Here is a 57,671-nt window from a genome sequence, read left to right as displayed (position 1 = left end):
GCCAGTTCCCGGCCGGTATTATCAGGATAGTGTACTGCCTGCAGGTCGGTCAGAAAACGGAATTGCAATTCCGCATCATCATACAGGAATTGCAATACTTTTAAATTCAACTCTTTCGGCGCTTCAAAGGTCAGCATACCATACGGCTCTTCAAAACCTGTTACCTGATCACCGAATTTTTCTACCAGTCGTTGTTTAATATGTTCGTAGGTCAATGCCATATTTTTAGCTTCGAGCCTCGAGCAGCGAGCTGCGAGGGGATTTCTGCCTGAGCTCGTAGCTAATAGCTCGTAGCTCGTGGCTGTTTTTATTGTATTCCGTAGCTTTCCATCAGTAATTTGTACTTATCACTGTTCCTCCGGCGCAGGGTTTCCTTGCCCACCAGGTCCTGTATACGCATAAAACCATCCAATACCGCTTCAGGGCGGGGCGGGCATCCGGGTACGTATACATCCACGGGAATGATCTGATCAATTCCCTGCAACACGCTATAAGTGTCAAAAATACCACCGCTGGAGGCACAGGCGCCCATGGCCAGCACCCAACGGGGTTCTGCCATCTGCAGGTATACCTGCTTTACTACGGGCGCCATTTTTTTGGCGATAGTGCCCATTACCATCAGCAGGTCGCACTGGCGTGGAGAGAAACCTACCCGTTCAGCGCCAAACCTTGCCAGGTCATAATGCGCTCCCATGGTAGCCATAAATTCGATACCGCAGCAGGAAGTAGCAAAAGGTAAAGGCCAGATAGAGTTCTTACGGGCCAATCCCACCACGCTTTCCAGCTTGGTAGCCATAAAAGCCTCACCCATATAGCCTTCGGGCCCTTCTTTCACCAACTTTATGTCGGTCTTACCGTAAATATTATATTGAACAGGACGTGCCATATATCTTGATTTGAAGAATACTAATTTGAAAATGCTGAACTACCCCTTATTAACAAAAACGTTATAGTTATAGTTTCATCTTCAACCTTTCAAATTAGCATCACTTGCCCCGCGCAGGCGGGATTAAACACATTTTAATCTTCCCAGGTTAACGCTCCCTTCTTGATTATATATATAAATCCGCACAGGAAAAATCCTACAAACATGAGTACAGCCAGGAATCCATCCCAGCCAAGTCCCCTGAAATTGACGGCATAGGGATAGAAAAAGATCACTTCTACATCGAACAATACGAAAAGAATGGCAACCAGGAAGTACTTAATGGCCATCGGCTGGCGGGCATCGCCATGACTTTTAATACCGCTGGCAAAGGTTTCCAGCTTATCAGCCGTTTTACGTTTGGGGCCAAGCCAGTGGGTTACGCCCATCATAACCGCCACAAATACGATAGCGAACAGGAGTTGCACACCGATAGGGAAATACCAGAAGGAGCTGTCCGGATGCTGGGCAACGGTGGAAACTTGCAACAGGTACATCATCAAAAACCCGTTTTTGTTTAGGGGCAAAAGTAATACAGCATCCGCAATTTCCAATTTTGAAACTTCAAATTCAATAAAATAAAAAAATCCCTGTTATCACAATAACAGGGATTTAGCAAAGAAAATACGATTTATGTTATCAGATCGTTATTTGCCGTTCGTTTTTGATCCGGAGGTGCCAGCCGCATTGCCATTTGTTTTTGGCTTGGTGGCAGGCTGAGTTCCCCTGGGCTTGGTCAGCACTTCAATGAACTGTGTAGCAGTCTTATTACCGGGGTCGATCTCCAAGATCTTATTGAGGTAATAAATTGCTGAATCCTTGCTCTTCTTAACGTTATTCTGGTAACCCGCCAACATACTGTAGGACTCAATGATCTGGGATTTGAATTTTACAGAATCTATACGTTTGGCATTTTCCAGTAACTGTGCATATTCTGGTGCAGCCAATCCCATTTCCAATGCTGTATCCTTGGCTGCTGCAGCTTTGGCTGTCCACAGGTATCCATAGATCTCGTTGGGATATTTTTCTTCATAGATTTTAAAGACGGCAATGGTAGAATCATAGTTTTTAGCCTGATAATGGGCAAAACCATAGTTATACAGATCGCGCTGGGAAGGATTGGGGTCCATGCGGTAAGCAATACCCAGCCAGTTGGCTTCCTGGGCGCGGTCGCCTTTGGCTTTGGCCAATGCTGCCGCTTTACCGATGTACTTCAGCTTATTTTCCAATACCGTATCTACTTGCACCGCCTTTTGCAGGTTGGCAAATACTTCTGCTTCTGCACCGGGTATTTTGGCGTTGATATGTGCCAGCTCTTCGTAGTCGGCGCCTCTTACAGGTTCTTCTTCAGTGGCCTTCGTGAAGAAGGTGTTCATAGCCTGTTTGGCGGCGTTGGCATCGCCCAATGTATCAGCAGCATAGGCTATGAGACGATACATACGGGGAGTTACTTTATCACCATATTGGGCAATCAGGCTTTCTGCTTTGGTTTTCGCTTCTGCCACTTTTCCTGATGAAAACAGGAAGTCTGTTTTCAGGTATTCCTGCTCAGGACCGGGATCTGCACTGGCAATGTATTTATCCAGATAAGGAGCAGCCTTGTTTACATCCCTGTAATACCAATAGTAGAACAGTTCGTAATAGGCAGGTTTATACGCCGGATCGAGCGCTACAGCTTCTTCGAAAGCGGGCAGGAAGTAATCCTTGTTACCCTGGGTAAGGTATACTTTACCGGTTTTATACTTGGCGGCTGCCAGCTTGGCATCAAGGATCAGCGCCTTGTTATAGGATTGAACGGCATTACCACCATCAATGAGCTTCCTGTAGGCATCGCCCATTAACAGGTATGTTTCGGGATCCTTGAAGTTCTTTACGGCGGTAGCCTGGTTCAGCTTTTCAATGGCATAGTTGGCATCGCCGGTCCTTGCTTCCACGTTGGCACGGCCTACTGCATTGAGCAGTTCTATATCTTTTCCTTTGGTAAGGGTGATAGCTGCTTCAAAATGCTGACGGGCATCATTGGTCTTGCCTTCCATCAATTCAACCTGCCCGATGCCGGCCATCAACAGGGGCGCGTTGCCATTTTGGGTCAGTGATTTCTGGTACAGGTTTTTAGCACCTACAGAATCTTTCTGCTTCAGTAAGGTTTGGCCTAACCAGTACACAGCATCGATATTGTTGGGGTTGGCGGCAAGCACTTTTTCAAATGTTTCCTGCGCACTTTTCCAACGCTCATAATAGAAAAACTTTTTACCCTGGTCCACACTCTGGGCAAAAAGGACGTTGCCTCCCGCGACAACCGCTGCTACTAATAGAATGAATGATCTTTTCATCTTCTCGATTGCTGATTTTAGAGTTGTTAAAATGTACGGTATCCGTTGGTTGTTTACTCTTCTTTGATATCCATAGGTCTCACCTGAAACGAATTCCTGGCTGGTAGTAGATAAGCCCTGTAAAAGATCCTTTGTCCCTTATCTACATTGATGAGAAAATTCGTGAATCCGCTGCCAAGTCCCTGATAATTTTCTTTTAAAATATAATATAACGGCCGTACCATCGGATAGCGGTGAGCTGCAATATTATATTGTACGGGATCAACATAGATGCCTTCGCACCCCAGGCATTCCACTTTGGCAATTTTAACTTTTTGTAAAAAGCTCAATTGCGTGGAATCTTCCTTATTGCCAATCCAGTTCACTCCTACCAGTCCTATGGCATCCGTGTTTTTTGATACGTAGTCTATGACCCCTTCACTGCTGGCAGCCGCCACTACATTTTTACCCATTGGCTGTCCTTTGAGCAGGGAATCTACCACGTATCTTACGGTGCTGGTAGCGGTAGTACCATCCAGCAATACTTTGTACTTAAAGCCACTGATCCCCTTCACCATCCCGCGTATATCCTGCATGGTAAAAAGCGAATCCCGTACCTGGTTATTGACCACGACGGCAATAGCGTCATAGGCAAGAGGCCCCCATACAGGCGTAAAGAACAATTTCGTTGACAAGGTCTTTGCTTCCTCATCGGTCAGCCCACGCGTCACAATCACCATCCTCGTACTGTCGTTATTCAGGTCGCGGAGGCATTCTGCTTCCGGCTTATAGTGTACAATGATCTTAGCGTCAGTATTCTGTGATTCAAACACCTTTATCTGTGAATCAATCACCGGCTTAAAGGACTCATCCACGCTGATGTGAATAGTACCACTTTTAAGCGTATCCTTATATACGGGCCCATTCCCACTTTGGCAACTCATCATCAACAACATTCCCAAGCCTATAATTCCTATACCTGTTTTACAAAACCGGGTTATTATCCTGTTGCGTTTCATCCCTAAATAAATTTTCTTTTCTCCGGGTATTCAAAAAGCCTATACAGCCAGTAGAGTACCTGCTGTCGTGTTTTTTGAATAAGTCGGATAATGGCCGGATATGAGAACCTTTCAAATACCTTACCGGAAATGGTATTTATGCTGCGGGGGATTGGATTTTTTAGGTGTATTTCCTTAGCGGAAATAGTTTTTCTTATAACCCCTGTATATTCTGAACCCTCCATATAACAAACACAGCCCTGCAAAGATCCAGGAGAAGGGTTTGGTTGGGAATTCCAGTTCTATGCCCAATCGATCGGAAAACAGGAAAAACAGGCCCATCGCGGTATAAATAAATCCCATACCATAGTCCATGATCGCCCGTCTGTTTGCATAGGCTTTTTGCCGCTTGTCTTCTGCTCTTTTATCTTCTGAATCCACTGTCATCCGATTTTTTAATGGGTTCGGGCAAGATAAGAAATAACCTGCAATTGAGCACTGTGGGTACTATTTTACTCGAAAATTAATACCCCTTCCATTATCCCCCTGCCAATATTAAATATTATTCTACGGGCACTTCAAAAATGATGGGTATCATGCAGTAAACCGATACTGTTTTCCCTCCCTGCGAGCCGGGTGTCCAGCGTGGCATTTTAGCCACTACCCGCAGGATCTCCTTTTTGAAAGCCTCATCAGCCGTTGTTATAAATTCCACGCCCGAAAGATGGCCGTCCTTATTGACTATAAAACGTACAGGCACCTTTACCCGTTGCCCCGGCTCTATCACTTCTTCCGGCACACGCAGGTGCCTGCCGAGGAAACGGCCGTTATAGTCCCTGCGCAGGCTGTAAGCCCCATAGTCTTTGTTTCTTCCTTCAAATAATATGTCAAGTATGTCCGATTGCAGTATCATGTCTGGTTTCATCGTAGTTGATTTTTAAGCCCATTGCCCTCCGGGCAACAAAGCGTGAATAAACCGTTGAAGATGAATTCATCAGCATGACTTGCGCAAGTCCTTGTTATTGAGATGCAACAAGGTGTAGAAATCCATATTGCCGGAACCGGGATTAGGAGGATTTTAAGGATTGGGCGTCCCAGGTCAAAGCGCACTCACTAAGGGTTGGGGAGCGGCTGTTGGGACCTGCCAACTACCGGCTTTCCTCCCTTCATGAAGGCACCATCTTAAGGTCATCCTGGGGTCATCTTAGGGTCATCCTAGGGTTTTCCTAAGGTTTAGACCCTAAGATGACCCCAGGATAACCCTACCTAAACCTGAAGATGGCCGAATGAAATAGCCTTTTACCTTGGTTCATACAAGGATGAAAAAAGGGTTTGCACCTGCTTTGGCCTGATTATCTTTGCAGCCATGAAAATTTTGATGGTGTGCCTGGGGAATATTTGCCGTAGCCCCCTGGCTGAAGGGATTTTACAACATAAAGCCCGGCAGGCGGGACTGGATTGGACTGTAGACAGCGCTGGCACCAATGGCTACCATGTAGGCGAAGCACCCCACCGTTTATCGCAGAAAGTAGCCCTCCTGAACGGTATTGATATCAGCCGGCAGCGGGCGCGCCGCTTCAGCGGAGTCGATTTTAGCCAATATGATAAGATCTATGCGATGGCCGGCGATGTGGTAGAAGAAATGAAGAGGCTGGCCAAACAGCAGTACCTGCCCGGCAAGGTAGACCTGTTGATGAATGAACTCCATCCTGGCAGCAATATGGATGTGCCCGATCCCTGGTACGGCACAGAGCCCGGCTACCATGAGGTGTTTACAATGATAGATGAAGCTTGCGACAGGATTGTTAGCCAATACACTCAATATTCAAAGAAATAATTAACAGATACTGATTTTATACAATGACGAAACCATCATTACCACAGGGAACAAGAGATTTCGGACCGGAAGTAGTTCGCAAGAGGCAATATATCCTTAATACCATCCGCACGGTGTTTGAGCTGTATGGGTTTCAGCCATTGGAAACCCCCGCTATGGAAAACCTGGAAACGCTGATGGGAAAGTATGGTGATGAGGGGGATAAGTTGATCTTTAAAATTCTCAATAACGGACTTAACGATCCAAAGAATATTGATAAAGCCAGGGCAGCTTTTGAAAATGTATTGCAGGGCAAGAACGATAAGAACTTTACTGAGAGAGCGCTGCGGTATGATCTTACCATCCCCTTTGCCCGCTATGTGGCCATGAACCATGGTCAGCTTGCTTTTCCTTTTAAACGCTACCAGGTACAACCGGTATGGCGTGCCGACCGGCCACAGAAAGGCCGCTACCGGGAATTTTACCAGTGCGATGCGGATGTGGTAGGTAGCAATGCCCTACTGAATGAGGTGGAGCTATCGGCCATTTACTGGCAGGTGTTCGGGGAACTGGGGGTACCAGTGGAAATCAAGATCAACAGCCGTAAAATACTGGTAGCGCTGGCCGAAGCCTGTGGCGGCAGTGATAAGATGACAGACATTACCGTGGCCATTGACAAGCTGGATAAGATAGGTTTGGAGAAGGTAAAAGAAGAATTGCTTACCCGTGGCCTGGATGAACACCAGATAGCTATCATTGCCCAATACCTGGATATCAGTGGCAGCAATGCCGAAAAGCTGAACAAGCTGAAAGAACTGGTAGGCAGCCTGCCTGCCGGGGCCAAAGGCATAGAGGAGCTGGAGTTTGTGATCAGTCATTTTTCCTCGCTGTTATCGTCTGCCGGTCAGCAATCGCCATTGGTAGTAGATTTCACGCTGGCCCGTGGCCTTAATTATTATACCGGTATTATTTTCGAAGTGAAAGCCATCGGTGTACAGATGGGCAGCATTGGTGGTGGTGGCCGTTATGATGACCTTACCGGCCTGTTTGGCGTGTCCAATATTCCGGGCGTGGGTATTTCCTTTGGGGTAGACAGGATCTATGATGTGCTGGAAGAACTGAAACTTTTCCCACAGGAGGTGCAAACCGGCACCCAGGTGCTGTTCTTTAACCTGGGCGAAGCGGAAAGTAAAACGGCCTTTAAACTGATGCAATCTTTGCGCAGCAGCGGCATCCGCTGTGAACTGTTTCATGAGCAGGCTAAGTTTGACAAGCAATTCAAATATGCCGAGAAAAAAAATATACCCTTTGCCGTAATTATTGGCAGTAAGGAACTGGAAACAGGTACCTGTGTAGTAAAAGACCTGGGTAAGGGCGAACAGAAAGCCGTAAAGTGGGACGAATTGAAGGCTGTTTTCCTCACCTGACAGGGTATTTTATCCTAATCACTCATTAATACTGGCTAATCCGGGAAGTATTTTGTTTATTTGGGTCAGTTAAATCAAAAACCCTTTATGCAACGTACTTCTTTATTGGGCCTGCTGGCCTTTGCGTTGGTGTTGATCGTTTCCTGTAGTACTGCCGACAAATCAGGCATTGCTATTCCGAAAGATGCCGCCGTCGTATTGCACATTAACACTTCTTCCTTATCGTCTAAATTAAGCTGGAAAGAGATCCAGCAAACAAACTGGTTCAAAGAAGCTTACGCCGAAGCGGATGATTCCCTGGCTAAAAAAATGCTGGACAATCCAGAGAATTCGGGCATTAACACAGAAACCGACCTGGTATTTTTTGTAAAGCGCCAGGGTAAAAACGGCTATGGTGTTTTTGAAGGTGGTCTGAAAAATGCAGCCGCCTTTGAAGCTTTTAATAAAAAGATAAAGCCCAGTGCTACCAGCTCCAAAGACGGGGAGCTGACCATCCTGAAAATGGACAAGGATGCTATCGTGGCCTGGAATGACACTCGTTTCATTTATGTAGGCAATCCTCATTTAAACGACTTTGACCGTTATCAGGAAGGTGAGCCCAAAGCCTCCTTAACTTCAGACAGCCTGGTGAATTTTGCCAAAGGGTTATTCAACCTGGAATCATCCAAGAGCTTAACCAGTGACGATAAGTTTGCTTCACTTTTAAAAGAGAATGGTGATGTACACGTGTGGGTAAATGCAGAGAATCTGTACGGCAATATGCTCAGCGAGGTGACAGCCATGATACAGAACTTTACCAAGCTCACAGAAGGCAATATTTCTGCGATGACCCTGAACTTCGACAATGGCAAGATCGATGTGAAAGCAAAGACCTATTATAATAAAGAGCTGGGCAAATTATACGAGAAGTATAAAATGAAGAATATAGATGCCGATGCCCTGGCACGCATCCCTTCAGAGAATGTAACCGGTGTTTTTGCCATGAACTACCCACCCGATGGCTTAAAAGAGTTCCTGAAAGTATTGGGTGTGGATGGCATGGCCAACAGCTTCCTGGGTGAAGTAGGTTATAGCATGGATGAGTTTGTGAAGGCCAATAAAGGCGATCTGCTGGTAGCGGTTTCTGATTTTGAGATCAAAACCGAGCAGGTTACAATTCCCAGTTATGAAGAAGGAGGCACGCCTTATACGTATAACAAAACAGACCCCTCTGTGAAAGTATTGTTTGCTACCTCTATCAACGACAAGCCGGCATTTGACAAGATGATTAGCATTATAAAAGCTAAAACAGGGGAAGCACGCGGCGGTGTTGACTTTTTCTCTAAGATCAGTTATTCCCTGAATGATAAATGGTTTGCTGCCGGTAATTCAGAAGAGCAGGTAAATAAGTTCCTGGCTGGTGGTGCTAATAATAAGCAAGCTTTTATTGGTAAACTGACCGGCCATCCGATGGGTATGTATGTTGACCTTCAAAAGATCCTGAAGGCTTCAGAAGCAGCCTCTACCGACAGCACCCTCAAAGTGATATTATCAGAATCTGTAAGGATGTGGGAAGATATTGTAGCTACAGGCGGTGAGATCAATGACGGCGCTATCAGCAGCCATTTTGAGATTAACCTGGTAGACAAGAACACGAATAGCTTAAAACAACTGAACCAGTATTCCGACCGGTTAGCAGCCACCCGGAAAAGAGGTTTCTAATATTTTGTTTTTATAACAGGCAGGGCTTATTCCCTGCCTGTTTTTTTGTTGCCAGGCCATGCAGGCTATCCGGCATTTTATTTCAGATGACTATTTTTGAACTGTTATGACTATCACGTTTCAGGATGTACTACCAGTTTATTTTGAGGAGAGCCGGCGTCAGCAATCTGAAGTATGGGGAAAGCAACTGGTATTTAATAAAGGAGAATATATTAAGATCGTAGCGCCATCGGGCAGCGGCAAGTCGTCGCTTACCCATTTCCTCTATGGCCTGCGCAAAGACTATAATGGCAACTTCCTGTATGGTGATGCCAACCTCCGCACCTTTTCGGCAGAAGATTTCGCCCGGTACAGGAAAGACCATATCAGCATTGTATTCCAGGACCTGCGCCTGTTCCCGGAACAGACAGTGCGGGAGAACCTGGAACTGAAACGGCAACTGAATCCTTACCATCCGCCAGAGAAGATCACCGAAATGGCAGAGCGGCTGGGCATTGGCAATAAGCTGTCTATAAAGAGCCGCATCTGCTCTTATGGTGAGCAGCAGCGTATAGCTATTATACGGTCCTTATTGCAGCCATTTGATTTCCTGCTGCTGGATGAACCTTTCAGCCATCTTGATGACAATAATTCCAAAAGAGCCATGGAACTGATGCTGGAAGAAGCAAAGGCCCGCAATGCCGGGATTCTGTTTGCCGACCTGGAACGTATTGATTTTTTCCCGTGGACAAGATTGTACCATTTATAAGCAACCTGTAAAATATTATACCCTGTGGCAGTATCCTTCCAACCTGTAAAGCCGCTGTTACAAACAGGCACCAACACCGCCTCCCGCTGGTTTTCGTATGCCGGACTGGGCATTGGCGTGTTGCTGTTGCTCTGCTCAATCCAGATGTATATTAATATACAACAGTTGCTGGGCGGCAATACGCCCCGTAAAGATGGTTATGATTTTATTTCTATCTCCAGGACGATCACGAATGAAACGATGGGGCAACTGGACAAGAACCTGTTCACCACCGCCGATATGCAGGAGCTGGCATCAAAGCCTTTTGTGGAAGGCGTATCACCCCTGCTGGCCAATAATTTCCGTTTCCAGATCAGTGGTGGTTCAATTGCTCCCTTTGTAAGTGATTTTTTTGTTGAATCGCTGGATGATAGTTTTATTGATACGGTACCAACGTCCTTCACCTGGCATGCGGGTGATGGGGTGGTACCCATTATTGTTTCTTCCGACTTCCTGGAGATATACAATGTATTTGCGCCGGGCTATGGCTTGCCGCAGATATCGGAAGCCACTGCCACGCAACTGGGTCTGCAACTGATCTGCTATCATCCTGATGGCACCCGCGAGACTTTCCGCGGACGTATCGTAGCACTTAGCGACCGGATTAATTCGATTATTGTACCCAAAAGTTTCCTGGACTGGGCCAATAACCGGTTTGGCACCACCAAAGAGATCAGGGCTTCACGCCTGTATGTGAAAACGAAAGACGCCAATAACCCTGACTTCCTCAGTTTCCTGCAGCAGAAGCAATACAAGGTGAATAAAGACAAGACGAAGTTTGGCCGTGTAAAGCAGGTATTGCAGGGTATTTTCAGCGGGCTGGGCATTTTCGGATTGATGGTCGTGGTCCTGGCCCTGATGTTGTTTTCTTTTTACCTGCAACTGATGATCGCGCGCAGTAAGGACAACCTGCAATTGTTGCTGATGCTGGGCTACTCCCCCAACTGGCTGAGCAAAAATGTTTCCCGCCGGTTCATCCCTGTATATTTATTGATCGTATTGCTGGCCGTAGCCTTCGCACAAGGTATGCAGTGGGCCTTCCATCACTTTGTGATGTTTGACCGGGAAGAGCTTTCCACCCCGCTGCATTGGAGTGTATTTGTAATCGCTGTATTCCTGGTAATCCTTTCCCTGATCACGAATTACAGGATGGTAAAGAAGTTGTTGTATAAGATGGTGTGAGCCACGGCTACCCACCAAACACCTGCCCCCAGTGATGGTCCATGTGTTCTATATAATCAATAACGAGCCATTCGAGGGTTTTGGATTCGCCGGAGGGAATGATGATCTTATAGGAAAGTTTCTCCGCAGGAATGCTGCTGATCACATATACGATCTGTTGGTTGAGTAATTTCCACAAGAGCAGCATATGGTCAAGCGGTAGGTCCTGGTAGCGGTTGATGGCTACTAAGTTATCCTGCATGTAACGAAGCACTTTATAAGGTTGCGGCTGACTCTGAATATCTACAAACCGCTTGAGGTTGTTGATGGCGGAATCAATCAGGTGTCCCAATATTTCTTTCTTTGACCATTTGCCCGGAGCCGGTTTTTGCAGCAATTCTTCTACAGGTATTTCCTGGATGCGGGTAGGGATGTTGTTGATGTGGGCGGTTAAGTCAATGATCACTTGCTCAATGGTCATGGTCATAAACAATGATTTAAATGTTCAATGATTAATTTTCTCCCGATAGCCATCGGGACGTGCCAATTACATTCCCTCATATATAATTGCCGCGCCCTGCCCTACTCCTACGCACATGGTGGCTAGTCCGCGTTTGGCGCCGCGGCGTTTCATTTCATGTAATAAGGTGGCAGATATCCGGGCGCCGCTGCACCCCAACGGGTGACCGATAGCAATAGAGCCTCCGTTGACATTTACTTTCGACGCATCCAGTTCCAGGTCACGCATACAGGCAATGGATTGCGAAGCAAAGGCTTCATTGAGCTCTATGAGATCGAGGTCTTTGGCGGTGATGCCGGCACGCTGCAATGCCTTGCGCGAAGCAGGTACGGGACCAACGCCCATGATGGCCGGGTCGACACCGGCAATGGCCATAGAGCGGATGGTAGCCATTGGCTGCAGGTTGTATTTTTTTACGGCTGCTTCACTGGCCAGTAATAAAGCGGCGGCCCCGTCATTGATGCCGGAAGAATTGCCGGCCGTAACAGAACCCTCTTTTATAAAGGCAGGCCGTAAAGAGGCCAGTTTTTCCATAGATGTCTTGCGGGGCGGCTCATCTGTTTCGAGGTAGATCTTTTCACTCTCATTCTTACCACCCAATATTTCTATGCCGCTGATCTCTGCTTTCCAAAGTCCCTTATCCTGTGCGGCAAAATATTTCTCCTGGCTTCGCAAAGCAAACTCATCCTGCTCCTGACGGCTAATGTTCCATTGCTTTGCCACATTCTCTGCCGTTTCGCCCATGGAATAGGGATAATATTTATCTGTCAATCGTTTATTCACAAAACGCCAGCCAATGGTGCTGTCGTGCACTTCAGTAGCCCTGCTCCAGCCGGTACCTGCCTTGGCCATGACAAAGGGAGCGCGGGTCATGCTTTCCACCCCACCTGCTATGTACAGTTCGCCTTCATTGCACATGATAGCGCGGGCCGCATCCATAATGGCCTGCAGTCCGGAAGCACATAAACGGTTCACGGTATTACCGGCTACAGTTACCGGTAAGCCGGCCAGCAGGGCTGCCATACGGGCCACGTTGCGGTTATCTTCCCCGGCCTGGTTGGCATCGCCGGCAATCACATCTTCAATGGCATTTACGTCTATACCGGTATTGCGTTGCAGGAGGGATCTGATCACATGGGCCAGCAGGTCGTCGGGACGGATGGTGCTCAGGGCCCCGCCATATTTGCCGATGGGGGTGCGTACGGCATCAATAACATACACTTTGTTCATATAGCTATATTAAGGGGGCAAATATAAAGGCTTCGCCATTAAGTGGGGGAAAAGAGGTACCAGGACGGCTGTTCCCGCATTTATTACGAATTGATATTCAATGAAATAAACCACTCCCAAGCGCCCTTCCCCAATTATGGGGCCATTAGCGTACCTTTGCGGCGATGAAAACGGCGAAGAAAAATATCCGGCACCTCACGCCGGATGAATTGAATAGTTATTTTGAAACACTGGGGGAGAAGAAGTTCCGCGCCAAACAGGTGTACGAATGGTTATGGCTGAAGCAGGCTCAACAGTTTGACGCCATGACCAACCTGAGCAAGGAGCTACGTGCTAAACTCGCCGATAATTTTTCCCTGCCTGCACTTACCGTAGATGCTACCCAGTATTCTGCTGACGGCACTGTTAAATCACGTTTTAAAACACATGATGGCCACCTGGTAGAAGGGGTGCTGATCCCTACAGAAGAACGTAAAACCGCCTGTGTATCCTCACAGATCGGTTGCTCACTGAGCTGTAAGTTCTGTGCTACCGGGTATATGGACCGCAAACGCAACCTCGACTTTGATGAGATCTATGATGAGGTGGTGCTGATCAACCAGCAGAGTGAACGGGTATATGATAAGAAGCTCACGAATATTGTATTCATGGGCATGGGCGAGCCCCTGCTGAATTACCGGAATGTACTGAAAGCGATTGAGCGCATTACTTCACCGGATGGCCTGGGTATGAGTCCGCGCCGCATTACGGTATCCACTGCCGGCGTAGCCAAGCAGATCAGGCAACTGGGCGATGACAATGTACGGTTTAAGCTGGCCCTTTCCTTACACGCGGCCAACGATACCAAACGCAATGAGATTATGCCCATCAATGAAAGCAATAACCTGCAGGCATTGATCGAGGCACTGAATTACTTTTATAAGAAGACGGAGAACGAGATCACGTTTGAATATATCCTGTTCAACAATTTCAATGACAGCCTGAAGGATGCCGATGAATTAATCAGGATCTACAGGCAGGTGCCGGCCGACCTGGTGAATATCATAGAGTACAATCCTATTGATATGGCCACGTTCCGTAAGCCGGATGAGCAGGTAGTGAATAATTTTATGAGCTACCTGGAAAAGCACCGCGTGAATGCCCGCCTGAGAAGGAGCCGCGGCAAGGACATTGATGCCGCCTGTGGACAGTTGGCGAATAAGGAAGGGATTATTGGTTAGGTATTAGCTGTTAGGAGTTAGCTGTTAGCGCTTCGGCAGGCTTACGATTATATATTTTATTTTATCATTACTGTTGTAAAACAGCAAATCATTATTATGAGTAAGAGTAGTAAAGCTCCCTTCGGAAAGTTTATCCAACAAAAAGAAACGGGCGCAAAAAAGAAAGAGCGTATCCGCCAGGAGAAAAAAGTACAGCGCCAGGAAACAAAAGCCTATTTCGATAAGAAGAAAGAAGAAGCCAGGGCATTTCGCCAGGGCAATGCCGCCAATGCAGCCGGCGCGGCCCCTAAAACACCCAAAGGAGGTTTTCCCAGTGCGGTGGGGAGAAAACCGAAATCAGCCGATAAGCAAGGAACCGATGACTGGCAAAGCGGAAGAGATAGTATGCGGGAAAATGCAAAAAGCGGTGGCAAGAAGTTTGTGAACAAGGGCTATAACCGCATGAGTTATATGGAGCGGAAGAAGAAGCAGGCGGAGAGAGAAACACAGAATCCAGAATCCAGAAGCCAGAAGCCAGAAGCCAGGGTACAGAAACCGGCCTTCGGTAAAAAGCAGGAAAGCAAGCCTGCCTTCACTAAAACTCCAGCAAACAAACCTGCTTACAGTAAAGCACCAGCAACTAAACCAGCTACAGGTAATAAGACCAAACTTACTATTAGTAAGCCCTCACAGGAACCAGCTAAACCTGCGGCAGGAAAAGCATCAAACGTTATCCCCCTCAATAAATTTATTGCACACGCAGGCATCACCTCACGCAGGGATGCAGCCGATATTGTGAAATCGGGACTCGTTGTGGTAAATGGTAAAGTGATCACAGAACCAGGTTTTAAAGTAACGGCACAGGATGAAGTGAAAGTGAATGGCAAGCAGATCACCATCCGGAAGAATATGGTGTATATCCTGATCAACAAACCCAAAGATTTTATCACTACTACAGAAGACCCGCAGGGAAGGAGAACAGTGTTGGACATTATTAAGCATGCCACGACCGAAAGGGTATATCCTATCGGCCGCCTGGACAGAAATACTACCGGTGTATTGCTCCTGACGAATGATGGCGAACTGGCGCAAAAACTGGCGCATCCCAGTTATATGGTGAAGAAGATCTATGAAGTGAAGCTGGACAAGCCTTTAATCAAGAAGGATTTTGATACGATCGCTAATGGCGTCACCCTCGAAGATGGTTTTGTAGCACCCGATGCACTGGCTTATGCAGACCCCAAGGATAAGAGCGTGATCGGGATTGAAATACACAGCGGCCGCAACCGTATTGTACGCCGTATTTTTGAATTTATGGGATATGATGTGCGCAACCTGGACCGGGTAATGTATGCCAACCTCACCAAGAAGAATGTAGACCGCGGCAAATGGCGCTTCCTCAGTGAAAAAGAAGTGCGCCTGCTGAAATACCTCAATACTTCGTACACTAAAAAATAAAATACCAGCACGTGGTTAAGTCATCGCCGGAGATATTGATCGAGAACGATCATTTTATTGTGCTCAATAAACCATCTGGCTTATTGAGTATTCCTGACCGGGAAGGAAAAGAGTTTTCCCTGAAGCAAATGCTGCAGGAAAAGTTTGGACAGATCTTTACGGTACACCGTCTTGACCGTGATACAAGCGGGATCATTGTATTTGCCAAAGATGAAGAAACGCATAAGTACCTTTCCCAGGCATTTGAGGAAAGAACGGTAGAGAAATATTACCTGGGCATTGTTAATGGAGTTCCTCCTGAAAAGAAAATGACCATTGACGAACCCATAGCGGAGAATACCACCAAACGTGGCGTAATGCTGATCCACCAGCGGGGAAAGCAATCGATAACAGATTATGAAGTGCTGGAAGAGTTTGGCAAGTTCTCTTTATTGCGGTTCCGTATCCATACGGGACGTACCCACCAGATACGGGTGCATATGCAACACGTGGGTCACCCCATCGTAGTAGATGCACTGTATGGCGATGCCAACCCCATCCTGGTATCTTCCTTTAAGCGGAATTATAACCTGTCGAAAAGTGAAGAGGAAGAGCGCCCCATCCTGGGCAGGCTGGGGCTGCATGCAGAGCGCTTACGCTTTAAAGATGCACAGGGTAATGAGTATGCAGTGGAAGCACCTTTACCGAAAGATATGCGGGCTTTGTTGCAGCAGTTGAGGAAGAGGAAGTAAGTCAATGAGAACCGCAGAGTCCCCTCCGGGAGACTCTGCGGGAAATATAAAAGCAAGAGCCGCCTTCCAGAGGCGGCTCTTGCTTTTACGTTAATAATCAGCAATATTATTATTGCTGTCTTCAATGAGTTATTCATTCTTATAGACGATTCCGTCCTTCATCACAAACCTCATCTTCCCCATGGCCTGGACGTCTTTGGTGGGATCGCCTTCTACGGCGACGATATCGGCCAGTTTACCTTTTTCTATACTGCCTATCGCATCACTCATGCCCAGCAGGTCGGCGGCCGCCACGGTAGCTGACTGAATGGCTTCCATGACCGGCATTCCGGCCTCGTACATGTACACAAATTCCAGCCAGTTCTTACCATGCATATATACCCCTGCATCGGTGCCAAAGGCAATCTTTACACCCGCCTTGTAAGCTTTGCCAAAGGTGGATTGTATTTTAGGCCCGATAGCCAGCGCCTTGGGCGTGACGAGATCGGGATAGTAGCCGGGCTTTTTGGCAGAGTCACCCACCGCTTTTCCGGCTGTAATGGTGGGCACGTAGTAAGTACCGTGCTGCTTCATGAGCTGCATGACCTCATCGTCCATATAGGTGCCATGCTCAATGCTGTTCACACCGGCTTTTACCGCCCGCTTCATGGCTTCTGCCCCATGACAATGCGCCGCCACCCGGAAACCATAGTCTTTGGCGGTGGAAACAATGGCTTTTATTTCTTCTTCCGTAAACTGCGGATTCTCCCCACTCTTTGCTACGCTCAGTACGCCACCGGAAGCAGTGATCTTAATAAGATCAGCACCATCTTTATATCGCTGACGCACAGCCTGCATACATTCTGCAGGGCCATTGGCTACGCCGGCAGCAGGGCCGGGATCACCCATGAGGTCTTTGCGGTAACCATTGGTAGGATCGGCATGGCCGCCTGTAGTAGCAATAGATTTGCCGGCAGTGAGGATGCGGGGACCTTTGATGTATTTTTTATTGATGGCATTGCGCAGGGAGATATTGACACCGGTACCACCCAGGTCGCGCACAGTCGTAAAACCAATATTGAGGGTACGCTCGGCAAACACTACTGACTGGTAGGCATAGTCGGCCTGGTTAAAGGTGAATTTCTGAATGTACTGGTTGGGATTGGTCTCATCTTCGAGGTGTACATGACAATCAATTAAACCAGGCATGACGGTCTTTTCTTTAAGGTCAATCACTTTGTCGGTACCGGCCGCTTTGGTATAGCCGGCCTGTACATCCGTAATTTTATTGCCTTCAATGATGATGGAGTATTGTGTAAGCACCTGTCCTTTGGACACATCTATGAGTTTACCACAGTGCAGGATGGTACGTTGTGCCAGGAGACTGAAGGGGATGCATAGGATCAGCAGGAATAGAAAAGGCTTTGACAATCCTTCGACGGAGCTCAGGATGACAGCTAAGGATTTTCTCATGTACAGTTTAATTTCCAGTAAGATATTCTGAAATGGGGGAAAAACAAAAAACCTTCCCGTAAAAACAGGAAGGTTGTATAACGATGTCAGTAATTACAACTAATGACTATTTGTCGAGGTTCGGTTGGGGTGTATAACGGAGGTAAGGTTTTATTACCTGTACACCTTTGGGGAACTTCTTGATCGCATCTTCGGTAGAAACGGCAGGTACCACGATCACATCTTCACCATGTTTCCAATCGGCAGGCGTAGCTACACTGTAACCGGAGGTCAATTGCAGAGACTCGATCACGCGCAATACTTCATGGAAGTTCCTTCCGGTAGAAGCAGGGTAAGTGAGCGTCAGCTTCACTTTCTTATCGGGTCCGATCACGAAGAGTGAACGAACAGTGAAAGTTTCCGAAGCGTTGGGGTGGATCATGTCGTACAGAGTAGCCACCTTGCGGTCGTCATCAGCAATGATGGGAAAACCAACAGTACAGTTTTGTGTTTCGTTTATATCCTTTACCCAGCCAAGGTGTTTGTCCAGCGGATCAACACTTACAGCCAGTACTTTTACATTGCGTTTTTCAAATTCGCCCTGCAGCAAAGCAGTTTTACCGAGTTCTGTAGTACAAACAGGGGTATAGTCGGCGGGGTGTGAAAACAGGATGCCCCAGCCATCGCCGAGGTACTCGTAGAAGTCGATATCGCCAGCAGTCGTTTTGGCCTGGAAATTCGGCGCGATGTCTCCTAATCTTAAGCTCATATACAAAGATATTTATGGTTTAAAAAAATCCGCAAACGGATTACGAAGATACAGATTCCCTACTTCACGAGTAGACTAAATTGTTAAATTTATCTTACGCGGGCATTTTCGACCTCGCCGGGAGAAGCTGGCCCGATTGCAACATTGCTGACGGAAGGGGCCGACCTGTAACAGTCCCCTATCTGAATGATATATAATACATTACTTACCAGTAGCCTTGGTAATAGCATATTTTCCGAAGCGGTTTTTCACGTCATCAATGGCTTTATAGAGGCCGTTCTTTTTTTCAGTGTCGGTAAAGAGATTGGTCTGGACGGCTTCATCGGTCAGCTCACTGAGCCTTACACCCATGAGGCGTATGGGCTGGCCTTTGCGCCAAAGCTTGTGAAACAGCTCTTTAGCTTTGGGGATAAGTTCATCATCGTAGAAGGTATAGGGAATGGTGGTTTGTTTGGAGGTGGTCTCAAAATCGGGGTAGCGTATTTTGACGGCTATACAGCCAGCAGTCTTGTTATCCTGCCGCAGTTCGTAAGCTACCCGCTCTGTCATGTGCACCAGCTCGGTCATTAACCGGTTGACGTCGGTCAAGTTCTCTTCAAAGGTATTTTCGGTGGAGATGGATTTGGATTCATAATACGGCGTCACTTCACCATGGTGGATGCCCTGTGACTTGTTCCAAAGCTCAAGACCATATTTGCCGAAGCGTTTCTCCAAAATATCGGGCGATTGCTCACTCAGATCTTTAATGGTATAAATACCAATGGCTTTAAGGGCATCATAGGTATGGGTACCCACGCCGGGAATTTTATTGACGGTCAACGGCGCCAGGAACTCTTTCTCCTTGCCAAAGGGAATGTGGAGGTAGCCATTGGGCTTGGCGGCATCGGTGGCAATTTTAGCGATCATTTTATTGGAAGCCAGCGCAAAGGAGATGGGCAATTGTGTTTTGTCAATGATCTCCTGCCGCAGATCAATGGTCCACTGGTAAGGCTGGAAGTATTTATCCATCCCGGTAAGGTCGAGGTAGAATTCATCAATGGAGGCCTTTTCAAATAAAGGGGCCTTATCTGCAATGATGTTGGTAACGATCCGGGAATATTTGCTGTAATCGCCCCGGCTGTTGTTGGTCACAATGGCATGCGGGCAAAGCCGCAGGGCCGTTTTCATGGGCATGGCAGAATGAATGCCATATTTGCGGGCTTCATAGCTACAGGCCGCCACTACTCCCCGCTCCCGTCCACCCACCAGCAAGGGTTTCCCCTTCAGGGAAGGATTATTGACGCATTCTACAGAAACGAAGAATGCATCAAGGTCGAAGTGCGCTATAATGCGTTGTGGTGTGAAGGACATGATGGACAAAGGTACCTTTTATTTATTTTTACTGCATGGAGCAGGAACTGGCTTTATTGCGCAAGCAGATCTTTGCATTGCATCCTTTATCGGAAGCAGAATGGACTGATTTTTCGGCCATCTGGCAGCCAGTGCAATATAAACGCAAAACCATTCTCACTACCGCCGGCGAAACCGAGCGTTACCTGTATTTTGTAACGGAAGGTGTGCAAAGGGCTTTTTATCTTGATGATAAGCATCCCGAGGCTACGGTTGTTTTCAGTTATGCACCCTCCTTTTCCGGTATTGTAGACTCGTTCCTTACCCAACAGCCTTCCCGCTATTTCCTGGAAACACTGACTGCCAGCAAGATGCTGCGCACCTCTTACCAGCAGGTGCAGCAACTGATGGACCAGTATCATAATATTGAACGGTGGGTACGGCTGTCTGTTTCCTGGGTGATGATGGGCTTGCTGGAAAGACAGATCGAATTACTGAGTTATAGTGCAGAAGAAAAGTTCAGGATCCTGCTGAAACGGAGCCCGCATGTATTGCAACTGATACCGCATAAGTACCTGGCTTCGTATATGGGAATTGACGCCAGCACGTTCAGCAAATTGATGGCGAGTGTGCGGATATAGGAACACAGCTTACACAGGATATATGCCTCTTCATATAGGCAAACAGGCAGTTCAGCCAATTTAGGGTTTTCCTTCAAGGCTTGTTTGGTAGCATTGGTTTACAAAATATACTTTAGCCCCATGAACCGTTTTATAGCCTTTTGCCTTGGCCTATTGGGATATTTTACTTCGATGGCCCAATCTTCCACGTATATCGGCGCGGAAGTAGCTTATTCAGCAGATATCTTTAAGATCAATGACCCGGGCGGCCGTCTCTCCGACGCGGATGTCAACAGTGCCTTGTGGGGCGCCACTATCCGCCATATGATGAACAAGCACCTGTTCCTGGAAACAGGCGTTTATGCAAGGGCCTATAAGACAGGCATTGCTTTTGACCATGAAGGCGGTAGTGGTGGTACGGACAGAACGGCGGTGCTGGTGCCACTGCGTGTTGGCGGACGTCTGCCACTTCTTAAAGGCGCTATCGCCCTGTGTCCGGTGACCGGCCTTTCACTGGCCATCGCCAATGAAAGCCCTGGTGGTATCCTGGACCCAACTTCCACCATGACCAGCAAGGGCCGGATTGACTATTTTTATACGAACCAGTATCCCGCCCAGGTATTTCCCCTGTTCCAACTGGGTGTGGGCATTGATATCCGCCTCGGGCAAAAGGCCTTGCTGGGTCTCAGTACCAATTATTATGCAGGTGTCAGAAAGACCCTGATACAACATGTGGAATATACCCCGGAGAATGGCGCTATGGTAAAAGCCACCCAGCATACAAGGGGAGGTTTTTATACAATTGGGATCGGGTTTAAGTATGCGGTGGATTGGTTTAGGTAACATTTCCACTTTTCAAAAATCATGGTGTGCGCCAAGATTTTTGAAATAGAAGGCCGGTAGCTTTGTGTTATCAAATGAATGATTGATTTATGAAAACGATGCAAAGCAGCCAGTTGCTGGATAAGCTGGAAACAGATACCAGGCAGATTATTCTCACATTACATTACCTGCTACAGGAAGATCCCGGCGTGTTGTTGCAGCAGCCTGCTCCCGGAAAATGGAGTGTGGCACAGGTAACAGAACACCTGAACTCATACGGACGTTATTACCTGCCGCTGATAAAGCAGGCGCTGGACAATAGTACTTATAAGGCCAATGCTTCTTTCACCCCGGGATGGCTGGGTAATTATTTTACCCAATCCATGCTGCCCAGGGAAGATGGCCGTATTACCCATAAGATGCAGGCGCCTAAAAATCATCGCCCCTCTCCGGATGTAGACAGCTTTGCGGTACTGAATGAGTTTATGGAACAGGAAAAATTATTACTGGCGTTACTGGACAAAGCACGCAATACCGACCTCAATAAGCTAAGTATCCCTATTTCCATTGCCCAATTCATTACCCTGAAACTGGGCGATACTTTCCGCTTCCTGATCGCACACCACCAACGGCATTTTGTACAGATCAATAATACACTGGCCATTGTAAAAAAGGAACATGGCTATACTTTCCCCAAGGCCAGCTTTAGTTTTGACGCAGGTTTTTAGTTGTTGCCAATCATCATAGCGCCACCGGTACAAAACTATTGCATGATATGGGTGGCCTGGGTAACCGGAATGAAAATGAAACCATCAAACAGTTTGTTGATCCTGCCTGCTACAAAGTCCTTTTTATCAGAACGTCCATAACCGGTAAAACGCAATGGTAAGGCCGGAAGAGGATATTGTTTATCACGGGTATCAATAAAGCATGCTTTATTATCCATGGATCTTAACAGCTCTTCCCAGGAGTTATTGATAGCATTGGTAAGGGAATCGCTTTTAAAGCGACTGGTATTGACGATAAAACGGTCGGTAGTGCTACTATAAGTTCCTCCCGCTGTGCCTGTTCCAATTACCCTATAATTGCCGGGAAAATATTCATTCAGGTACATACCGGTACCACCTCCATTGCTTTCATCGCCAAAGATCCGCTCTTTGGCCAGGTGTGCATTGTGGGCCCATACTACTGCTTTAGCACTATTTTGTTGTTCCGATATCCGCCGCACCATATTGGCCATGGCTTCATCGCGGGAGGCTTCTTTGCGTTCTTTTACCGGCCTGTAGATACTATAATAAGCCAGCTCACAGTTGTATAAAGTGGTATATACTGTTTGTATGGCCGTGCCGGTCAATTGCTGCTGCAGTTGGGGCTTCAGGCTATCAAGTGTTGCTTTTATACGCAGGGTCACTTCATACGCTTTGACGCCGTTGTCCAGGATATCTTTCCATTGATAAGAAGGTTTGGATGCATTCATATCCGCGTAGGCAGCATCCATAAAGTGCGCCCGCATCAGCAGGGTATCCACCATAGCGGCAAGAGCAGGATTATTCAACCTGCCGGTGATTGCCTGTATGATGCGCGCGTTGGTAGAAGTTTCTGAATAATCAATGCCTGCCAACTGAAGTTTGTTGCTATGCGTTTGGTTGTATTGCTGCATCCATTGCAACAATTCTTTTATTTCCGCATTCTGCCACATACCCAGCAGGTTTTGTTGCATGAGCGTATCCAGGTTGCCCACACCGGTTTGTATGTATTTATTAAGTTCTACACACCAGCCATAACTGTTTTCGAGGCACACGACTGTAAAACCTTTTTCCTCACAGAGATAGCGGGTAATCCAGGTACGCACTGTTTGAAATTCACTGGTGCCATGGGTACCTTCTCCCAATCCAACCACTTGCGAAGCAGCCATGTTATTGAGTATTGGTTTCATTTGCTGTTTAAATGCCTGGAAAGTACTGATATCTACAGACGATTGGTGTTGCTGTACCCATGTGCGGGCACTGTCTTTAGCAGCCTGTGTAATTTGCTGAGCTGTTGTGTTAAGAGTGGCGCCTGTGAGCATGACGCATAAGCTTACGATTGTAATGATGTTCTTAATCATGTTATTTATTTTTTATTGCATTCTGCGGCTTTCGTTTTCGATGCTGGTTTTGCGGTTGGCATTGGCTTTTACATTTTTGTTGCCAAAACGGTATGTGAAGGTCAGTTTTACAAAGCGGGTTTCGGGTTTGACATAGTTTGTTGACTGTATGCCAAAAGATGCCACCGTGAATGTAGAATTATAGGTATTGAACAGATCACTGACACTTAACGCAATGGTGCCCTTGTTTTCCAATACTGTTTTAGACATACCAAGGTTCATGTTGAAACGTGACTTATAACTTACTACACCCAGCGCCATCGGGGAGAAATAAACAGCCGATACCTGTACTTTATATCCTTTGGGTAAGAGGATGGTATTATCACTGCTGAGAATGGTAGTTACTTTAGCATTGTTGAGATCAGAACCGGCAGGCGCATTGAATTTTGCATAGGATACGGCAACTGTGTTATTGGTCATCCATTTGTTATTGAACAGGGATTTTGAATGTGAAACAGCGGCTTCCATATAATCGGCGCTGCTGAGGTTGTCCCAGGTATTGATCACAGCCGGGGAAGTACTGTCTTTACGGTAGATATTTGTGAGCACATCTTCAAATCGGGAATAGGTAAGCGTCGTAAACAATTCATTGTTGTACACATAAGACAGCTCAAAGTTGTGTTGGATACCGGGATTGAGGTAAGGATTACCCTGGTAGTAACTGTACTGGCTTTTGTATACGATAAAAGGATTTACAATGTCGTATTTATAGCGCTCTATGCTTTGGCGATAAGAGAAAGCAAACAGGTGGTCTTTAGCAGCATTGTATTGAATAGCCATATTGGGAAAGAAGTTGAGGTATTTGTTCTTGTTGGTTTGTTGTGAGGTCACTGATGTTCCTTCGGTATGTGTTTGCTCGGCCCTCACGCCCATCATGAGGCTTATTTTTTTGAACTCCTTGTTTACGTTCACATAAGCCGCATACACATTTTCCTTGTAGATGAAGTGATTGGTCTTACCGAAATCTTTTGCCCATGTTCCGTTCCGGCCCTGCTCCCACACGGCATCATTGTCGGTAGTGGCCTGTGATATTTTGGTCCCTACTTCCAGGCTACCCTTTTTTATTGGTTGCTTATAGTCAATGGAGAAGGATTTAATATCGTTGGTGGCTGGCGCATCGGCCCTTAACAGCTTCGCATCATATTCAGCGCCCCGGGGATCAAAATACCTGGTTGTGAAATGATCATTCCATTTTTTATTGTAGCTGAAGTAGTCGGCATTGAACCTTACTTCTTTCCCGGCAGTGTCCAGGATGGCTTTATAATACAGGTTTACAGAAGGAATGATGTAACGGGCTTTGCCATTGGCAACTACCATAGAGAGGGAATCATTGTCAACGTCGGTATAATCAGCCATAGAACGGGTGCCGGATGTTTTGTCAATGTTATTGATCAACCCTTTTATGAGGATACCGAATGAATTGCGTTTGTTAAGGTCATAATCCAGTCCGGCCTTTATGGAATGACTACTACGCTGATCTGTTCCATAGACATTATCGGCAATGTGCTTGCCGTTGTTTATAAAACGGTTGAAGCTGCTTTCATTGAATTGCTGGTTATTGAGGTAATCATAGCTGCCATAGACATTTACCTTCTTACTGCGGTAGTTGAGTGAAAGGCCGGTATTCCAGGAGCCATATTTTCCGGCACGGCCTCCGAGTGTAGCAGATCCATTGACGCCTAGTTTGGTGTTTTTGGCCATTATGATGTTGATGATGGAACCTCCCTGCGCATCGTACCTGGCGGAAGGATTGGGCATGAGCTCAATTCTTTCAATGCGGTTGGCAGGCATTGCATTGAGCATGTTTTTCAGGTCTTCCCCGCTCATATTGGTGTACCGGCCATCCATTAAAACGGTTACTGTTTTTCCTTTTAACTGGAGGTTATTCCCCTGTTCTACAATACCAGGCGCCCGCACCAGTACTTCCCAGGCATTTCCTCCTGCCGCGAGGGGGCTGCCGGCGACGGTTACAATGGTTTTGTCTACTTTCTGTTTGATGAAAGGTTTTGATGCGGTAATGGTTACTGCTTTCAGGCTATCGGTTTTTATCTTTACGCTATCGGTTACAGTGTCTTTAATAACCTGGGCATGCACCATGATTACAAGGGTGAAGCAAGTGATAAGGAGTGCGATCCTCCGGGCTGTCTGTTTCATATTGTTTGTATTTTTATAATTTTATGATGACACAAACCTACGGCGCATGGTAAGCGAAGTGAAGTGGCATTCTGCAAAGAGGCGGGGTTGTGCGACGTAAAAAAGAGGGCTTAATTTCGTCGAAGAAATGTATGATTACATCGAAATGGCGGCCAGGAACGCGCTATCTATTTTATTCTTGTACCTATGTTAAAGCGACTACAATTACAGAAAGGCCAGGTGCTACAATTCCCTTTCATTTATGAGCTATCAGTGTGGCTGATCTGCGTATGTATTTTTAAATACAGCTATTTACTGGATATGGCCAGGCTGCCTAATCCCCAATATGATAATTTCCCCCATCCCGAACTGATCCTGTTTGCCATAGGCCTCACTGTATATGTTATTCCCTTTTACCACTGGATAGTGCCCGGCCTGCTTCAGCAGAAAAGGAACGGGTGGCTGCCGGTGGCGATTATTTTGTATTTCGGCATTGTATGCAAGATCAGTAACTGGCTGGTATCGCTGGTATTTTACAAGCTGGTATCGCAACCTGAACTGAAAGCATTTTATGGAAGCTGTTTTGAGCTTGCTACACGGCTGCTACGAAGGCCATTTGGATGGGCCCCCAATACTTTATTTGCTGATATTATCGCCTTTTTGTCGGTAAGTTTTATCTGGTACGCCTATGAAAATGAACGCAAGAAACACCTGCTGGAAAAAGACAATCTTGTATTGCAACTGGAATCATTGAAGGCGCAATTGCACCCGCATTTCCTGTTCAATACCCTGAATAATATTTACGGGATGAGCCTTACCGGCAATAAGGAAACGCCTGCCTTTATTTTGCGCCTGTCGGATATGATGCGTTTTATTTTGTACGATTGCCAGCAAAACCAGGTAGCGCTGGAAAAGGATATTGCCTTCCTGGAAAATTACCTGGAGATGGAGAAGCGACGGTACCCGGCAGCGGATATTGAGTTTACAGTGCAGGGTGATGCCGGCAGTCAGCAAATAGCGCCCCTCCTGTTTATCCAGTTTCTGGAAAACAGTTTTAAGCATGGCGCTCACCGGTTGAATGATACCGGCTTTATACATGGTTCCTTAACGGTAGAAGCAGGCTCCCTGACGTTTGAGCTTCGCAACGATGTGTTTGCCCCATCCCCGGCCCCTCTCCTAAAGGGGAGGGGGGAAGAGCCGCGATATGGGGGTGTGGGCATTAGTAATGTACGGAAACGCCTGGCGCTTTATTACCCCGGAAAACATACGCTTGCGATCAACGCCGGTAATAATATATTTGAAGTGAAACTTACCCTATCATTACAATAGCGCTATGACCAATCATGAACATACAGGGCCTGTGATCCGGTGCCTGATTGCCGATGATGAGCTGATCGCCCACCAGATATTAGAACAGTATATTTTACAAACACCGGGTTTGCTGCTGGTAGCCAAGTGCCGGAATGCACTGGAGGCTTTTGCCAAACTGGAGCAGCATACGATTGACCTTATTTTCCTGGATATCGAGATGCCATTGGTGAACGGGATTACTTTCCTTAAAACACTGAGCAATCCGCCCCGGGTTATTTTCACCACCGCTTATGCCGATTATGCCCTGGAAGGGTATGACCTGAATGTAACAGATTACCTGCTGAAGCCTTTTTCTTATGAACGGTTTAGTAAGGCAATTGATAAGGTGCGGCAATTGATGCATACTTCCGGTAATGCGGAAACCGGTGACGAGCAGGATTATCTGTTGATCAAAGAGAAAGAAGGATTGATGAAGATCGCGCATGCTGATATTGTTTATGTGGAAGCATCGCGCGATTATATGAAGATTTTCACGGTGCAGGGGAGTCACCTGGTGCATCTTACGATGAAGAAGCTGGAAGAGCTGTTGCCCGCCAGCCAGTTTGTGCGTACGCATAAATCATTTATCGTGGCCCTGCGGCAGATCAAGAGCCTGAAGCCCGATAATGTGGTGCTGGCCAATAAGGTGAACGTGCCGGTGAGTGCAGGATATAGCGAGCAGGTGATGGAAAGGTTTAAGAGATCATGAGGAACGGGCACAAGTACCCTGCCCGCTTAGCCAGGCGGCATACTTGCGCCAGTTACCGGAAGATGTCGAGGAGGCCGTCGGGGAGCTCCACTTGTATTTGTTTTTTCTTTTTGTCTATTTTCTGTAAAGTATCCTGGTGGATGGGGATGAGGGCTTCTTTGCCATCGAGGTCTATGCGGCAAAGCACCTGGTGGGGCTGTTCTATAACTTCGAGTATTTCACCAATGTCATTTCCGTTGTCTATGATGTGAAAGCCCAGCAGGGAGATGGGGGCCGATTTCCCGGCATGCTGGTGAAAAGCTTCTTCTTCGAGCCATACCTGCTTTTGTACGAGTTTCTGCGCCGCTTCTTTGCTATGGACGTTCTCGAGCTTGATATAGATCTCCTGGTCGCTTTTTACGCGGGCTGCCTCTATGAAGTAAGGCAGCATCTCTTCCTTTTTATCTTCCAGGAAAAGGGTTTCCAGGCCTTTAAGGGCTGTTTTTTTACCGAGCTCATGGCGCAATACCAATTCGCCTCCTACGCCAAAGGTGGCTACCAGTTTTCCGATGCTGATGTAGTTGGTCATAGTTATAAAAAATCCCGACGACAAAGATAGTCATCGGGATTTTAATGAGTTTGGCTTTAGCTATACTGCTGCTTAGGAGGCTTCTCCCTCGCTTCTCCTTCTGATAGGAGCGCCAACACCACCACGGCGAACTCTTCTGTCTTTGGCGTTTGCTTCCTGGCGTTTCTTAACATGTACCTCATGTTCTGAGTGCCATGTCTGGAATTTCACCATTGCAGCAGCCTCGTCGAACAGACCAAGTTTAACACCGCGTAAGAGGTGTTTCAGATACAGTACTCCCTTAAACGACAAAATTCTGCGTACGGTGTCCGTAGGTTGAGCGCCTTTGTGCAGCCAATCGAGGGCTTTCTGGCGGTCAAGCTGAATAGTAGCCGGAACCGTAAGCGGATTGTACGTACCTAATTTCTGGATGAATTTTCCATCTCTGGGGGAGCGGGCGTCTGCCACTACGATGAAATAAAATGGTCTTTTCTTAGACCCGTGACGTTGCAGTCTGATTTTAACTGGCATTTTAAATAGACATTTAAATGCGTGAACAAATAGGGTTACTTTCTACTTTTTCAAGGATTGCAAAGGTAGCAATCCGGTTGATTTTTCCAAATATAATAATTCGTTTGAAATAGCGGCCCACTTCTGAAAAAATTATGATTAAAAAAATATTAAGCCGGAATCATTAATAATTTTCGAAAGTTGACCATCAATTCTGCGGCCATTACCTCCTCCCCATCCCCATACGTCCCATGGGCATTTTGTTCATCATTTTCATCATTTCCTTCATCTGCTCGAACTGCTTGATAAAGGCATTTAATTCGGCCAGGTCTTTCCCCGCGCCTTTGGCAATCCGTTGTTTACGACGGGCATCTATAATATCGGGGTTGTTGCGTTCCTGGGGGGTCATGGAGTTGATCAGGGCTTCGATGCCTTTGAAGGAATCGTCACTTATATCAATGTCTTTCACCGCTTTACCAACGCCGGGAATCATTCCTAGCAGATCTTTGATGTTGCCCATTTTCTTGATCTGCTCCAATTGTTGCTTAAAGTCCTCAAAATCAAACTGGTTCTTCCGGATCTTCTTCTCAAGCTTTTTGGCCTGGGCCTCATCGAACTGGGCCTGGGCTTTTTCCACGAGGGTGGTGATATCACCCATGCCGAGGATACGCTGGGCCATCCGCTCGGGATAGAAAACATCGAGGGTATCCATTTTCTCGCCACTGCTTACAAACTTAATGGGCTTGTTGACAGTGTATTTGATAGACAGGGCTGCACCACCACGGGTATCGCCATCGAGCTTGGTAAGCACGACGCCGGAGAAGTCGAGGCGGTCATTGAAAGCCTTGGCGGTATTGACAGCATCCTGGCCGGTCATGGAATCTACCACGAATAGTATTTCGTTGGGAGAGACAGCGGATTTGATGTTGGCCACTTCGGTCATCATGACCTCGTCTACTGCCAAACGGCCGGCAGTATCGATAATCAGCACGTTCTTGTTCTTACTTTTGGCCTCTTTGATGGCATTGGTGGCGATGGCTACGGCATCTTTGTTTTCCGGCTCACTGTACACGTCTATGCCGATCTGGCCCCCCAATACTTTCAACTGGTCTATGGCCGCCGGGCGGTAGATATCGGCCGCCACGAGCATGGGAGACAGTCCCTTTTTGGTTTTGAGGTAGTTGGCCAGCTTGCCGCTGAAAGTGGTTTTACCGGAACCCTGAAGGCCGGCAATGAGGATGATGGCAGGGCTACCTTTTGTGTTAAAAGCACTTTCTGTGCCTCCCATAAGCTCTACCAGCTCATCCTTCACGATCTTGACCATGAGCTGGCCGGGACTTACGGCGGTCAGCACTTTCTGCCCCAGGGCTGTATCCCTGACCTTATCGGTAAATTCTTTGGCGATTTTATAGTTTACGTCGGCATCTACCAGGGCGCGGCGGATGTCTTTGACAGTGGCAGCAATATTGAGCTCGGTGATCCTTCCTTCCCCTTTTATCTGCTTAAAGGCGGATTCCAATTTCTCCGATAAAGACTCGAACATATTACACAGTGTTTAAAATTAACAGTTTAACGGCAACCAGGTAATGCCATAAAGTTCAAAGGTGAATGTAATGATACATTCACCTTTGAACGGACTGCAAATTTACAGTAAGATTAGCTTATAAAGTGTAAAGTTTTCTTTGGGTGTACTTAACATTTTTAAGGTTAAACGCCTAAATATCCCCGCAATTCCCTGGAACGGGAGTTGGTGCGCAATTTGGTGATGGCTTTGTCCTTGATCTGGCGAACACGCTCGCGGGTGAGGTTGAATTTCTCCCCAATGTCTTCCAGGCTCATGGGATGGTCCACGCCAATACCAAAGAAGTAACAGATGACCTCTTTTTGCCTTTCGGTGAGCATTCTCATAGACCGCTCGATCTCTTGTTTGAGCGATTCATTGTGCTCAATGTTGAGGTTGGCGCGTTCGGCATTGGGATTTTCCAGCACATCTACGAGGGTATTGTCTTCCCCTTCAGACAGCGGTGTATCCATGCTTACGTGGCGCGCTGCAATACCCAGTGTGGCGGAGACTTCCTCTGTTTCCAGTTCGAGCAGTTCGGCCAGCTCTTCAGGTGAGGGTTCCCGTTCATACTCCTGTTCCAGTTGGGAGAATGCCTTCTGGATCTTGTTGGTAAGCCCTACTTTGTTGAGCGGGAGGCGCACAATGCGTGACTGCTCGGCCAGGGCCTGCAGGATGCTTTGACGGATCCACCATACAGCGTAGGAAATGAATTTAAAGCCGCGGGTTTCATCAAAGCGCTGTGCAGCCTTGATCAAGCCCAGGTTGCCCTCGTTAATGAGATCTGGCAGGGAGAGTCCCTGATTTTGGTACTGCTTGGCTACGGAAACGACGAAACGCAGATTTGCCTTTGTGAGTTTGTCGAGTGCCAACTGATCACCTTGTTTGATTCTACGGGCTAACCGCACTTCCTCTTCGGGGCTGATCAATTCTACTTTACCGATTTCCTGCAGGTACTTTTCAAGGCTCTGAGATTCACGATTCGTGATAGATTTCGTGATCTTGAGTTGACGCATACTCATAGGTAGGTCATTTAAAGGGTTTTTAAGGTTTAAAGGCTACAGTTCAGACATAAGAAAAACGCTTTTGCAGGTTTTTTCTTATATCCGGACGACCAACAATAAAAGTTCACATTCAGCAATTTAACGATTCTAGTCTCCTAATCCAAATAATTTTAACTATAAATTGTTGGTTGTCAGTAGTTTTAAAGTTTTTCGGGTTGTATATGACTTTCCCTACCTTTAACGGGAGTTGCAACAAAAAAATTTTGGGGGTTGCATTATTTTTCTATTATTGCGCATTGGTATTATAAAAAGATCAATACAAGGAGTAGATGAGTAAGAAACAACAATTTACGTTAGAGTATCCGTTAAGATGTTCTCCTTCCATTTTATATGAATTCCTTAGTACGGCCGCTGGTTTGCAGGAATGGTTTGCTGATAAAGTGGATGAGCGGGATAATGTTTTCAGTTTCTCCTGGAATGGGACTACTGATAAAGCTGAAGTGACTGAAAGTGAGCAGGAAAAATTCATACGATTTCATTGGCTACACGCACCATCCGATGAATATTTTGAGTTTCGCATTGAGAAATCCGAAGTTACTAACCAGACTATTTTGGTGATCCGGGATTTTGCAGAGAAGGGAGAGGTAAAAGATCAGAGCCAGTTGTGGGCTTACCAGGTAAAAGATCTGTTTCACCGCCTGGGCAATTAATGGCCCAGGGCCTGTAATAATACCTGGCAGAGGTACACCAATTTCCCGTTGGCCTGCTCCCACTGCGCAAGGGGAATTTTAGCGGAGAACTTACAAAAATCATTACGCGATAGAATTTTTTCTATTGAGGCTTCTTCTAATTGTTGCAGCGGACTATAGTTGTCTTCCATGAAATGATGCTGCCATTCATCGCCAGCTACACAGATATAAAAATCATGTTGTTTGAGCAGTGCTATGTTTTGTAAGAGTGCGGCCTGGTATTGCTGCTTGTAAGCTCCTTTCAGATGGAGCGTAATGCTGAAAAAATGCCCCCACCAGAAGAAGGTACGGATGGCAAAGATTTCTTCTTTATTAAATACACGCGGAAAATCGAGGATAACCCAGGGTAATCCTTCATATTTTTCTCCTTTGGATATTTTAGGAGATGACAGGAGGATGGTTTCGGGTAAGGGTACCGGCAGGCTGTGAAGGGTATTTTTTATAACCGGCGCCAGTTGACCAAAAAGCAGCACTACTTTTTCAATGATATTATTCTTTGTTAAAAGCCAATGAGCATTTTGCACGAGGGTTGATTCCTCTGCTGAAAGCTGTATTTTTGCGGCATCCATAGGATAAAGGTAATAGTTTCGGGTTTCGAGTTTGGGGTTTCGGGTTCTTTGGTTTCATGACGCTGATTAAACTTAAACGCGCCTAACCCGAAACACGAAACCCGGCACACGAAACTCATAAGATTGTGATCAAAAAACTGGATATACTGGTACTGAAGGCATTTATAGGGCCATTCATTGCCACTTTTTTCCTCACGCTGTTTGTGTTGATCTTACAGTTTTTCTGGCTGTGGATTGATGATTTTGTGGGTAAGGGTATTGATACGATGACGATCGTGCGACTGATCGTATACCTGAGCGCTACGCTGGTGCCCCTGGCCCTGCCCCTGGCCGTGTTGCTTTCCTCCATTATGACTTTCGGTAACCTGGGTGAGACCTTTGAGCTGGTAGCGATTAAATCGGCCGGCATTGGCCTGCTGCGCTTTATGCGTTCCCTGCTGGTGACCACGATACTGATGGCCGGGCTGGCTTTTTATTTTAATAATAATGTGATCCCGGTAGCCAACCTGAAGATGAAGACGCTGCAGTATGACCTGGTGAATAAGAAGCCGGCATTTGATCTGAAGGAAGGGCAGTTTTATACAATGATCCCCGGCTATTCGATCAAGGTGTCTAAAAAGATCAATGACTCTATCCTGAATGATATTATCATTTATGAAAGCAGCCCCGGTGCGCAGGATAATATGATTTCCGCCAAACGGGGCATTATGCGCATGTCGGATGATAAACACTCCCTGGAGTTTACGTTGCAAAACGGCTGGCGCTATGAGGAGGAAGGAGAACGTACAGGCATCAATACCCGGTTTTACCGGATGGGCTTCCAGGAGTATAAGAAAGTACTTGACCTGAGCGCGCTGAAGATGAATTTTACGAATGACAGTGTGTACAAGGACCGGGCGGAGATGCTGAGCGTACGGCAACTGAGTAAGACGATTGATTCCCTGCAACGGATGTTACAGCAGTCGCAGGAACGACACAAGATGGAATTGAAAGCCTACCTGCCCTTTATCCAATATGTTGACAGTGGATGGGCCAATGTAAAGGTACCGGCCATCAGGAAGGATAGTTCGTTCCGGAAGATGCTGCCAGACAGTGCCCGTTCGGGCGTGCTGGACCAAAGTATATCATATGGCAATTCCATTAAGTCGGTGCTGGAAGGCGCTTCTACAGAATATGAAAACAAACGTAAGGAATTGCGTCTGCACCTGATGACCTGGCACGAGAAGTTTACGATGTCTATTGCCGTACTGGTATTATTCCTGATCGGCGCCCCGCTGGGCTCTATTGTACGCAAGGGTGGCATTGGGACACCGGTGGTATTTGCCATTGTATTTTTTGTGATCTTTTTCCTGCTGAATAATTTCGGAAAGAAGTTTGTGAAAGAAGATGTGTTGCAACCTTTTGCCGGCATGTGGCTGGCCACGATCGTATTGCTCCCTATCGGCCTGTTCCTGATCTATAAGGCGCTGCACGACTCGCAATTGTTTAACCAGGAGTTTTATTTCCGCATTTTCCGGAGCATCCGCCGCTTTTTATCCAGGAAAAAGGCTATGGAACCTATGAAGGCCACCCCGGAGATGACTTCAACTACTGAAGATATGGCGGTGATACAACGTGAAGAACATGAATGAGCGGCGCCGGTAAATCTCACTTATTTATCTTTTTCTTCCATAGCGCCTGATTGGTATTCCTGCACGGTATAACCTTTAGAGGGTACTTTGAGGATGTTCTGATCTATTGGCTTTCTGCTGATGGCTGTTGCTGTATAGGTAATTTTCCCTTTTTTGTATTCATAGGTGTATTTTAATACAAGCCCGGGAATGCAGGCAAAGACGGGTTCCGCTGCCGCCAGTTCGGCACGCTGGATATCCTGTGTATAGAAGGCTGTTATACTTCTGCCATCGGCCAGGGAGAGGACAGCCTTTTTGCAGTGATAGCCGGAAATAGAGACTGTATCATCCATAAGGCGACAGGTGGCCTGGTCATATTTGGCATTGTATTGCTTCCACTGGGTGGCCGACAGGTAGACTTTATGTTTGTTCTTTCCTGATTCCTTCACAATAGCGGCTACCCGGTCGGGGTTGCCGGAAGGCAGGAGGAAGATGCTTTGCATACGCATGAGGCTTACCAGGCGCAATCTTGCCAACCCATTGCTGATGAAGATGGTTTTGGTACCTCCATTATAAGCTTCGCCAATACCAATGCTCTTGTTCTTTGCCTTCATCAATTCAATGGTGTAGGTCACGGTTAAGTCGGCCTCTGATCTGTCGGCGGGTACTTGTGCTATACAGGTTGTATCCGGTGCTTTTATAAAAGAAGCACAACACAGGAAGAAGATGGCAAGACTGGCGAACCGTGATTGAGACATGATGCAATGATTAAACAATTGGATAAGGTTTAGTAGGATAATCTAATATTTATATATGAACTCGGCCAGGTCAATAGGATCAAGCGGATTAGCAGCACGTTTTTGATCAAAACGGGCGCCATCGGCTTTCTTCCACCGTTCCAGTTTTTCTTTTTCCTTCCTGGCTTTCCGCGTAAGCGTTCCCTTCGACTTGCGTTGGTACATTTTCTTCAACATGTCCATCATGTTCTGGGAGATGGTGAAGTAGCTGTATTGATCAAGCCTTATGGTGAGCTCACTGTTTTCCTCCTCTGTTAAAAAGGAAGGCAGTTCTTCATACTGGTAACTGGCGAAGGTGACAAAGAAATCATTATCTACTAATTGCATGCCGACGCCTTCAGCCGTGAACCGGTTATTCTTAAAGTAATTCTCTGTTTTTACATTATCATATAGCTGGAACCTGGCTATTACGGAATCGGGATGTGCAGCAGTCTGATGAACGGAATCAATAACAGGTATGTTTTGAGGTGTGGTTTGGCCGGCCAGCTCAACCGATGGTTTATCAGGTGATTGAACAGCGAAACGATAGATACCCCATCCGGCTGCTACGAGCAGCAGGGCAGCGGCAATAGCCCTGAGCGGTGTAAAAAGCTTTCTGATGGGCGCCTTAACGGCAAGGCTATCGGTGGATACCGCGCGGACGATGCGCTCAAAGGCATCAGCCGGCGGCGCAACAGCAACGTCCTGCAGGAAAGAAAACAGCGGTTTGCCGGCAATGGCATCCGCTATCGCCACAGGCATAAAAGAAGGCGGTTGTATTTCCAGTTGCTGAAGGCCCTGCAGGATACCCTGCCATTTGGCCTCTTCAGCCTGGGCGCTTTCTGCCTGCAGCCTGTGAAACAGGCTGTGGAACACCTCTGGCGGAGGCTGCACCTCATACTGCTGTAAGCGGTTTAATATATCAGCTTTATTCGCCATTGGTTTCTTTAAATAGTTTTTGGAGGTATGCTCTTGCCCTGAATAGTTGTGACCTGCTGCCCTCTTCCGAGATCTCGAGCATTTCTCCTATTTCTTTATGGTTGTAACCTTCTACGAGATTGAGGTTGATAACGGTCCGGTAGCCATCGGGCAATTGGCGGATCATTTTCATCAGGTCTTCGTTGGTTAGCTTATCATAACCATTCAGCCCGTCAGAGGCGATGTCTATATCTTCCGAGATACTGGTTAAGACTGCCTTTTTTTTCCTGATGAAATCAATGCAGGTACCCACGAAGATCCTGCGGGCCCAGCCTTCGAATGACCCGTCGCCCCTGAAACCAGCGAGGTGCCTGTATAGTTTTACAAATCCTTCCTGGAAGCAGTCATTGGCATCATTGGCATTTCCGGCATAGCGAAGGCAAAGGCTATACATTTTGCCGGCTATGTGATCATAGAGTTGCTGAAAGGCTTTGTTATCACCATTTGCAGCCTTTTGAGTTAAGACCTCAAAAAGTGGAGGGGCGTTGCGTAGAGGTTCCATTGGGCAAATATCTGATTTTTCCAGGTATGCCGACCACCGAGCATCAACCTCCACGCATAACTGAAAAAAATCTGACATTTTTTTTAGTTTCCGCGAAACGTTTGAACCTCTCTTCCGGTCTAATGAATAGTATACGGATTTTAAAGAGCTTAGACCTTGTTGATCAAACCCTTGCACTTGGGTGCTTACCTCCCTTTTTTCCTGTAAATACAGTTTGTGTTTACCAGTGATGGATGCTGTTTGCGTTCCGGCATGGCAGGTATTGCTTTGCCTGGATACAAATACCAGGGGGAACCTTATTGCCCAAAAGATTGATTTGTAAGTACAGACAATAAAACAGGACTTTTTAGCGACCGCCTGAAGGCTGGCTATGCTAAATGAACGGTTAAACGGTGGTGGTTTTTCAGTTTAGTTACAGTTAGTTACCAAGGTAAAACAGAAGCCGGCAGGCGGAAGGAGTGGTTTTTTCTGCCCCGGCATTTTTAATCCGTACCCTATCCTTGATTTGCGCATACCCCCTGTGCCACAAATGTCTTTCCCATCCGTACCCTTTTTTTGCTAGCCCTATTAACCCTATTGTTATGTATCCCCTATTAAAAAGTGTTCCAATTTCAGACCGTATGAAAGAAGCTGATTTTAAAGATGAATTTGTTCTATTGGAAGGATTAAAAGACAGGAATATCCACTCCTATATCAGGTTGTACAAAGAGTATTCGGAAGATCTGCTGGTATTGGCCTATACTTTAACAGGCGACCCTGTTCTTGCCAGCAATGCGGTAGACCGCTTATTTACTGCCCTGTATGAAAAAGACCTGTTTATGCAGGTAGAACCACCTCTTCATCATTTCCTGTACTCGGAGTTACGGAAGTATTGCCCAAATAAATGATGTTTTTTACTACATGATTATGTAGTAGCCGCCTATTTTTGTGGTAGTACTTTTAATGTGCTAATGGCGGTAAGAATTTTATTATATGACGACAATGAGGCCCTCCGGCAAAGTATGGAGACTTTGTTGGGGGAAGAGCCTGACCTGGAATTTATAGCCGGTATTCCCAATGCCGAGACGGTAGAGACAGATGTGCGGGAGCTGGAACCGGATGTGGTATTGATGGATATTGATATGCCCGGGGTCAGTGGCGTGGAAGCTGTGCGGCGCATCCGTAAGATTGACATCCAGCTTCCGATCATTATGCTGACGGTTTTTGATGATAATGAGAATATATTCCGGGCTATTTGTGCCGGTGCCAGTGGTTATATCCTCAAACGTTACGCATCCATAGAGGTGGCGGCGGCTGTTCGCAATGTATTGACGGGCGGCGCTCCCATGACCGGTACCGTGGCCCGTAAGGTGTTGATGATGATCCCGCCTGCTCATAATACCGACCAGGAGAAAACTGATCTGTCCGAGAAGGAGATCAGCATCCTGCAATTGCTGGTGCAGGGATTCAGCTATAAGATGATCGCCGCCCAGTTGAAGATCAGCCATGATACAGTACGCTTCTACATTAAGAAGATCTACGATAAGCTCCATGTACACTCTGCCACAGAAGCTGTTTCCAAAGCGATCAAAGATGGATTGGTTTGAGGGTCCTTCCGTTTAGCTGCATGATAAATTTAAGACACGCTCATTTATAGACCGTACACTACATGAAGATGTAGTGGAACGATGTTCGAGACAGTATAGTTTTGGATAAACCTTTACTGTTTATGAAACAACTACTCTTTTTCCTACTTGTGCTACGTGGTATGACCGGAACAGCACAAAATGTGGGCATTGGTATTACCAGTCCTGTTTGTAAGCTGGATGTTTGGAGCCCGGAATCCTTTGTTTCCCGCTTTTCGGGCCCCGATGGGATGTATGTTATTTTTACCGAGAATGGCCTTTACCGGGGCTATATAGGTTCCTTTTCAGGGAATGCAGAAGATGTGGATTTCGGTACCGGCGCAGGAAATACCACCGGCAAAGTCCACCTTACTATCCAGGCATCTCCCAAACTTACTGTTGAGACCGATGGCAATATTAACATCCAGGAAGAGCTGAACCGCTCTTCCAAAACAGGTACGGCCAACCTGCTGCCAATCTGTTATGGAAATATAAGTTCCGCCGGCACCATATATACCGGAAGTGGCAATTTTACAGTGAGCCGCATTATTACAGGTTGGTATGCCATCACGATCACCGGTGAGAATTACCAGTTTCAGCAATATGTAACTGTGGTTACCCCCTCGGGCAGTACAACGCCGGTTATCACCTCTCTCGGCAGTGGCAGCGGCAACCTGCATGTTCATATTTTTAACCTGGCCGGTGCTGAGGTGGATAACCAGTTTTCCTTTGTGGTGTATAAGCAGTGAGCGGCAGCCGGCAATGAGTCGCTGACAGGTGGCTGTTTATTCCATTTACTCAGTAAAAGCTGCCGGTTACTAAGTAACCCGAAGAGGGCTTCGGGAAAGTAATATTTTGCACTACCTTTTAATGTACCCACTGGTTGATATTACTGGTCACCTCCAAACTTATTTATGAAAAAGAATTGTGTTATTACAGGCCTGTATGTGATGGCCCTGTTACCGGGATATGCTCAATTGACTGTTCAATCAGGCGCTACGTTACATATACAAAACGGCGCACAGGTAGCAGTACAAGGCAATGTTACACTGGCGAACGGAAGTACGCTGGTGAATAACGGCGTTGTCAATATCGGCAATAACAGCGGCCTTGCTGCTGACTTTACAGATAATACCGCCTCGGGATATAGTTATGGTACCGGCCGGTTTGTATTTACCAGTACCGGTAATCAAGCGATTAACAGCCTCAACACTTTTGACCGTGTTGATATGAATGGCAGCAGCCTGACGTTGGGCAGCAATATTACTGCCAATAAATGGTACCTGGTAAAAGGCGTTATTAATACCGGCGCCTTTATGGCGATAGCTCCGGGCACTACACAACTGGCCGTAGAAGCCGATGCCAGCAATCCCGGTTTTACGAATGGCTGGTTCAATGGAAGACTACGTCGCTCTGTAACCCCGGCTACTGTGAATAATTATAAGTTTCCGGTAGGCAATGCGGTAAGGTCCAATGTAGCTGAACTGGATAACCTTACCGCCAATGCACTGAATAATGTTACTTATATAGACGCTTTCTTTGGTCCCAAAACAGGAACAGATGCCGGGCTTATGGTAACTGAACAAGGCGCCACGTATGTAAGCATCAGCGATGGCGGTATCTGGCATTTAACCCCCAATGTGGCCCCCACGGCCGGTAAGTACAATCTTAAGTTATCACTCAATGGATTTACCGGTTTGACCGATAACCAATTTGCCATATTACGCCGTCCGGAAGGCTCTGTGAGCGGGGCAGATTGGAGCGTTCCTGCCGGCAGTAATGTGAATGGTAATGGGGGCGCAGGCCGGATGGTAACACATGGTTATGCGCTCAGGAATAACCTGGGAAACTTCAGTGAGTTTGGCATTGGTTCATTGTCTGCAGCGCTGCCTGTTAAGTTGTCAGACTTTAACGTAAAACGGTTAACGACCAGTACGGTGCAGGTAAACTGGGAAACACAGACGGAACAAAATAATAAAGGATTTGATGTAGAACGCCGGCTGGAGAACGAATCTATTTTTACCGCAAGAGGATTTGTCGGTTCCAAAGCACCTAATGGCAATAGTAACCTGCCGCTTCATTATACGTTTGCCGATGCCAATGATTACAGCGGCATCAGCTATTACCGCCTGAAACAGGTGGACCTGGACAACAGGGTTTATTATTCTTTGATCAAGGCGGTAAAAGGTGAAACAAGCGTGCATGTGACGATCTGGCCCAACCCCAATGAAGGCCAGTTCAGTATACGGCTGGAAGGTGTAAATGGACAGAAAGAAGCGTATATTTTTGACCTGAACGGCAAGATGGTCCAAAGGCTATCGGTGAAAGGAATGCAACCTGTACATGTACATAGCCTTGCTGCCGGTACGTATATCCTCATGATACCAGATGTTTTTGGGCCTGGCGCTCATTTTAAGGAAAAAGTAATGGTGGTACGCTAATCCCTGCCAGAAAATATATTATACTTTTACTCCAAATCTGACGATTTGGAAAAAGGACGGCAAAACCTTCGCATACAGAGATGGGTGGTAACAATAGGCGTGTGTCTGTTCCTGGTTAAGATCGCTGCTTATTTTTTAACCCGGTCAGTAGCTATTCTTACTGACGCGCTGGAAAGCACTGTTAATGTGGCGGCCGGCTTTATTGGTTTGTTCAGCCTATCTGTAGCTGCCAGGCCAAGGGATGAAAACCATCCCTACGGACATGGCAAGGCCGAGTTCCTGTCAGCCGCCGTAGAAGGCACCCTGATCGGGGTAGCTGGCATTATTATTATTTACGAAGCCATCGATAATTTCCTGCACCCGCATCCCCTGCAAAAGCTGGATTATGGCATCTTACTGGTCGCCCTGACTGCCCTCCTGAATTTTGTGATGGGTTATTATAGTGTGCGGCAGGGCAAGAAGAACAATTCTCTGGCGCTGGTTGCCAGCGGCAGGCACCTGCAATCCGATACGTATTCCACTATTGGCATTATCCTGGGCCTTTTACTGATCTATTTTACCGGCCTTGCCTGGCTGGATGGCGCTGTGGCCATCCTGTTTGCTTTTATTTTGATCTTCACCGGCTACCGCATTTTACGGCATTCGATAGCAGGCATTATGGATGAAGCAGATAAGGAACTGTTGTTAAAGATGGTGGACCTGCTGAATAAACATCGCCGGGAGAACTGGATTGACCTGCACAACCTGCGTGTGATCAAGTATGGTGGCCAGTTACATGTAGATTGCCACCTTACAGTACCCTGGTATTTTAATGTACGCGAAGCGCATCATGAGATTGATGAGTTATCCAGCCTGATCAGGCAGGAGTTTGGCGATTCGCTTGAGTTATTTGTACATTCTGATGGCTGTCTTGATTTTTCCTGCAGCATTTGTACGAAAGCAGATTGTACGGTGCGCAAGCGTCCTTTTGAAAGACAGGTACCCTGGACGCTGGAGAATCTTCCTTTAAACAAAAGACACCAATTAAGCACAAAGACCTGACAAACCCGGCAGGAAATGCGGTTCCCAAAAACAGCCTATATTCGCCTTCCCAATGACTTATTTTTATACTTATTAAATCTGTCAATATGCAAGCCTGGAAAGATTATCAGGAAAAGAATAAGGACCGTTTTCTGAATGAATTGCTGGAATTGTTGCGCATTCCTTCGATCAGTGCGAATAGTGTCAATAAGGAGGATATGAGGAAGTGTGCGGAAGCCGTGAAACAACGTTTGCAGGAAGCCGGGGCCGATACTGCTGCTGTATATGAAACAGCAGGCCACCCGGTGGTTTATGGCGAAAAGATTATAGATCCGTCAAAACCTACGGTATTGGTATATGGGCATTATGACGTACAGCCACCTGATCCACTGAATTTATGGAACAGCGGACCTTTCGAGCCGGTGATCAAGGATGGACGTATTTATGCACGCGGATCGGCCGATGATAAAGGCCAGTTTTATATGCACGTGAAGGCATTGGAGATTTTGTCTAAAACGGGTGCATTGACCACGAATATTAAGTTCCTGATAGAAGGGGAAGAAGAAGTAGGATCGCCCAACCTGGGTGCATTTGTAGCTGCGCATAAGGACCTGCTGAAGTGCGATGTGATCCTGATCAGCGATACTGCCATGATCAGCATGAACAATCCTTCTATGGATATTGGCGTACGTGGATTGGCCTATATCCAGGTGGAGGTAACGGCAGCCAACCGCGACCTGCACAGTGGTGTGTATGGCGGCGCTGTAGCCAACCCGATCACTATCCTGGCCAGGATGATCGCCTCCTGCCATGACGAGAATAACCATATTACCATCCCCGGTTTTTATAATGATGTGGTTGAAGCAGGCCAGGAAGAACGTAACCTGATGGCACAGGCGCCTTATGATGAGGAAGCTTATAAGAAAGACCTGGGCGTGAAAGAGTTGTGGGGTGAAAAAGGATTTACGACGAATGAGCGTACCGGCATCCGCCCTACCCTTGAGCTGAATGGCATCTGGGGTGGTTATACCGGTGAAGGCGCCAAGACGGTATTACCTTCAAAAGCATTTGCCAAGATTTCTGCCAGGCTGGTGCCCAATCAATCTTCCCATAATATCACGGAGATCCTGCTGAATTATTTCCGTAAGATCGCACCTGCCTCCGTAACGGTGGACGCAGTAGAGCTGCACGGCGGAGAACCTTATATGACGCCTATTGATTCCCTGGCTTACCAGGCTGCTGCAAAAGCCATTGAAACAACTTTTGGTAAGAAGCCAATCCCCGTACGCGGCGGTGGCAGTATTCCCATTTGTACGATCCTGGAAAAGGAACTGGGTGTAAAGATCGTATTCATGGGCTTTGGGCTGGATAGTGATAACCTGCATTCGCCCAATGAGAAGTTTGACCTGCTGAATTTTTATAAGGGCATTGAAACGATCCCTTATTTCCATAAGTATTTTGCTGAGGTTGGGAAGTAGAGGCAACTGGGCTAAATTTTATAGATCCCGGAAGCGAATAGTTCCGGGATTTTTTAATTTTACAGTATGGGTAGTGAAAAAGAAAAATTACGCATTGACAAGTACCTGTGGGCAATCCGGTTGTTTAAGACGCGGGCGCTGGCAGCAGCAGCCTGTGATGCCGGCAAGGTGAAGCTGCATGATATGCCCGTGAAACCATCCAAGACGGTTTCTGTGGGTGATGAGTACCATGTGAAAACTGAAGCCCGCCGCTGGCGCGTGCAGGTAACAGCCCTCTTGCATAACCGAGTGGCCTATTCTGAAGCCATTAAGTATTATACTGATATTACACCGCCTGAAGAACTGGAACGGATAGAATTCCAGGCTGCCAGCTTTCATACCGGCAAGCGCCTCAGCAAGATTGGCCGTCCTACGAAGAAACAGCGGAGAGAACTGGGGGATTTTTTTGATGAGTAGCCGGGGAGGCATCGAGGTAATAAGACATAAAGGCAACGAGCCCCAATAATATAAGAAAGCCCGCCGGATATCCGGGGGCTTTTGTCTTACCTATAACCTTTGATCAGAAAACTATTGGTTGGTTTCAGCAGGCTCTTTTTTCTCTTTAGCGACTTTTGCTTTGCCTGCCTTGTTTTTATGCAATACTCCAAAGCGGATACCCACGTGCACATCGGCCTGCTTTGACTCTCCTAACAACGCAGTTAAGACACTGCCCGACCCCACGAAGAGCGGACCCAGGCGGAGTGACAGACCTGCATTGAGTTTGGTAAGCCCATTGTAGTTGAGCGGCAGGTAACATCCGAATTTGGAGGTCTCATACCGGGGAGTAAGGGTAAAAGCGTTCTGGTATTGGCTGTTGTAGGGCTTGCTATCACTGCTCACCAGCGAGAACTGGCCGGCAGCGCTAATGTAAAAACCACGGTGCAGGTGGTAATCCACATCTACCTGCAAGGTGGTAGGCAGGCCTACTTTGTAAGTATCTTCTGTACTACCGGCAACAGGTGTAAAATATTGCGGACGACTGTCAAAGAATTGCTTGTAGTCATCCAGTTCCTCATCTGACAGCTCTGACAGGTAAAAGCGTTCAGGACCTGTAACACCGAGGTCATAAGCACCACTCCGGGTGTTATCCCGCTTGTACTTTATGGCGCCTATGTCCAATAAGGCCACCCCTACACGGAGTTTGTATTTGTTCTCATCCCTGCGCCAATCATAGTTTTCACCGTTCCGGTATTTCTGGTGATCGGGCCTGAACTCATATACGAAACCAATATCAGTACCAAAGCCTTTGCTGTCGAACGAAGTAAGATCATCTGCCTCAAAATCATCAAAACGCGCTCCGCCAAACCCCATGCCGATGCGACCCGTGGTATTGGACAGGTAAGCTTTTTCCTCTATTGCATCTTCATTGATGGTGGTACTGAGGTTCTTGATCTGGACATAAGCATTGCCTACACCAGCAAGGTATTTGAGGGTGATACCTCCTTTGAGAAAGTGTTTTTCTTTGTCTATAAGCACCCTGCCAACGCTTGCACCAAATTCAGCCCAGGCATTCATGTTTACACGCATGTTCTTAGCAGCCGTGATGGTATAAGGCAGCCCTGCATCACTTGTATAGCCATCTATTATTTGCTGCATCAGGGTACCATCCACTTCTTCTACATTGGCCATAACCCGGCTACGCGTGGTGATAGCGATAGCTGTCTTTTTACCAATATTAAATAGGAAGGAAGGCCCCAATACGTTAACGCTCATAAGGCCACTGGTAGTACCTGCATTTTTGCCATATAACTGATTTTCCAGGCTATCGGCATTGAATGATTCGCTGAGGTTTTTCAGTTTGAAAGAGGCCTGATTGTTACCACCCAATGCATTCACGGAGATAAGGTTCACATCCCAGCGATAACGGCTGTCTGCAATATTGGCAGGATTAAAGAAGACGCTGTTTACACCGGTATAGTTACCGGTCCTATAGCCGGTATAATCCTGGGCGAAACCAGATAAAGAACTACAAACAAGAACGGGTACGATCGTTTTACGCAATAAAAACTGACCGTTTAATTGCTTAAACATGCGGTTTAGAGGGTTTAGGGGTTATAGGGTCAATAATAAAAACCGGTGTTTCAGGCTTTAAACGCAAAAGCGGTTATTATTATTTGATTAAGCAGCATAGGAAATTTTGGACAAGCGTCCGGATGAGATTCTTTTATCTTTGTGCTATGCGAATTGACATTATTACCGTTTTACCGGAGTTGCTGGAGAGCCCCTTGTCACATTCTATTATGAAGCGTGCCCGGGATAAAGGATTACTGGAAGTACAGGTGCATCATCTGCGTAAATGGGCCGTTAATGATTACGGGCAGGTAGACGATTATCAATATGGCGGCGGGGCCGGCATGGTGATGATGCCCGAACCCCTGGCCAATGCGATTGAAAGTTTATCACAGCATACCCGCTATGATGAGGTTATTTATATGACCCCTGACGGGGAAACTTTTAACCAGGGTACCGCGAACCAGTTGTCTATGAAAGAAAATTTATTGATCATTTGCGGACATTATAAGGGGATTGATCAACGGATACGGGATCATTTCGTAACGAAAGAGATCTCTATTGGTGATTATGTATTGAGTGGTGGTGAGCTGGCGGCTGCGGTAGTAGTTGATGCAGTAGGAAGATTGTTGCCCGGCGTATTAAATGATGAAACGAGCGCCCTTTTTGACTCTTTCCAGGATAATTTGCTGGCGCCTCCTGTATATACGCGTCCGGCCGATTTCCGTGGCTGGAAGGTACCTGATATTTTGCTGAGCGGCGACCTGAAAAAAATAGAAGAATGGCGTTATGAGCAGGCGGTACAACGTACTACGGAAAGAAAGCCGGATCTGTTGAAAGACTGAGGTCGGAAATCCGGGATCAGAAATCCGACCTAAGTTGTCAGGCTTTCGATTTCATTGAACCGCTGTTTTGCTCATAGTAGCGCGATCATATATACCAGCGCGTAGAATACCAATTGCATAAGCAGGTTGACGATGATTGTTTTTTTCATAGAGGTGGATTTTGGCTGCCTCTATAATTGCATGCTTCATGCCAAAAGCTTGTTATCCACATCGCAAAACTACCTGCGGTTTCCGCGATGTATTGTATGTAGTGCTTTCTCACTTAGTTACACTTCATTAATTACTGGTATCTATTAAAGTTCCGGCTTTGGGAAGTTGCTTGCCGGTTATAGTGGGAGGATTTTGGTATCCTGTACTAAAATGATAGTAACCGGGAATAAAAAAATAGCCCGGATAGACATCCAGACTATTTATAATCCAATATCCTATGAAAAACCGATTAGCTTAGGGCAAACGATATACCACCTTTTTTTAAGTGCAAAAAAGCCCGATACAGGTGTTTGGGTAGCTTATTTTGCGGATTTAATTCCGCATTTGTGATTTTGGGTTCCACAATTTGATTTCTTCAATGATGCAAAAGCTCCCCCCTTCCAGAGCACTTATGCTTATTTCAGTTCTATTTTAGTTTGTTTACCGGCAAACTCTATTACTGCTGAAGCAAATTTGCCGCCTGCCAGGCTGATGGGCTTTATGGCCTTGGCTGCAGCCGCCGGCTTACTGTTGACCGTTATAGAAGTAAAAGCGGCCGTGGCCGGAACCAGTATGGTAAATTTCCTTACCTGTTTGCGTTTATAGAGGGCTTCATTATTGGTTTTGATGTCAATGGAAATATTGCTTCCTTGCGCTACGCCGGTAAAAGTAATGAGCTCATAATCGGCTTTTTCCAGGGTCCTGGTACTGGTGCCGTCATCATCATAGAATGTATAGGAGGAAGTAGTCTCTGAAGGATAATAGAGCAGACTGATGTCTTTTGAGTTGTAGGTCTCTACAGATTTAATGGAATCGGCCTGCCATAACGGAATGAACCCACCGGCTTTTACAAATAAAGGTATGCGGTTGATATCTACCGGCTGATTGAGCCATTGTTTTCCATTGAGCAGGGTATTGTCATAGAAGTTGTACCATTTCCCTTCGGGCAGGTAGAGCATTCTGGCAGTAGCGCCCTGACTGGTAACTGGCGCCACAAGTAAGTTATCGCCCCAATAGTATTGGTCTTCTGCTTTGAAAGCATCAGCATCGGCAAAGCTATAGTAGTATAAGGGACGCATGAGCGGCTTGCCCAATACTGCCTGCTCATAGCTCAGCGTATAATTATAAGGCAATAACTGGTAACGCAGGTTGATGTAGTTACGCACGATGGACCGGGTGGGTTCATCCCACAAGGCTGGTTCAGAAGGGATATTCTTTACTGTTTTATCATAGTCTTCCAGTGCGGTGCCATGCGGCCGGAAGATGGGTGTAAAAGCGGCAAACTGTAGCCAGCGGGTATACAACTCAGCATCGGCCTGATCGGCCATGGCAAAGCCACCAGCATCTGAATGCACATAGGGCAGGCCGCTTGCACTCATACCAAGCAATACGGGGAACTGCGATTTAAGTCCACTCCAGTTACGGGCCACATCGCCTGTCCAGGGGAAAACACTATAACGTTGGCTGCCGGCAAAACCGGCCCTGTTCAAATGGAATAAGCGTGTGGAAGGATAATCATCGCGGTATTTCTCAAACAACATTTTACTCCAATAGTGCCCGTAAATGTTGTGTACTTCATCTGCACTCATCGGCCTGTTCACCCCATAATCCTTCAGGTTGTGCATGATTTCCTTCGGATGCTTTTCAGGTTCGCCGAGGTCAGACCACCAACCGGCAACGCCATTGCCAATTTGTTTTTTATAGTATTTCCAGAACCAGTCCTGTGCAGGCTTACGGAAGATATCAACCAGGCCGCCATTGCCAAAGTAAAGGTCGGTGAAGCTGTAAGGTTTACCGGCAGCATCTACTGACAGAAAGGGGGTTGCTTCTGTATAGGTTTTTGATCCCTGCAGAATGAAGGGCTCTGTGATAAGAACAGTTTTGAGGTTGTCTTTAACCCTGAAGTTCTCTATCATGAGTTTGGGATTGGGCCATTGGGTAGTACTCCCCCAATCGAGGTTGCCGAGGGTGCCTTTGATGTTATCGCCAAACCAGAAGAGATCGAAGATGAGCCCATCCATCGGGAATTTGTTGTCGCGCATTTTCTTTACCACCTGCTGCACCTGTTCTTCATTGCGATAGCCGAAGCGGGACACAAAGTTGCCCAATGCCCAGCGCGGCGGTAACGGTTGCCTGCCGGTGATGGCCGTATAGTTACTGAGTATTTCATCCATGTTTTTTCCAAAGACCACATAGAAGGTAAGTTCGCCGCTTTGAAAACCAGCTTCCAGCAGGTTTTTATCCGTAAGGCCAATATCGAAATACCCCTTGGAAGGATTGTCAAAGAACAAGGCATAGCCATTGGAGGAGATGAGCACCGGTACGGAGAAGTTCAGGTTATCGGCGCCAAGGCCATAACCGTAGGCGGCCATGTTGTACAGGTTGAACCTGTAACCACGACGGTCCATGGGCAATGCGCGTTCTCCGCCTCCAAAGAATTTTTCCTGGTCGCTAAGCTGGAAGCGGAATCCGTTGTTATCGCCCTGGGTAAAGAAGGAAGCTGATTTAACTTTTACTTCCCGGCCTGCCCTATAGTAGAGTTTATCGCGCTGTATGATGATGCTGGTATTGTTTTCCAGTTCTACAGTTTGTGCAGTAGCTACTGTTATTTTGGTAGTAAGCGGCTGCGGCTTGGCTATTACCGCATCCGATACCTGTTCTCCACGGGTATACCCTGTGGGCCGGAAGGTGGTTTTGATAACAGGAACGGTATATGACTGAAATGTCCATTCGCCCTCTTTGGCATTATACACGATCTGATCTGCTTTACCATTGAAAGGGTCTTTACCAACGGTATTAACGATTACTTTCTGGGCCTGTGCAATGGTAAGCAGGAAGAGAAGGACCAGGGTCAGCGTAGTTTTCTGCATGATTCGCATTTGGCATGAATTTATAAAAACAAAGGGTGCCGTCAAAAAAATTGGCGGCACCCTTTTGTTAAAGTCAGTTTCTGCTACTTAAGGCTTATCGAATATTTTTGGATCTACGTCTTTGTTTATTTCAATTTTCTTTACGCTTATGTTCAGCGTCATTCCCTGCGGCAGTTCGACAGCAGAAGTGTATGGTGCTACAAAGCCATAGTCAGTTTTTTTATAATCGGAGAAAGTAACACCTTGTTCTATATCCTGGCCACCCATGTTGAGTTTGGTAACTATTTTCAGGACGTACCAGGTCTTGGGGTCAATATACTGAGTAATGTTAGTACCCTCTTTGGTTGTTACATTCAATTTCCAGGCTTTCACGCCATTAATGTCTTCCTGCCCGGCCAACACTACTTTGTTTCCTTTGGCAGCATAATCCAATAACAAACCACCGGCATACAGTTGTGGTTTACTGGCATTGGCCTGCTCTGCAGGCATGTCTTCGGCCGTAACCTGGCCGGCGAGGGGGTTAATGGTCCAGCCACCTTTATCGGCCGTTATACAGTTAATGATTTTCTGACCGTTGAAATCTATTTCATTACGCGAACCTTTACCATATAATGTAGTGGTAGTGCTAAGGGCTTGGTTTCCCATGATATCCATATCAGATTCTATGTAGAGGGATTTCATGCCATTAAGCTTATCTTTTCCGCCTATAGCTTCGAGGTGCTTATTGATGATCTCATCCACCGTTTGGGCACTGCCAGCAAGGCTTGTAGTTAAGGTTGTGAGCGCTATTAAGGATACACGCAGGAATTTCATGATGTTTATTTTTAATTTGATGATTATTATTGTGAAGCAAACCGAATGGGAACCTATGCATAAAGAGAAGCAGGCGCTATGATCCACCGTTCAGATTGTCCTGTTAGACGTAAAAGCAATGGTAATATTACAGATAACGATGAATATTGTGCCAATCTTTTATTCCGGGCGTTTATGGCCCTATATTTACTTATTAACCAGTTATTTTCATGGCAAGTTTTAGTATTACCGGCTTGTTGGCCGATGTGTGGCAAAAAAAGATCTATCCGGCAGAAGTTGTGGTGGAGAAAGGTATTATCCAGGCGATCAGGCGGCTGGCGGCGGATGCGCCGGTGAATGAAGGATATATACTGCCGGGATTTATTGACAGCCATGTACATATTGAAAGTTCGATGCTGGTGCCGGCCGAGTTTGCCCGGCTGGCGGTGCTGCATGGCACAGTGGCTACAGTGAGCGATCCGCATGAGATTGCCAATGTTTGCGGTCTGCCCGGGGTGGAATATATGATCGCCAATGGCAAGACGACCCCGTTTAAGTTTTATTTCGGGGCGCCCAGTTGCGTGCCGGCCACCGTTTTTGAGACTGCCGGCGCCAGGCTGGATGTACAAGAGGTAGAGATCCTGCTGCAAAAAGAGGAGGTAAAGTACCTGAGTGAGATGATGAATTTTCCGGGGGTTTTGTTTAAAGACCCGGAGGTGATGCAAAAGATCGCTGCCGCCCAACGGCTGGGGAAACCAGTAGATGGACATGCTCCCGGCTTACGGGGAGAGCAGGCAAAGCAATATATTGACGCAGGCATTTCTACAGACCACGAATGTTTTACAGCAGCGGAAGCATTGGATAAACTCCGGTATGGGATGAAGATCCTGATACGTGAAGGAAGCGCCGCTAAGAATTTTGATGCCCTGATTGACCTCCTGCATGATCATCCGGATAACATTATGTTTTGCAGCGACGATAAACATCCCGATAGCCTGGTAGCCGGCCATATTAATGAGCTTTGTGCAAGGGCAGTGGCCAAAGGCATTGATGTTTTTAAGGCGTTGCAGGCAGCTTGTGTAAACCCGGTATTGCATTACCGGTTAGCCGTAGGGTTACTGCGCGTGGGTGACCCGGCCGATTTTATCGTGGTGAAGGATATGGAAAAGTTTGAAGTAAAGGCTACTTATATAGATGGAGAAGAGGTGAGTAGGAAATGGGCCCGCTCTTTGACGGGAGCGAGTGGGAAAGACAATGTTGAGCGACCAGCACCGATCAATAATTTTAATTGCGTGCCGGTGAAGGCTGATGATTTTATTATTCCTTATACGGGGCAGGAGACGGTACCGGTGATCGAGGCACTGGATGGCCAACTGATCACGAACCGTATTGACCTGCCGGCAGGCTGGCTGCTGGATGAAGACCTGCAGCAACTGGTGAGCAACCCGGATAAAGATGTTTTGAAGATGGCGGTGGTGAACCGGTATCAACCTGCCCGCCCCTCCATGGCCTTTATCAGGAACTTCGGATTGAAGGCCGGCGCACTGGCCTCTTCGGTGGCCCATGACTCTCATAATATTGTAGCAGTAGGTGCTGATGACGAAAGCCTGGTTCGGGCCATTAACCTGGTGATCGCGCAAAGAGGCGGGGTGAGCTGTTATAGTCCCGGCCCGACCTCACCGGGTGGAGGAATACCTCAACAGGAGTTGGTAATAGCATTACCAGTAGCAGGATTGATGAGTGATGAGGATGGCTATGCCGTTGCCAATGCCTATACGGCTATTGATGCCATGGCCAAAGCGATGGGCTCCCGGTTATCAGCTCCTTTCATGACGTTGTCTTTTATGGCCTTGCTGGTGATACCTCATTTAAAATTAAGTGACCTTGGATTATTTGACGGCGATCAATTTAAATTGATATAGACCCCAGGGTCCTTTTTTTACTCCTCTCCTTATTATCACTACCGGCTTTTTAAACAGGATTGCACCGTTTGAAAGGACAAATCTGCCAGACTAGTGGACTAAGCTGAAACATGGCATAGTTAAGCAGCCTGTATGTTTCAGGAATGCCATCACGCAACTGGGTATTTTTTCAGTAAACTCCGTTGTCTTAAACGTAAGTTCTACGTAAAATCACTTAGGCCGCTAAAATCCCATTTATTGACAATTATTATACGTATACTTTTTATATCTTTAGTAACAGTTACGGCTATCTTTATTAGAACCCACCATTTCAATACCTCTGAATGATTTTTGACGTGCCGTATGTATCCTTGCCATTTTGTGCCTGTTTGTGAACCCCCCGACTAAACCCGAACCATAGTATGTCTTTTAACCATCAGCCCACAGGTGAGTTAGTTACCACCATCCTGCCGGAGTCTCCATTGGTTGTTTTTGCCCATGCTGTCCATCCGCTGAGCGAGGAAGCAAGGGAATATGCCAACAGAAAATGCTTTCCCTACCGTGTTAAGAAAGGAGAATTCCTGGTGAGATCAGGCGAGCTTTGCCCTTATTTTTATTTTATTCAGAAAGGTATTTTACGCGGCTATGTACAGGATGGCAAGAAAGAGATTACCACCTGGATCACTGCAGAACATGAGCTCGCTACTTCCATTACCAGTTTTCATGCGCAGCAAAAGTCGTTTGAGAATATTCAGGCGATAGAAGAGAGCGAGCTGATAGGACTGCATTATGACGACCTTCAATATCTCTATAATAATTTCCCGGAAGTGAATGTAACAGGCCGGAAACTGCTGGAGAAGTATTACCGGGATGCCGAAGAGCGCGCCTATATTGCCCGTCTTACCGAGGCGACCTCCAAGTACCAGCGCTTTATTGCCACCAAAAGTTTTATGCTGAACCGGGTACCACTGAAGTTTATTGCTTCTTACCTGGGCATGACACTGGAAACACTGAGCCGCATCAGAAGCAAGTTGTCGCACGCGAAATAGTGAGGAGTGAGCGGGTGTTGACACCTGTTTCCGGATTCCCCGACAAAAAGCCTGCTTTTACCGGTTAAATGCCTTTGGTAGCCTGTACGTTATTGCGCCGGCCCCCTGGGTAACATAGCTTTGTGTAAAATCAAGTATATGCAACACGAGGATTCCCCCGAAAAGCAGGCAACGAAACGCTCCCGTAAAAACAAACAGGGAAATACCCTGGCCGGTATCCTGCTACTGGTAGCAGGTGGCGCCTTATTATTGCGGCAGTTTGGTCTTTCCATCCCTCACTTTCTGTTTACCTGGCCTATGATCCTGATCGTAGTGGGGCTCTTCATAGGTACACAAACTAATTTCCGCGATTTTGGATGGCTTATTATTTTCGGGATCGGTGCTTTTTGCCTGGCACGTAATGAACTGATGCCCGATTATGATATCAGGCGCTTTATTGTTCCTATTATACTTATCGCTGTAGGCCTTGTTATATTATTGGCTCCCCGGAATAAAAAGTGGCATTACCGCAAGGAAACTAAACTAGCCACCCTGGAAGCCGGATTTGCTACAGATGAGGGAGGCATTAAAGCCGATGTACTGGATGCCACTTCTATTTTCGGAAATGTGAAAAAGGTCATTTATTCCAAAGATTTTAAAGGGGGTGAGGTAGTATCTATTTTTGGCGGTGTAGAGATTGATCTTAGCCAGGCTGATATTAAAGGTCCCGTTGTTCTAGAGATAGTTTCATTTTTTGGCGGCGCAAAGCTGATCATTCCCCCCCACTGGGAAATACGCCCGGAGGCCACAGCTATTTTTGGCGGCGTTGAAGATAAACGCCCCCGTCAATCCATTACCAGTCCCGACAAGGTATTGATCCTGCAAGGAACGTCTATCTTTTCAGGGATAGACATCAAAAGTTATTAAGGAGCTATATTATACACTTTTCAAAATCCTGATCTATGAGTTGGTTCCTGGCTAAGATCGTTTACCAGATCATTTGCGGAGAAGGCCATCATACACCACAATTTGATGAGCAGTTAAGGCTTATTGAAGCAGATGATGAAACTACCGCTTTTGCCAAAGCACAAACCATTGGTGAGTTGGAGCAGGAGATGTTCTTTAACCAGGCGCAAAAGCTGGTACAATGGAAGTTTATTAATGTGAGTGAACTGTATAAGATCTCTGCTTTGATTGATGGTGCAGAACTTTATTCGAGGGTTCAGGAATCGGACAATGCGGCATCGTATATTGAACTGGTGCATAAGAAGGCCGCACATATCCGTTCAAATATTACACACCGGTTTTTAGAGCTGTTCTGAGAACACGAATTACACAAAGTAGACGAATTATATATGGCTACATCGCCGCTAAGCACGTTTAATAATAAGCTGATCTTTACCGGCTGCTGGCTGACATGGTCTGCAGTACATGTAGCCATTGTGCTGAGCCGGGATCTGCCGTGGTCGATAGCCATTACCGACGCTGCTGTTTCCAATGTTTTGCTGGCCGCCATTTGTTTCCTGGTGAGTAATAATATGCGGTACTACCGGCCACGTAAGGGCCGGTATTGGTATTTGTTGCTGCTGTGCGCTGCCATCTGTGGTTTATGGATGTTGGCGGTAAGGTATGTGCTACTGGAGTTGTTTGGTGATGAACCGTTGTATGTTTCTTTTTTGGAGACATCTCTATCAGTACGTTTTACCATTGCCATACTGTCTACCGGCTGCATGGCGTTGGTAAGTGAGTTGTGGTATACCCAGGAAGAATATAAGGAAACAGAACAGCGGAGCAAAGCTGCTTCAGAACTGGCAAGGGATGCGGAACTGTATAAGCTGCGGCAACAGTTACAACCTCATTTCCTGTTCAATAGCCTCAATTCTATCAGTGCGTTGGTGACAAGCCGGCCTGAACAGGCCAGGAAGATGATCCAGCAGTTGTCGGATTTTTTACGGGGTACGCTGAAGAAGGAAGAACATCAATGGATTACGCTGGAAGAAGAACTGCAACACCTGCAGCTTTACCTGGAGATTGAGAAGGTACGTTTTGGTCACCGCCTGCATACAACGATCAGCTATGATGAAGCAACCTCAGCCAGCCGCATTCCGCACATGTTGTTGCAACCGGTTGTAGAAAATGCCATTAAATTTGGCCTTTATGACACTACGGGAGAAGTAACGATTGGTATAACTGCTACCAGTACTCCTGAATACCTGCAGATCACTGTTCAAAATCCATTTGACCCGGAGACCTCCTCTCCCCGGCAGGGAACGGGATTTGGATTGAGTTCTGTACAAAGGCGGTTATACCTGTTGTTTGCACGCAATGATCTGTTGAGTACGACGGCTGAAGGAGATTTATTTACTACCATTGTTAAAATACCACACTGATGATCAAGGCACTTATTATAGACGATGAGCCATTGGCACGTTCCATTATCCGGGAGTATTTGCAGGTGCATGATTTTATTAGGGTGGTACAGGAATGCAATGATGGTTTTGAGGGCGTTAAAGCGATTCAGCAGCATCAGCCACAACTGATTTTCCTGGATATACAGATGCCCAAGATCAATGGCTTTGAAATGCTGGAGCTGATAGAAGAACCGCCCGCCATTATTTTCACGACGGCTTTTGATGAGTATGCGATCAGGGCTTTTGAGCGCCATGCGGTTGATTACCTGCTGAAGCCCTTTAGCCAGGAAAGGTTTGACAAAGCGATCCTGAAATGGACAGAGCAACGCCAGCCCAATACACCCTCTCCTGCCCCATTGCTGGAAACAGCCTCGCTTTCACCGCAGCAGAGCCAGCGGATTGTAGTGAAGACAGGAGGAAGGATCAGGATTATTCCTATAGAAGAGGTGCATTACCTGGAGGCGGCAGATGATTATGTAAAGATCCATACCTCAGACGGTAATTTCCTGAAGAATAAAACGATGGGGCATTTTGAGCAGGTGCTGGATGGTGGTCAGTTTGTACGAACCCACCGGTCGTATATGGTCAATATACAACGGATCACACGGCTGGATGCCCATGAAAAAGAAAGCTGGCTGGCATTGCTGACAACAGGCGATCGCATACCGGTGAGTAAAGCAGGTTATGCGAAATTGAAAGGAGTGCTGGGAATTTAGCGTGAAGAATACAATAGCAGGTGCTATTGGTTATTAGCCTAACAGTTAGTTTTGGTCAGCCAATAAAAATGGGCGCCGGCTATTATACAAACCTCCAATTTTAGAACCACCCTGATACCGGTATACCAGTATCACTCAACAGGTTTGCATGATCTGTGGCAGGGTCAATGCTGAATATAAGGATCCTCAATTGCAAAAAGGATTTTCACTCATTAACCCATAACATGGCCGGCAGCCCGGATGAATACAGCTAGTTTGCCTAATCAGTTTTGCTACTATGACGGCAAATAAAATACAGAGCCCAACCTCAACATTCGAAACTTTATTACGTGCATGAACTCCTTGTTAGAAAGTCCGGGCACATTTCCGTTTGCACCGTTTCTATAGCCATTACCCGAACGAAGTACTACTGACTGATACAAGCATTGTCATTACTTATTACATCACAAAGTTAGGTCCACTTTCAAATTTCTGTTTTTGAATCCGGGAGTATTTTTTCCATAATTGACCATTATCTCAAATTATTTCCGATCGCATTATACTCCTGTTATCATTCACTGCTTCTTCACAAATATACCAGCACATCGGGTGAGGTTGTTTTAGATAGAAGGATTCTTTTTTTCATAAATGACCAATAAGTCAAAATAATTTACCGGCTCCGGAAATACTTAGGGGGATGGCCATAAAACTTTTTAAAAGCGGTGGAGAAATTGGCAAAACTTTGGTAACCAGCCAGGACAGCAATATGCTCTATGGAGGTATCTGTTTCCAGCAGGAGCATGCTGGCTTGTTTCATCCGTATGTCCAGCAGGAAGTTGTACAGCTTGATTCCAAATAAGGTGAAGAAGCGTCTTTTTAAGGTACGTGGCGTGGCATCATATATTTTGGCAAGTTGTTCCAGCTTTAATGGCTTATCCATGTTGGTGAGCAGGTAGTTTTTTAAGGCATACAAGGTTTCTACTTCTTTACCGGTAAACCTGATTATTTTCTTAAGCGGCCGGGTGGCCGTTTCATGCAATACCATGATTAGCAATTCCTTTACCAAAGCATCATAATGCATTTTACGCAATTCCCCGGTGTAGGGGCAATTCAACAGATCATGAATACAATGCATCATGTTAATGGTAGCGATCTGATTGACCTTACAAAGGCGGGCCGGCACACGGCGTTCTGTTTTCCGCAACCAGTCAGACAGATGCGGGAAACCGGTAACAAAAGAAGCGAGGTAATCGTGTGAAAGATGAATTTCCAGGTTGGAGTACGATTTGTCTTTAAAACTTATTTTCTCCTGGACAAATGGCGTGTATAATAAATTATATCCCCGTTCATGCATGGGTAGGGCACCTGTTTTAAAGTCATAGTAATTGAAGCTGTTGTTCAATATGAACCGGAGTTTGTAAACAGGCTCTTCCCGGATGATGGTGAGGCGGTCGCCCCTTTTTATCTGGTAGTTATTGTACCATACAGCATATTGATCGCCCGGTGTTTCCTGCAATAACAGGTCACCAAAGGCGCCGGACGCAGCCAGGCTGCGCGACTCAGGGATCTTATACTCCCATAACCAGGTAGGTTCCTGGTTGGATAATAGGATATTACCCTCACTTTCGGACAGGATATGGACGTTCATACAGACAGGTTTAATGGTATAAATAGCAGATACAATTTCGGCTATACATCTAAATTTTGTACCATTACGTACATTTTTATTTTAGGGCCCCACATGATTGGCACTCCTTACTCATTTCCACAACTTTCTAAGTGTTTTCCTGTATCAAAAGCTACATATTACGGCGTATTCACCTAAAAAAAGGGTGAAAGAATCCTGCAGTTCAGAAAAAAAGAGGCAAATTTCTATTCCTATTACAGTGGTAGCCGATTGCAACTTTCATGGTGGCTACAACAATAATAAGGCAACCAAACGAATACTTCCCTGTAACGAGATCATCT

The 57,671-nt window shown here is 46.5% G+C and carries 56 protein-coding genes (1 of these 56 only partly in view); 29 read left to right on the top strand and 27 right to left on the bottom strand.

The window, feature by feature from the left end:
* From HB364_RS08555 to HB364_RS08525, 7 genes are all read right to left on the bottom strand, one after another.
* Nucleotides 1–221, bottom strand: partial view of an NADH-quinone oxidoreductase subunit C gene (locus HB364_RS08555; RefSeq protein WP_167287466.1) — the 5' portion only. 298 nt of this gene lie to the left of the window's left edge; only the first 221 of its 519 coding nucleotides appear in the window; its start codon is at nt 219–221; the stop codon falls past the left edge of the window.
* 86 nt (nt 222–307) lie between these two features.
* Complete coding sequence (locus HB364_RS08550; RefSeq protein ID WP_167287465.1) at nt 308–886, bottom strand: NADH-quinone oxidoreductase subunit B; 579 nt, start codon at nt 884–886, stop codon at nt 308–310.
* A 134-nt stretch (nt 887–1,020) separates the two neighbouring features.
* Nucleotides 1,021–1,425, bottom strand: a complete 405-nt coding sequence (locus HB364_RS08545) for an NADH-quinone oxidoreductase subunit A (protein ID WP_246228364.1) — start codon at nt 1,423–1,425, stop codon at nt 1,021–1,023.
* Between the two features lie 147 nt (nt 1,426–1,572).
* Complete coding sequence (locus tag HB364_RS08540) at nt 1,573–3,258, bottom strand: tetratricopeptide repeat protein (protein ID WP_167287464.1); 1,686 nt, start codon at nt 3,256–3,258, stop codon at nt 1,573–1,575.
* A 53-nt stretch (nt 3,259–3,311) separates the two neighbouring features.
* A complete protein-coding gene (locus HB364_RS08535) occupies nt 3,312–4,181 on the bottom strand; it encodes a PstS family phosphate ABC transporter substrate-binding protein (RefSeq protein ID WP_167287463.1) in 870 nt (289 codons plus the stop codon).
* A gap of 249 nt (nt 4,182–4,430) precedes the next feature.
* Nucleotides 4,431–4,682 carry a hypothetical protein gene (locus HB364_RS08530; RefSeq protein ID WP_167287462.1) on the bottom strand — a complete coding sequence of 84 codons (252 nt, stop codon included), beginning with the start codon at nt 4,680–4,682 and terminating at the stop codon, nt 4,431–4,433.
* 115 nt (nt 4,683–4,797) lie between these two features.
* Complete coding sequence (locus HB364_RS08525) at nt 4,798–5,160, bottom strand: energy transducer TonB (RefSeq protein WP_167287461.1); 363 nt, start codon at nt 5,158–5,160, stop codon at nt 4,798–4,800.
* 441 nt (nt 5,161–5,601) lie between these two features.
* On the opposite strand from HB364_RS08525, the gene HB364_RS08520 reads away from it, so the two are divergent.
* The 5 genes from HB364_RS08520 (at nt 5,602) to HB364_RS08500 (ending at nt 11,148) form a co-directional block, all read left to right on the top strand.
* Nucleotides 5,602–6,072, top strand: a complete 471-nt coding sequence (locus HB364_RS08520; RefSeq protein ID WP_167287460.1) for a low molecular weight protein-tyrosine-phosphatase — start codon at nt 5,602–5,604, stop codon at nt 6,070–6,072.
* A gap of 23 nt (nt 6,073–6,095) precedes the next feature.
* Nucleotides 6,096–7,478, top strand: coding sequence for a histidine--tRNA ligase (gene hisS, locus HB364_RS08515; protein ID WP_167287459.1), 1,383 nt, complete (start codon nt 6,096–6,098; stop codon nt 7,476–7,478).
* 87 nt (nt 7,479–7,565) lie between these two features.
* A complete protein-coding gene (locus HB364_RS08510) occupies nt 7,566–9,179 on the top strand; it encodes a DUF4836 family protein (RefSeq protein WP_167287458.1) in 1,614 nt (537 codons plus the stop codon).
* Between the two features lie 106 nt (nt 9,180–9,285).
* Nucleotides 9,286–9,927, top strand: coding sequence for an ATP-binding cassette domain-containing protein (locus HB364_RS08505; RefSeq protein ID WP_167287457.1), 642 nt, complete (start codon nt 9,286–9,288; stop codon nt 9,925–9,927).
* Between the two features lie 24 nt (nt 9,928–9,951).
* Nucleotides 9,952–11,148 carry a hypothetical protein gene (locus HB364_RS08500; protein WP_167287456.1) on the top strand — a complete coding sequence of 399 codons (1,197 nt, stop codon included), beginning with the start codon at nt 9,952–9,954 and terminating at the stop codon, nt 11,146–11,148.
* Between the two features lie 7 nt (nt 11,149–11,155).
* Here the strand turns inward: HB364_RS08500 and HB364_RS08495 are convergent, their stop codons facing one another.
* A complete protein-coding gene (locus HB364_RS08495) occupies nt 11,156–11,614 on the bottom strand; it encodes a DinB family protein (protein WP_167287455.1) in 459 nt (152 codons plus the stop codon).
* A 60-nt stretch (nt 11,615–11,674) separates the two neighbouring features.
* A complete protein-coding gene (locus tag HB364_RS08490; RefSeq protein ID WP_167287454.1) occupies nt 11,675–12,877 on the bottom strand; it encodes a thiolase family protein in 1,203 nt (400 codons plus the stop codon).
* Nucleotides 12,878–13,041: 164 nt separating this feature from the next.
* Here HB364_RS08490 and rlmN point away from each other — a divergent pair, with 164 nt between their 5' ends.
* The 3 genes from rlmN to HB364_RS08475 all read left to right on the top strand — a co-directional run bounded on the left by rlmN (nt 13,042) and on the right by HB364_RS08475 (nt 16,265).
* Entirely contained in the window at nt 13,042–14,097 is a 1,056-nt protein-coding gene (gene rlmN, locus HB364_RS08485) for a 23S rRNA (adenine(2503)-C(2))-methyltransferase RlmN (RefSeq protein ID WP_167287453.1), read from the top strand.
* Nucleotides 14,098–14,193: 96 nt separating this feature from the next.
* Complete coding sequence (locus HB364_RS08480; protein WP_246228362.1) at nt 14,194–15,534, top strand: pseudouridine synthase; 1,341 nt, start codon at nt 14,194–14,196, stop codon at nt 15,532–15,534.
* Nucleotides 15,535–15,545: 11 nt separating this feature from the next.
* On the top strand, nt 15,546–16,265 hold the full coding sequence (locus HB364_RS08475) for an RluA family pseudouridine synthase (RefSeq protein WP_167287452.1): 720 nt from the start codon (nt 15,546–15,548) through the stop codon (nt 16,263–16,265).
* A gap of 129 nt (nt 16,266–16,394) precedes the next feature.
* Here the strand turns inward: HB364_RS08475 and HB364_RS08470 are convergent, their stop codons facing one another.
* From HB364_RS08470 to dinB, 3 genes are all read right to left on the bottom strand, one after another.
* Nucleotides 16,395–17,717 carry a metal-dependent hydrolase family protein gene (locus HB364_RS08470; RefSeq protein ID WP_167287451.1) on the bottom strand — a complete coding sequence of 441 codons (1,323 nt, stop codon included), beginning with the start codon at nt 17,715–17,717 and terminating at the stop codon, nt 16,395–16,397.
* Between the two features lie 106 nt (nt 17,718–17,823).
* Entirely contained in the window at nt 17,824–18,465 is a 642-nt protein-coding gene (locus HB364_RS08465; protein WP_167287450.1) for a peroxiredoxin, read from the bottom strand.
* Nucleotides 18,466–18,666: 201 nt separating this feature from the next.
* Nucleotides 18,667–19,815 (bottom strand): DNA polymerase IV, encoded by a 1,149-nt coding sequence (gene dinB / locus HB364_RS08460; protein ID WP_167287449.1) that lies wholly within the window; start codon nt 19,813–19,815, stop codon nt 18,667–18,669.
* A 35-nt stretch (nt 19,816–19,850) separates the two neighbouring features.
* Here dinB and HB364_RS08455 point away from each other — a divergent pair, with 35 nt between their 5' ends.
* The 3 genes from HB364_RS08455 to HB364_RS08445 all read left to right on the top strand — a co-directional run bounded on the left by HB364_RS08455 (nt 19,851) and on the right by HB364_RS08445 (nt 21,964).
* Complete coding sequence (locus tag HB364_RS08455) at nt 19,851–20,435, top strand: Crp/Fnr family transcriptional regulator (protein WP_167287448.1); 585 nt, start codon at nt 19,851–19,853, stop codon at nt 20,433–20,435.
* A gap of 120 nt (nt 20,436–20,555) precedes the next feature.
* On the top strand, nt 20,556–21,257 hold the full coding sequence (locus tag HB364_RS08450; protein WP_167287447.1) for a hypothetical protein: 702 nt from the start codon (nt 20,556–20,558) through the stop codon (nt 21,255–21,257).
* 89 nt (nt 21,258–21,346) lie between these two features.
* Nucleotides 21,347–21,964, top strand: a complete 618-nt coding sequence (locus HB364_RS08445) for a DinB family protein (protein ID WP_167287446.1) — start codon at nt 21,347–21,349, stop codon at nt 21,962–21,964.
* A gap of 35 nt (nt 21,965–21,999) precedes the next feature.
* Here the strand turns inward: HB364_RS08445 and HB364_RS08440 are convergent, their stop codons facing one another.
* Nucleotides 22,000–23,343 (bottom strand): erythromycin esterase family protein, encoded by a 1,344-nt coding sequence (locus HB364_RS08440; protein ID WP_167287445.1) that lies wholly within the window; start codon nt 23,341–23,343, stop codon nt 22,000–22,002.
* A 12-nt stretch (nt 23,344–23,355) separates the two neighbouring features.
* Entirely contained in the window at nt 23,356–25,536 is a 2,181-nt protein-coding gene (locus HB364_RS08435; RefSeq protein ID WP_167287444.1) for an outer membrane beta-barrel family protein, read from the bottom strand.
* Between the two features lie 186 nt (nt 25,537–25,722).
* Between HB364_RS08435 and HB364_RS08430 the strand changes: the two genes are divergently transcribed.
* On the top strand, nt 25,723–26,844 hold the full coding sequence (locus HB364_RS08430; protein WP_167287443.1) for a sensor histidine kinase: 1,122 nt from the start codon (nt 25,723–25,725) through the stop codon (nt 26,842–26,844).
* A gap of 4 nt (nt 26,845–26,848) precedes the next feature.
* Nucleotides 26,849–27,574 (top strand): LytR/AlgR family response regulator transcription factor, encoded by a 726-nt coding sequence (locus HB364_RS08425; protein WP_167287442.1) that lies wholly within the window; start codon nt 26,849–26,851, stop codon nt 27,572–27,574.
* A gap of 52 nt (nt 27,575–27,626) precedes the next feature.
* Here the strand turns inward: HB364_RS08425 and rimM are convergent, their stop codons facing one another.
* From rimM to HB364_RS08405, 4 genes are all read right to left on the bottom strand, one after another.
* A complete protein-coding gene (gene rimM / locus HB364_RS08420; protein WP_167287441.1) occupies nt 27,627–28,142 on the bottom strand; it encodes a ribosome maturation factor RimM in 516 nt (171 codons plus the stop codon).
* A gap of 72 nt (nt 28,143–28,214) precedes the next feature.
* Complete coding sequence (gene rpsP / locus HB364_RS33485) at nt 28,215–28,589, bottom strand: 30S ribosomal protein S16 (RefSeq protein WP_394353210.1); 375 nt, start codon at nt 28,587–28,589, stop codon at nt 28,215–28,217.
* Between the two features lie 265 nt (nt 28,590–28,854).
* Complete coding sequence (ffh, locus tag HB364_RS08410) at nt 28,855–30,174, bottom strand: signal recognition particle protein (RefSeq protein WP_167287439.1); 1,320 nt, start codon at nt 30,172–30,174, stop codon at nt 28,855–28,857.
* A gap of 164 nt (nt 30,175–30,338) precedes the next feature.
* A complete protein-coding gene (locus HB364_RS08405; protein ID WP_208419876.1) occupies nt 30,339–31,214 on the bottom strand; it encodes a sigma-70 family RNA polymerase sigma factor in 876 nt (291 codons plus the stop codon).
* A 311-nt stretch (nt 31,215–31,525) separates the two neighbouring features.
* On the opposite strand from HB364_RS08405, the gene HB364_RS08400 reads away from it, so the two are divergent.
* On the top strand, nt 31,526–31,906 hold the full coding sequence (locus HB364_RS08400; protein WP_167287438.1) for an START-like domain-containing protein: 381 nt from the start codon (nt 31,526–31,528) through the stop codon (nt 31,904–31,906).
* On the opposite strand, the gene HB364_RS08395 is transcribed toward HB364_RS08400, so the two are convergent.
* Nucleotides 31,903–32,514: a hypothetical protein gene (locus HB364_RS08395; protein WP_167287437.1), complete on the bottom strand. Its 612-nt coding sequence runs from the start codon at nt 32,512–32,514 to the stop codon at nt 31,903–31,905. The two genes, HB364_RS08400 and HB364_RS08395, sit on opposite strands and share 4 nt — an antisense overlap.
* A gap of 125 nt (nt 32,515–32,639) precedes the next feature.
* On the opposite strand from HB364_RS08395, the gene HB364_RS08390 reads away from it, so the two are divergent.
* Nucleotides 32,640–34,145 carry an LptF/LptG family permease gene (locus HB364_RS08390; protein ID WP_167287436.1) on the top strand — a complete coding sequence of 502 codons (1,506 nt, stop codon included), beginning with the start codon at nt 32,640–32,642 and terminating at the stop codon, nt 34,143–34,145.
* Nucleotides 34,146–34,165: 20 nt separating this feature from the next.
* On the opposite strand, the gene HB364_RS08385 is transcribed toward HB364_RS08390, so the two are convergent.
* Genes HB364_RS08385 through HB364_RS08375 form a run of 3 tightly spaced genes read right to left on the bottom strand, consistent with a single transcriptional unit; the run spans nt 34,166 to nt 36,380 of the window.
* Nucleotides 34,166–34,882, bottom strand: coding sequence for a hypothetical protein (locus HB364_RS08385; RefSeq protein ID WP_167287435.1), 717 nt, complete (start codon nt 34,880–34,882; stop codon nt 34,166–34,168).
* A 42-nt stretch (nt 34,883–34,924) separates the two neighbouring features.
* A complete protein-coding gene (locus HB364_RS08380) occupies nt 34,925–35,839 on the bottom strand; it encodes a hypothetical protein (protein WP_167287434.1) in 915 nt (304 codons plus the stop codon).
* Entirely contained in the window at nt 35,829–36,380 is a 552-nt protein-coding gene (locus HB364_RS08375; protein WP_167287433.1) for an RNA polymerase sigma factor, read from the bottom strand. The genes HB364_RS08380 and HB364_RS08375 overlap by 11 nt, the downstream gene beginning before the upstream one ends.
* A gap of 620 nt (nt 36,381–37,000) precedes the next feature.
* On the opposite strand from HB364_RS08375, the gene HB364_RS08370 reads away from it, so the two are divergent.
* The 7 genes from HB364_RS08370 (at nt 37,001) to HB364_RS08340 (ending at nt 43,379) form a co-directional block, all read left to right on the top strand.
* Complete coding sequence (locus HB364_RS08370; RefSeq protein ID WP_167287432.1) at nt 37,001–37,267, top strand: RNA polymerase sigma factor; 267 nt, start codon at nt 37,001–37,003, stop codon at nt 37,265–37,267.
* A gap of 63 nt (nt 37,268–37,330) precedes the next feature.
* The gene (locus HB364_RS08365; protein ID WP_167287431.1) at nt 37,331–37,966 is read left to right on the top strand and encodes a response regulator transcription factor; all 636 of its coding nucleotides are present in this window, start codon (nt 37,331–37,333) and stop codon (nt 37,964–37,966) included.
* A gap of 122 nt (nt 37,967–38,088) precedes the next feature.
* A complete protein-coding gene (locus tag HB364_RS08360; RefSeq protein WP_167287430.1) occupies nt 38,089–38,733 on the top strand; it encodes a hypothetical protein in 645 nt (214 codons plus the stop codon).
* 165 nt (nt 38,734–38,898) lie between these two features.
* Nucleotides 38,899–40,425: a T9SS type A sorting domain-containing protein gene (locus tag HB364_RS08355; protein WP_167287429.1), complete on the top strand. Its 1,527-nt coding sequence runs from the start codon at nt 38,899–38,901 to the stop codon at nt 40,423–40,425.
* Nucleotides 40,426–40,470: 45 nt separating this feature from the next.
* Nucleotides 40,471–41,466, top strand: coding sequence for a cation diffusion facilitator family transporter (locus HB364_RS08350; protein ID WP_167287428.1), 996 nt, complete (start codon nt 40,471–40,473; stop codon nt 41,464–41,466).
* An 86-nt stretch (nt 41,467–41,552) separates the two neighbouring features.
* On the top strand, nt 41,553–42,923 hold the full coding sequence (locus tag HB364_RS08345) for a dipeptidase (protein WP_167287427.1): 1,371 nt from the start codon (nt 41,553–41,555) through the stop codon (nt 42,921–42,923).
* Between the two features lie 66 nt (nt 42,924–42,989).
* On the top strand, nt 42,990–43,379 hold the full coding sequence (locus tag HB364_RS08340; RefSeq protein ID WP_167287426.1) for an RNA-binding S4 domain-containing protein: 390 nt from the start codon (nt 42,990–42,992) through the stop codon (nt 43,377–43,379).
* Between the two features lie 111 nt (nt 43,380–43,490).
* On the opposite strand, the gene HB364_RS08335 is transcribed toward HB364_RS08340, so the two are convergent.
* The gene (locus tag HB364_RS08335) at nt 43,491–44,993 is read right to left on the bottom strand and encodes a DUF5723 family protein (protein WP_167287425.1); all 1,503 of its coding nucleotides are present in this window, start codon (nt 44,991–44,993) and stop codon (nt 43,491–43,493) included.
* 146 nt (nt 44,994–45,139) lie between these two features.
* On the opposite strand from HB364_RS08335, the gene trmD reads away from it, so the two are divergent.
* The gene (trmD, locus tag HB364_RS08330) at nt 45,140–45,817 is read left to right on the top strand and encodes a tRNA (guanosine(37)-N1)-methyltransferase TrmD (protein WP_167287424.1); all 678 of its coding nucleotides are present in this window, start codon (nt 45,140–45,142) and stop codon (nt 45,815–45,817) included.
* A gap of 51 nt (nt 45,818–45,868) precedes the next feature.
* Here trmD and HB364_RS08325 read toward each other — a convergent pair whose 3' ends face one another.
* From HB364_RS08325 to HB364_RS08315, 3 genes are all read right to left on the bottom strand, one after another.
* On the bottom strand, nt 45,869–46,006 hold the full coding sequence (locus tag HB364_RS08325; protein ID WP_167287423.1) for a hypothetical protein: 138 nt from the start codon (nt 46,004–46,006) through the stop codon (nt 45,869–45,871).
* A 416-nt stretch (nt 46,007–46,422) separates the two neighbouring features.
* Nucleotides 46,423–48,876, bottom strand: a complete 2,454-nt coding sequence (locus HB364_RS08320) for a TIM-barrel domain-containing protein (RefSeq protein WP_167287422.1) — start codon at nt 48,874–48,876, stop codon at nt 46,423–46,425.
* 87 nt (nt 48,877–48,963) lie between these two features.
* Complete coding sequence (locus tag HB364_RS08315) at nt 48,964–49,689, bottom strand: LolA-like protein (protein ID WP_167287421.1); 726 nt, start codon at nt 49,687–49,689, stop codon at nt 48,964–48,966.
* 209 nt (nt 49,690–49,898) lie between these two features.
* Between HB364_RS08315 and ade the strand changes: the two genes are divergently transcribed.
* The 6 genes from ade (at nt 49,899) to HB364_RS08285 (ending at nt 55,724) form a co-directional block, all read left to right on the top strand.
* A complete protein-coding gene (gene ade / locus HB364_RS08310) occupies nt 49,899–51,590 on the top strand; it encodes an adenine deaminase (RefSeq protein WP_167287420.1) in 1,692 nt (563 codons plus the stop codon).
* Nucleotides 51,591–51,991: 401 nt separating this feature from the next.
* The gene (locus tag HB364_RS08305) at nt 51,992–52,618 is read left to right on the top strand and encodes a Crp/Fnr family transcriptional regulator (RefSeq protein WP_167287419.1); all 627 of its coding nucleotides are present in this window, start codon (nt 51,992–51,994) and stop codon (nt 52,616–52,618) included.
* A gap of 138 nt (nt 52,619–52,756) precedes the next feature.
* On the top strand, nt 52,757–53,524 hold the full coding sequence (locus HB364_RS08300) for a LiaF transmembrane domain-containing protein (protein WP_167287418.1): 768 nt from the start codon (nt 52,757–52,759) through the stop codon (nt 53,522–53,524).
* Nucleotides 53,525–53,559: 35 nt separating this feature from the next.
* Entirely contained in the window at nt 53,560–53,919 is a 360-nt protein-coding gene (locus tag HB364_RS08295) for a DUF4288 domain-containing protein (protein WP_167287417.1), read from the top strand.
* A 33-nt stretch (nt 53,920–53,952) separates the two neighbouring features.
* On the top strand, nt 53,953–54,987 hold the full coding sequence (locus HB364_RS08290; RefSeq protein WP_167287416.1) for a sensor histidine kinase: 1,035 nt from the start codon (nt 53,953–53,955) through the stop codon (nt 54,985–54,987).
* Entirely contained in the window at nt 54,987–55,724 is a 738-nt protein-coding gene (locus tag HB364_RS08285) for a LytR/AlgR family response regulator transcription factor (protein WP_167287415.1), read from the top strand. Before HB364_RS08290 ends, HB364_RS08285 begins: the two co-directional genes overlap by 1 nt.
* Nucleotides 55,725–56,373: 649 nt before the next feature.
* On the opposite strand, the gene HB364_RS08280 is transcribed toward HB364_RS08285, so the two are convergent.
* A complete protein-coding gene (locus tag HB364_RS08280; protein WP_167287414.1) occupies nt 56,374–57,351 on the bottom strand; it encodes a helix-turn-helix transcriptional regulator in 978 nt (325 codons plus the stop codon).
* Between the last annotated feature and the right edge of the window lie 320 nt (nt 57,352–57,671).

This window comes from Paraflavitalea devenefica (genome assembly GCF_011759375.1).
Lineage (GTDB): Bacteria > Bacteroidota > Bacteroidia > Chitinophagales > Chitinophagaceae > Paraflavitalea > Paraflavitalea devenefica.
Note: the sequence above shows the minus strand (reverse complement) of the source record. Positions and strands in the feature narration are given on the sequence as shown.

Bases quoted from the DNA above. Each gene is read 5' to 3' on its own strand.
- HB364_RS08550 (WP_167287465.1), bottom strand. From the start codon at position 886: ATGGCACGTCCTGTTCAATATAATATTTACGGTAAGACCGACATAAAG.
- HB364_RS08545 (WP_246228364.1), bottom strand. From the start codon at position 1,425: ATGATGTACCTGTTGCAAGTTTCCACCGTTGCCCAGCATCCGGACAGC.
- HB364_RS08540 (WP_167287464.1), bottom strand. From the start codon at position 3,258: ATGAAAAGATCATTCATTCTATTAGTAGCAGCGGTTGTCGCGGGAGGC.
- HB364_RS08535 (WP_167287463.1), bottom strand. From the start codon at position 4,181: ATGAGTTGCCAAAGTGGGAATGGGCCCGTATATAAGGATACGCTTAAA.
- HB364_RS08530 (WP_167287462.1), bottom strand. From the start codon at position 4,682: ATGACAGTGGATTCAGAAGATAAAAGAGCAGAAGACAAGCGGCAAAAA.
- HB364_RS08525 (WP_167287461.1), bottom strand. From the start codon at position 5,160: ATGAAACCAGACATGATACTGCAATCGGACATACTTGACATATTATTT.
- HB364_RS08520 (WP_167287460.1), top strand. From the start codon at position 5,602: ATGAAAATTTTGATGGTGTGCCTGGGGAATATTTGCCGTAGCCCCCTG.
- hisS (WP_167287459.1), top strand. From the start codon at position 6,096: ATGACGAAACCATCATTACCACAGGGAACAAGAGATTTCGGACCGGAA.
- HB364_RS08510 (WP_167287458.1), top strand. From the start codon at position 7,566: ATGCAACGTACTTCTTTATTGGGCCTGCTGGCCTTTGCGTTGGTGTTG.
- HB364_RS08505 (WP_167287457.1), top strand. From the start codon at position 9,286: ATGACTATCACGTTTCAGGATGTACTACCAGTTTATTTTGAGGAGAGC.
- HB364_RS08495 (WP_167287455.1), bottom strand. From the start codon at position 11,614: ATGACCATGACCATTGAGCAAGTGATCATTGACTTAACCGCCCACATC.
- HB364_RS08490 (WP_167287454.1), bottom strand. From the start codon at position 12,877: ATGAACAAAGTGTATGTTATTGATGCCGTACGCACCCCCATCGGCAAA.
- rlmN (WP_167287453.1), top strand. From the start codon at position 13,042: ATGAAAACGGCGAAGAAAAATATCCGGCACCTCACGCCGGATGAATTG.
- HB364_RS08480 (WP_246228362.1), top strand. From the start codon at position 14,194: ATGAGTAAGAGTAGTAAAGCTCCCTTCGGAAAGTTTATCCAACAAAAA.
- HB364_RS08470 (WP_167287451.1), bottom strand. From the start codon at position 17,717: ATGAGAAAATCCTTAGCTGTCATCCTGAGCTCCGTCGAAGGATTGTCA.
- HB364_RS08465 (WP_167287450.1), bottom strand. From the start codon at position 18,465: ATGAGCTTAAGATTAGGAGACATCGCGCCGAATTTCCAGGCCAAAACG.
- dinB (WP_167287449.1), bottom strand. From the start codon at position 19,815: ATGTCCTTCACACCACAACGCATTATAGCGCACTTCGACCTTGATGCA.
- HB364_RS08455 (WP_167287448.1), top strand. From the start codon at position 19,851: ATGGAGCAGGAACTGGCTTTATTGCGCAAGCAGATCTTTGCATTGCAT.
- HB364_RS08450 (WP_167287447.1), top strand. From the start codon at position 20,556: ATGAACCGTTTTATAGCCTTTTGCCTTGGCCTATTGGGATATTTTACT.
- HB364_RS08445 (WP_167287446.1), top strand. From the start codon at position 21,347: ATGAAAACGATGCAAAGCAGCCAGTTGCTGGATAAGCTGGAAACAGAT.
- HB364_RS08440 (WP_167287445.1), bottom strand. From the start codon at position 23,343: ATGATTAAGAACATCATTACAATCGTAAGCTTATGCGTCATGCTCACA.
- HB364_RS08435 (WP_167287444.1), bottom strand. From the start codon at position 25,536: ATGAAACAGACAGCCCGGAGGATCGCACTCCTTATCACTTGCTTCACC.
- HB364_RS08430 (WP_167287443.1), top strand. From the start codon at position 25,723: ATGTTAAAGCGACTACAATTACAGAAAGGCCAGGTGCTACAATTCCCT.
- HB364_RS08425 (WP_167287442.1), top strand. From the start codon at position 26,849: ATGACCAATCATGAACATACAGGGCCTGTGATCCGGTGCCTGATTGCC.
- rimM (WP_167287441.1), bottom strand. From the start codon at position 28,142: ATGACCAACTACATCAGCATCGGAAAACTGGTAGCCACCTTTGGCGTA.
- ffh (WP_167287439.1), bottom strand. From the start codon at position 30,174: ATGTTCGAGTCTTTATCGGAGAAATTGGAATCCGCCTTTAAGCAGATA.
- HB364_RS08405 (WP_208419876.1), bottom strand. From the start codon at position 31,214: ATGAGTATGCGTCAACTCAAGATCACGAAATCTATCACGAATCGTGAA.
- HB364_RS08400 (WP_167287438.1), top strand. From the start codon at position 31,526: ATGAGTAAGAAACAACAATTTACGTTAGAGTATCCGTTAAGATGTTCT.
- HB364_RS08395 (WP_167287437.1), bottom strand. From the start codon at position 32,514: ATGGATGCCGCAAAAATACAGCTTTCAGCAGAGGAATCAACCCTCGTG.
- HB364_RS08385 (WP_167287435.1), bottom strand. From the start codon at position 34,882: ATGTCTCAATCACGGTTCGCCAGTCTTGCCATCTTCTTCCTGTGTTGT.
- HB364_RS08380 (WP_167287434.1), bottom strand. From the start codon at position 35,839: ATGGCGAATAAAGCTGATATATTAAACCGCTTACAGCAGTATGAGGTG.
- HB364_RS08375 (WP_167287433.1), bottom strand. From the start codon at position 36,380: ATGGAACCTCTACGCAACGCCCCTCCACTTTTTGAGGTCTTAACTCAA.
- HB364_RS08370 (WP_167287432.1), top strand. From the start codon at position 37,001: ATGAAAGAAGCTGATTTTAAAGATGAATTTGTTCTATTGGAAGGATTA.
- HB364_RS08365 (WP_167287431.1), top strand. From the start codon at position 37,331: ATGGCGGTAAGAATTTTATTATATGACGACAATGAGGCCCTCCGGCAA.
- HB364_RS08360 (WP_167287430.1), top strand. From the start codon at position 38,089: ATGAAACAACTACTCTTTTTCCTACTTGTGCTACGTGGTATGACCGGA.
- HB364_RS08355 (WP_167287429.1), top strand. From the start codon at position 38,899: ATGAAAAAGAATTGTGTTATTACAGGCCTGTATGTGATGGCCCTGTTA.
- HB364_RS08345 (WP_167287427.1), top strand. From the start codon at position 41,553: ATGCAAGCCTGGAAAGATTATCAGGAAAAGAATAAGGACCGTTTTCTG.
- HB364_RS08340 (WP_167287426.1), top strand. From the start codon at position 42,990: ATGGGTAGTGAAAAAGAAAAATTACGCATTGACAAGTACCTGTGGGCA.
- HB364_RS08335 (WP_167287425.1), bottom strand. From the start codon at position 44,993: ATGTTTAAGCAATTAAACGGTCAGTTTTTATTGCGTAAAACGATCGTA.
- trmD (WP_167287424.1), top strand. From the start codon at position 45,140: ATGCGAATTGACATTATTACCGTTTTACCGGAGTTGCTGGAGAGCCCC.
- HB364_RS08325 (WP_167287423.1), bottom strand. From the start codon at position 46,006: ATGAAGCATGCAATTATAGAGGCAGCCAAAATCCACCTCTATGAAAAA.
- HB364_RS08320 (WP_167287422.1), bottom strand. From the start codon at position 48,876: ATGCAGAAAACTACGCTGACCCTGGTCCTTCTCTTCCTGCTTACCATT.
- HB364_RS08315 (WP_167287421.1), bottom strand. From the start codon at position 49,689: ATGAAATTCCTGCGTGTATCCTTAATAGCGCTCACAACCTTAACTACA.
- ade (WP_167287420.1), top strand. From the start codon at position 49,899: ATGGCAAGTTTTAGTATTACCGGCTTGTTGGCCGATGTGTGGCAAAAA.
- HB364_RS08305 (WP_167287419.1), top strand. From the start codon at position 51,992: ATGTCTTTTAACCATCAGCCCACAGGTGAGTTAGTTACCACCATCCTG.
- HB364_RS08300 (WP_167287418.1), top strand. From the start codon at position 52,757: ATGCAACACGAGGATTCCCCCGAAAAGCAGGCAACGAAACGCTCCCGT.
- HB364_RS08295 (WP_167287417.1), top strand. From the start codon at position 53,560: ATGAGTTGGTTCCTGGCTAAGATCGTTTACCAGATCATTTGCGGAGAA.
- HB364_RS08290 (WP_167287416.1), top strand. From the start codon at position 53,953: ATGGCTACATCGCCGCTAAGCACGTTTAATAATAAGCTGATCTTTACC.
- HB364_RS08285 (WP_167287415.1), top strand. From the start codon at position 54,987: ATGATCAAGGCACTTATTATAGACGATGAGCCATTGGCACGTTCCATT.
- HB364_RS08280 (WP_167287414.1), bottom strand. From the start codon at position 57,351: ATGAACGTCCATATCCTGTCCGAAAGTGAGGGTAATATCCTATTATCC.